A 57,671-nucleotide genomic window follows, 5' to 3' on the forward strand; every position below is an offset into this window, starting at 1 on the left:
GTGGCGACGTGGTGGCGGATGCCAACGGCCAGCTGCGCTATGAAGTGCCGGTGCCGACTCATGCGCTGAATGAAGGCAGTAACGATGTGCAGGTGATGGTCACCGGTGTTGACGCGTCCGGTAACACAGCGATTGCGGTAGAACATAAAAACGTGGTCCTCGACACCCATGCCGAGAACCATGTGATCATCCAGCCGGTGGCCGGTGACGACATCGTCAATGCTAATGAATCGCGCATGCCAACCATGATTAGCGGCGTGGTCAGCGGTGATGCGCACGCAGGTGACCATGTGGTGGTCAGCGTCAACGGTCACGAATTCCGTGGCGACGTGGTGACCGATGAAAACGGCCAGCTGCGCTATAACATCCCGGTGCCAACCCAGGCACTGAACGAAGGCAGTAACGACGTGCAGGTGATGGTCACCGGTGTGGATGCATCCGGTAACACCGCGATTGCGGTCGAGCATAAAAATGTGGTGCTGGATACCCATGCCGAGAACCACGTGATCATCCAGCCGGTGGCCGGTGACGATGTGGTGAATGCCGCCGAGTCCCGGATGCCGACGATGATCTCCGGTGTGGTAAGCGGTGATGCGCAGGCGGGCGATAAAGTCGTTGTCAGCGTGAACGGCCATGAATACCGTGGCGACGTGGTGGCGGATGCCAACGGCCAGCTGCGCTATGAAGTGCCGGTGCCGACCCATGCACTGAACGAAGGCAGTAACGATGTGCAGGTGATGGTCACCGGTGTTGACGCGTCCGGTAACACCGCGATTGCGGTTGAGCACCAAAACGTGGTCCTCGACACCCATGCCGAGAACCATGTGATCATCCAGACCGTGGCCGGTGACAATGTGGTGAATGCCGCCGAGTCCCGGATGCCGACCATGATCTCCGGTGTGGTCAGCGGTGATGCGCACGCAGGTGACCATGTGGTGGTCAGCGTGAATGGCCATGAATACCGTGGCGACGTGGTGGCGGATGCCAACGGCCAGCTGCGCTATGAAGTGCCGGTGCCGACCCATGCATTGAATGAAGGCAATAACGATGTGCAGGTGATGGTCACCGGCGTGGATGCATCCGGTAACACCGCGATTGTGGTTGAGCACCAAAACGTGGTGCTGGACACGCATGCCGAGAACCACGTGATTATCCAGCCGGTGGCCGGTGACGATACCGTCAATGCTAACGAATCCCGCATGCCAACCATGATTAGCGGCGTGGTCAGCGGTGATGCGCACGCAGGTGACCATGTGGTGGTCAGCGTGAACGGCCATGAATACCGTGGCGACGTGGTGGCGGATGAAAACGGCCAGCTGCGCTATGAAGTGCCGGTGCCGACTCATGCGCTGAATGAAGGCAGTAACGATGTGCAGGTGATGGTCACCGGTGTGGATGCATCCGGTAACACCGCGATTGCGGTAGAACATAAAAACGTGGTCCTCGACACCCATGCCGAGAACCATGTGATCATCCAGACCGTGGCCGGTGACAATGTGGTGAATGCCGCCGAGTCCCGGATGCCGACCATGATCTCCGGTGTGGTCAGCGGTGATGCGCACGCAGGTGACCATGTGGTGGTCAGCGTGAATGGCCATGAATACCGTGGCGACGTGGTGGCGGATGCCAACGGCCAGCTGCGCTATGAAGTGCCGGTGCCGACCCATGCATTGAATGAAGGCAATAACGATGTGCAGGTGATGGTCACCGGTGTTGACGCGTCCGGTAACACCGCGATTGCGGTAGAACATAAAAACGTGGTCCTCGACACCCATGCCGAGAACCATGTGATCATCCAGACCGTGGCCGGTGACAATGTGGTGAATGGCGCCGAGTCCCGGATGCCGACCATGATCTCCGGTGTGGTCAGCGGTGATGCGCAGGTGGGCGATAGAGTCGTTGTCAGCGTGAACGGCCATGAATACCGCGGCGACGTGGTGGCGGATGAAAACGGCCAGCTACGCTATGAAGTGCCGGTGCCGACTCATGCGCTGAATGAAGGCAGTAACGATGTGCAGGTGATGGTGACCGGCACCGACAGCGCGGGTAACACCGCGATTGCCGTCGAGCACAAAACGGTGGTGCTGGACACGCAGGCGCATAACGCCCTGACCATCGAAACGGTGGCCGGTGACGACACGGTGAACGCCACTGAATCCCGTATGCCAACACTTATCAGCGGTGAGGTGTCCGGTGATGCGCAGGCGGGCGATCATGTGGTGGTCAGCGTCAACGGTCACGAATTCCGTGGCGACGTGGTGACCGATGAAAACGGCCAGCTGCGCTATGAAATTCCGGTGCCGACAAATGCCCTGACCGAAGGCAGTAACGATGTGCAGGTGATGGTGACCGGCACCGACAGCGCGGGTAACACCGCGATTGCCGTCGAGCACAAAACGGTGGTAGTGGACACGCAGGCGCATAATGCCCTGACTATTGAAACGGTGGCCGGTGACGACACGGTGAACGCCACCGAATCCCGTATGCCAACCATGATTAGCGGCGTGGTCAGTGGTGATGCGCAGGCAGGCGATCATGTGGTGGTCAGCGTCAACGGTCACGAATTCCGTGGCGACGTGGTGACCGATGAAAACGGCCAGTTGCGCTATGAAATTCCGGTGCCGACAAATGCCCTGACCGAAGGCAGTAACGATGTGCAGGTGATGGTGACCGGCACCGACAGCGCGGGTAACACCGCGATTGCCGTCGAGCACAAAACGGTGGTGCTGGACACGCAGGCGCATAATGCCCTGACTATTGAAACGGTGGCCGGTGACGACACGGTGAACGCTACCGAATCCCGTATGCCGACGCTTATCAGCGGTGAGGTGTCCGGGGATGCACACGCAGGCGACCATGTGGTGGTCAGCGTCAACGGTCACGAATTCCGTGGCAACGTGGTGACCGATGAAAACGGCCAGTTGCGTTACGAAATTCCGGTGCCGACAAATGCCCTGACCGAAGGCAGTAACGATGTGCAGGTGATGGTGACCGGCACCGACAGCGCAGGTAACACCGCGATTGCCGTCGAGCACAAAACGGTGGTGCTGGACACGCAGGCGCATAACGCCCTGACCATCGAAACGGTGGCCGGTGACGACACGGTGAACGCCACCGAATCCCGTATGCCAACACTTATCAGTGGTGAGGTGTCCGGTGATGCGCAGGAAGGCGATCATGTGGTGGTCAGCGTCAACGGTCACGAATTCCGTGGCGACGTGGTGACCGATGAAAACGGCCAGCTGCGCTATGAAATTCCGGTGCCGACAAATGCCCTGACCGAAGGCAGTAACGATGTGCAGGTGATGGTCACCGGCACCGACAGCGCGGGTAACGCCACCACGGCAGTGGAGCACAAAACGGTGGTGCTGGACACGCAGGCGCATAACGCCCTGACCATCGAAACGGTGGCCGGTGACGACACGGTGAACGCCACCGAATCCCGTATGCCAACCATGATTAGCGGCGTGGTCAGTGGTGATGCGCAGGCAGGCGACCATGTGGTGGTCAGCGTCAACGGCCAGAATTTCTATGGTACGGTGACCGATGAAAACGGCCAGTTGCGCTATACCGTACCGGTGGCGACTGCGGCACTTTCCGAAGGCAGCAATGACGTGCAGGTGATGGTGACCGGCACCGACAGCGCGGGTAACGCCACCACGGCAATTGAGCACAAAACGGTGGTGCTGGACACTCATGCGCACAATGATTTAACCATCGATACCGTAGCGCGAGATGACATCGTTAACCACGCTGAATCTGAGCGAAACGTGCATATCACGGGCCAGGTTAGCGGCAAAGATGCGCAGTCAGGAGATCTTGTGGATGTAATGGTGCAGGGGCATCATTTCAGCGGCACTGTTTATGCTGATTCACAAGGCCACCTATACTATGACGTCGCCATCCCGCGCGACACACTGGTTGAGGGCGATACCCACGCGCAGGTGACGATTACTAGTCAAGACAATGCAGGCAATACAGCAATTGCCACCCATACACATGACTTCTCCGTCGACCTGCACGCTGAAGCGACGATTACGGTTAACGGCGTTACCGAAGATAACAAACTGAGTCATGCTGAACTGGAAACGCCGAAACAGTTGATCACCGGAGAAGTGGGTGGTGATGCGAGAGTGGGCGATAAAGTTTCTATTGAAATCAATGGCAACCATTTTGGTGGGAAAGTTATCGATTTAGGCGGCGGCAAGCTGGGTTACCAGATTCCAGTAGATTCCTCGGCATTCGGCGACAATAACGCTCACATTAATAAGGATGTGACATTTACGGCGTCTGTGACATCACACGATGCGGTAAACAACGAAGTCACCCAGACCACCACGCACACCGTTCATGTTGATAACTTCGCGACCAATGGTTTCACCATTGGTGCAGTCGCAGACGATAACGTCATCAACATGACTGAGTCGCGCATGCCAACGTTTATCAGCGGTACTGCGAGCGGTGATGCAAAAGCGGGAGATCCGGTTGAAGTTAGCGTAAATGGTCAGACCTATACAGGCAAAGTGGTCGGCAACCCAGGCCATCTGTATTACAACGTGGCGGTGCCATCGAGCCAATTGCATGAAGGCACCAACGATGTTCATGTGAAATTAACCAGCCACGATAAGCTGGGGAACGAGGCAGTTACTGAACATCAAAAAACTGTCACGGTTGATACGCACGCTGAAAATACCGTCTCAATAGATGGTGTCACTCAAGATAACGTTCTGACTCACAGTGAGTTGGGCCATGTCCATAAAACCCACCAGACCATCACTGGCCTTGTGGGCGGTGATGCGAAAGCTGGCGATGAAGTCACTATTGAAATTAACCACCATTATTATGTCGGCCACGTTGAAGTGATTAATGGCCACCTGGGTTATCAGATTCCGGTTCCGTCTGTGGAGTTCAGTGATAACAAAGGGCAGGTTGAAAAAGATGTGACGTTCACTGCTAAAGTCATTTCCCATGACGCGGCGGGTAACGAAGCGATTAACGTTGTTGAACACACCGTTCATGTCGATAACTTCGCCGTCAATGATTTAACCATTGATACCGTGGCGGGCGAAGACTGGGTCAGCAAAGCTGAATCCGATAAGAATGTCATTATTCGTGGTGCCGTCACGGGCGATGATGCAAAAGCTGGCGATGCAGTATCAGTCCGAGTGTCGAGTGTTGATGCTTCCGGTAAGGAAGTACATCATGATTATTCAGGCAACGTTCAAGTTGATTCTAACGGGCATCTGTTTTACTCAGTGCCAGTGCCACCAGGCGGGCTTTATGAGGGTCTCGACACGGTTAAAGTGTCTATCACCAGCCACGATTTAGTCGGTAACGTGGTCACTACTTCACACACGCACGATATCGCGGTCGATACCCACGCGGATGCCAGTATCTCAATTGATAAGGTCACCGAAGATAACGTTCTTAACCATGACGAACTGGATACCCATAGTCAGCTGATAACTGGTGTGGTTGGCGGCGATGCCAGAGTGGGCGATGTGGTGAATATCGATATTAACAATCACCACTTTAGCGGCAACGTTATCGATTTAGGCGGCAAACTGGGCTACCAGATCCCGGTTGATTCCACTGCGTTTAGCGATAACCAAGGCAAAGTCGACGGTAAAGTCAACTTTACCGTATCGGTCACCTCGCACGATGAATTGCACAACGTGGTCACCGTGAGCACCGATCACACAGTTATTCTGGATAACCACGCCGAAGCACATATCACTATGGATACCGTGTCCGGCGATAACATTATCAACCAGCAGGAATCCAAACAGCAGCACACCACTAAAGTCAGCGGTACGGTGAGCGGTGAAGATGTGCATGAGGGCGACAAAGTTCTCATAACGGTGAATAACAATACTTATGAAACGACCGTTGAGCACCAGCCGCATCTCCATGGCGCGCTGGGTTACAGCGTGGATGTCAGTACTCGGGACATTATGGCCGATCCGAAGGTGACGGCACATATTGTCGGTCATGATGGCGCCTTAAACTACCAGCCAGCAGAGGTCACGACAGACTTAAAGGTTGATCTACAAGCCGAAGCGAGCATCACTATCAATAAAGTGACCGGCGACAACATGATCAACGGTGAAGAGTCGCAGCATGATTTCACTACGGTTTCAGGAACTGTAGGCGGTGATGCTAAAGAAGGCGATCTGGTTACTCTGCACATTAACAACATGGATCTGACGGCAAAAGTGACTCGCGACAGCAGTGGTCACCTGGTGTGGACCAAAGAGGTCAGTACCCATGATCTGATGGCGGATCCAAGCTTCACCGCAACGGTAACCGTTACTGATGAGGCTAATAACAGAGCATCAGCAGAAGCGAAGCAGGATATCGTTGTTGATACTAAGGTTGAAGCCACTATCTCCGTTGATAATGTGACTGCCGATAATACTCTTAACGGCGACGAACTGAAGCATGGCTACACACTGGTGAGTGGTAAGGTTACAGGTGAAATGCAGCCTGGTGATCCACTGACTCTGAAGGTGAATAATCACACCTATAATGGAGTTGTGGAAAACCTTGGTGTCGATGATCAGGGCAAAGTCATCATGGGTTATCACATCCCGGTGGTCACTACTGATATCCAGGCAAATCCAAATATCCACGCCAGTATCGACGTTACCGATACGGCAAAAAACCACACTGTTGCCACAGCCGATCACAACGTTGGCATAGACGACCATGCTGAAGCGTCCGTGACGATTAATATTGTTTCGGGTGACGATGTGCTAAATGGACTCGATCAACAATCTCCGAACACGATAATCAATGGTCGCGTCGGTGGTGAAGTGACAGACGGGGATATCGTCGATGTGACTGTTGATGGCGTGGTTTATCATGCCACAGTAGGGCCGCAGACATTCCTCGGAGGTGGTTTGGGTTACACCCTGGAAGTGCCGACTCAAGGTCTGGTGCATAATCCTCATATCACGGCAACCATCTCCATGGATGATGCAGCGGGTAATACTGCGACGGTGGGTGCGACGCGTGATGTTTCTAGCGATGACCATGCGTCTGCAACCGTCACCATTGATCGTGTTACTGATGACAACACAATCAACAATGCAGAGGCGCACTTACCGCATACCACTATTACTGGGCACGTTACTGGTGACGTTCACCTCGGCGATGTCGTTGATCTCACTGTAAATGGCCAACATTATTATGGTGCCGTAAGCAATCAATCTAATGGTCTGGGTTATAGCATTGACGTCAGTACCGATGATTTGATCTCCGGTGGCAGTAAACCGGTTATTCATGCTGAGGTGACAGGCTCAGATGCAGCCGGGAATACCATTAGGGCAGACTTTGACCGTGTGGTGAATATCGATACGCGAGCTGATGCTGAAATTCATATAACTCCGGGATCTTTAGAATTAAATAGCTCCCACGATTTTTGGATCATGGAAGGAACGGTTGGCGGTGATGCTAAAGAAGGCGATCTGATAGAAATTACTGCTGGCGGTAAAACTTACAATACGCATGTCATTAAAGATAATCTTGGTCATCTCGTGTTCAATGGCGACCACTTAATTGACCCGACGACGGGTGGAAAGGCGTATATCAACCCTCATGATTTAGATGCCAATGCCGACATTACCGTCAAGATTACTACCACAGACAGATACGGTAATACCGAAACGGCCAGCGATCACATGCATGCCAACCTGCCGTGGCCGCCTACCGTTGTTACCGACCCTAACCATGGCAATACGACTACGCCTCCACATGATGGCAACAATGGTCACACCACTACGCCGACGGTGCCTCACGTTAACATTACCGTGAGTCCGGTCGCAGGCGACAACTGGATAAACAACACTGAATCTAAATCTGACAATGGTCAGACAGTGATTCGCGGAACCGTATCAGGCGATGTACATGTAGGTGACCAGGTCATTATCTATCTCGGAACCCGGCCTTATCACGGTGAAGTCTTCGAGCGCCCTAATCTTCCTGGAGAGTATGGTTATGCAATTAAGGTTGATACCGATGAGCTCCAGAACCACCCAGGCTTCAGCGTCACTATGTTCGGTGGAACAAGCCACGCTGAGGGCATGGTTATTTTTGATACCGACGTCTCCGCCCAAATTCATCTAAATGATATTGCGGGTGATAACACGATTAATATTGTGGAGTCGCAAGGTGGGACGACCACCATCAGCGGAACAGTATCTGGCGATAATATACATGCCGGTAGTAACGTAACTCTGATGGTTAACAACCACCAAATTACGACTCAGGTAAGCGAAGATCTGACCACTCATAAATTGGTATTTAGCCAGGAAGTGAGCATTGACGATCTGCGTCAGGATCCGAATGTCAGCGTGAGTGTGACTGGACGTGATGAGCACGGTAACGCTATTACGGTTACGGACGGCAAAACTGTTGCCGTTGACACCGAAGTTTCAGCTCATATCACCGTCGATAACATCACTGATGACAACATCATCAACTTGAACGAGAGCAAAAATGCTACCACTGCCGTCACCGGCAAGGTTTCAGGTGATGTAAATCCTGGCGATCATGTCACGCTGACGGTTAACGGGCATCAATATACAAATATCGAAGTGGATCAAAACCTCAACTACAAGGTTGATGTTTTGACCAGCGATCTGATGCAAGGCAAGTCGGTAACTGCCGAAGTCACAGGCCATGATGCAGCGGGGAACGTCATCACCACACAAGAGACCCACGGTGTTAGTGTTGATACCAGCGCCGGCGCTACCGTCACAATTAACACGGTTTCGGGTGACAATATCCTCAGCGCGAAGGATCTTCAGTCAGGTAAAACTGAAGTGAGCGGTGTGGTGGGTGGTGATGCGGCTAAAGGTGATGTAGTAACCATTACAGTCAACCATGTACCGACTCAAGTCACCGTCATTGAGTTGCCAAATATGAACGGCCAATTGGGCTACGTCGCTCAAGTTAATACTTCCGATCTGCAAGCCAATCCAAATATTCATGTCTCGGTCAGTGGGGAAGATGGCGCGCATAACAGTTTCGAAGCGCATAGTGATAAGTTGCTGACAATTGATGACCATGCGAATGTCAGCCTAAATATCAATAATGTTTCAGGCGACAACGTACTGAATGCCGTCGAAAGCAATCAGCCCAAAACCGAAATTACCGGTACGGTCAGGGGCGATGTTCATGCTGGCGACAATGTGATGGTGACTGTTAATGGCAATACCATTCCCGCGACTCTTCATGAAACTGGGGGCGGTAGCTTAGCCTTTACGATTCAGGTCGACACAGTTGACCTCCTTCAGGACCAGAAAATTACTTATTCAGTAACCGGTGTTGATGAGGTGGGTAACACGGTGACTATCACCGGAGAAAACACCGTTACCATTGATCAGGTTGCTTCAAACAAAATCAATATCGGCACCATTTCGGGTGACGATAAAGTGAATATTGTCGAGCATGATGCGGGTACCACTCTGGTCACTGGGGTCGTGACGGGGGATGCACATGCGGGCGACCCGGTTACTTTGACAGTCAACGGTGTGTCTGTACCTGGCGGCGTTGTCGCCGAGGTTAATGGTAAGCTGACCTACGAAATTCCTGTTTCGACCAGCGTGTTACATGAAGGGGATAATACCGTTGTTGTGACAGTAACGGGTCATGATGCTCCGGGTAACATCGCAACTTCAACTGATACCCACACCATTACGCTTGATACACAAATTCATGCTTCTATCACTCTTGATCCGGTAGCAGGCAACGATGTTATCAATGCCGCAGAGTCTGACTCTGTTTCTGTTAAAGGCGTGGTTAGTACGGATTCCGATGCGAAGCTGGGTGATGAAGTCACAGTGACGGTGAACGGCAAGTCGTTCACGGGTGTGGTTCAGGATATTAATGGTCATCCGGGTTACGACATTCATGTGGATAAAGGGTATCTGCACGAAGGGAGCAACACCTTTGATGTGAGTATCAAAGCAACGGATGGTGCTGGAAACGAAATCACTGTTCATGCGGGACATGAGGTGCTGATGGATACGCAACTCAACGCCTCCATCACTCTGGACACGGTGGCTGGAAACAATGTCATCAATGCTGCAGAGTCTGACCATGTTTCTGTCACCGGCACGGTTGGCAGGGATGTCGATGCACAACTGGGCAATGATGTGACAGTGACGGTCAACGGCAAGTCGTTCACCGGTGAGATTAAAGTAATTAATGGCCATCTGGGTTACGACATTCCGGTAGACAAAGGATACCTGCACGAAGGGACAAACACCTTTGATGTGAGCGTCTCTGCGACAGATGCTGCCGGTAACGCAATCACCGTACATGACTCACACGATGTGCATGTGGATACGCAGCTTGGTGCCACCATCACGCTCGAGCCGGTTGCGGCGAACGATGTCATCAACGCCGCCGCTGCTGACCATGTTTCGGTTAAAGGTGTGGTTAGTACGGATTCCGATGCGAAGCTGGGTGATGAAGTCACAGTGACGGTGAACGGCAAGTCGTTCACGGGTGTGGTTCAGGATATTAATGGCCATCTGGGTTACGACATTCCGGTAGACAAAGGGTACCTGCAAGAAGGGACAAATACCTTTGATGTGAGCGTCTCTGCGACGGATGCTGCCGGTAACGCAATCACCGTTCATGACTCACACGATGTGCATGTGGATACACAGATTGGTGCCACCATCACGCTCGAGCCGGTTGCGGCGAACGATGTCATCAACGCCGCCGCTGCTGACCATGTTTCGGTTAAAGGTGTGGTTAGTACGGATTCCGATGCGAAGCTGGGTGATGAAGTCACGGTGACGGTCAACGGCAAGTCGTTCACGGGTGTGGTTCAGGATATTAATGGTCATCCGGGTTACGACATTCATGTGGACAAAGGGTACCTGCACGAAGGGACAAACACCTTTGATGTGAGCGTCTCTGCGACAGATGCTGCCGGTAACGCAATCACCGTACATGACTCACACGATGTGCATGTGGATACGCAGCTTGGTGCCACCATCACGCTCGAGCCGGTTGCGGCGAACGATGTCATCAACGCCGCCGCTGCTGACCATGTTTCGGTGACCGGCACGGTGGGTACGGATTCCGATGCGAAGCTGGGTGATGAAGTCACGGTGACGGTGAACGGCAAGTCGTTCACGGGTGTGGTCCAGGATATTAATGGGCATCCGGGTTACGACATTCATGTGGATAAAGGATACCTGCACGAAGGGACAAATACCTTTGATGTGAGTATCAAAGCGACTGACGGTACCGGAAACGAAATCACCGTTCATGCCGGGCACGATGTGCATGTCGATACACAGCTTGGTGCCACCATCACGCTTGAGCCAGTGGCAGGGAACGATGTCATCAATGCCGCAGAGTCTGATCATGTTTCTGTTAAAGGCGTGGTTAGTACGGATTCAGATGCAAAACTGGGTGATGAAGTCACGGTGACGGTGAACGGCAAGTCGTTCACGGGTGTGGTTCAGGATATTAATGGTCATCCGGGTTACGACATTCATGTGGATAAAGGATACCTGCACGAAGGGAGCAACACCTTTGATGTGAGTATCAAATCGACTGACGGTGCCGGAAACGACATCACCGTTCATGCTGGTCATGAAGTGCTGATGGATACCCATCTCAACGCCACCATCACCCTGGACACGGTGTCAGGCAACAATGTTATCAATGCCGCAGAGTCTGACCATGTTTCTGTCACCGGCACGGTTGGCAGGGATGTCGATGCACAACTGGGCAATGAAGTGACAGTGACTGTCAACGGCAAGTCGTTCACCGGTGAGATTAAAGTAATTAATGGCCATCTGGGTTACGACATTCATGTAGACAAAGGGTACTTGCACGAAGGGAAAAATACCTTTGATGTGAGCGTCTCTGCGACGGATAAAGCTGGTAACGCAATCACCGTTCATGACTCACATGATGTACTGGTGGATACCCACGCTGACGCTAAGATCACTATCGATAAAGTGACAGGTGATAACCACATAGACTCGCATGAAGCGCATCATCATGTGACTCATATTACCGGCCAGGTTGATAGTTCTGATGTAAATGCCAACGATCATATGAACGCCACTATCAATGGCAAACATTATGACGTGACATTGCACGAAGATAATGGGCACTTGACCTACGACATTCCGGTAAATACCGCCGAACTTCATGCTGGTAAAAATAACGTGGATGTTTCCGTTGCTGCTCACGATGAGCATGGCAACACCAACGTGTTCCATCAAAAGGCTGATATTACGATGGATGATCCATCCCATCGTGGAAAGCATGATGTTGATGGTAGTGACAAATCACTCCATGCTGCTAATGCACCTTCTCACGATCATGGATTAAGTAACTTGTTTGGCGATGACAATGACTCGTTCTCCTTTAATCTTGCCCATGATTCGAAAGGTCATCACGGCGATGAAGGACTGAAGGTGTTTACTGGCAAAGATAGTGCCCATTTCGACAAAGTTGATCTCAGTGATTTGGCTCATGAGCTGCACGAAGTCACGGATATTGCGCAGATGATTAAGGTTGTTGAGGCACCACAACACGGCAAGGGGGGAGCTACCGATGCGGTCTCTCCTGCGCCGGCGGTTCCAGGACATGCTGGTGATGCACATCATGCCAGCTATGACTCAGCTGGGTCTGCAACCCATTCACTGGATCACTTAATCCCAAAGCCTGAGCAGTTCCACTCATAATTGAGAGTTACCGCCCTTTACCGGGCGGTGATATCACATGCACTTAAAAGGTATCGAAAATGTATTACGTTCAACGTAATGAAGAAGGCCAGTTAACGCGGGTTGAAAGCGAGCCGTTTAGCGGCATGACGGGTGAGATTTTCTCACAGACTCCGGAGATTGCAGCCTGGAACAGCGCCCGTGATGTGGTTGATGGGACTTTACAGAATCGAGAGTTGCTTCAGCGAAGCGACCTGGAAATGGTCCGCGTTCTGGACGATCTGATTTTTTTGCTGATTCAAAAAGGTGTGATAACCATTACTGATTTGCCAGCAATGGCACAGGTTAAGCTGATGAATCGTGCGCAGGCGCGCCAGGGATTAGGTGGGTTAGAGGATTTATTAAACTCTGACGACCAGGGCATCTTCTAAATAGCCGTCATATTTCGAGCTGCTTCTGCGTTGACTGCGTTCACAAACCCCAGTCACTTACTTTTGTAAGCTCCTGGGGATTATGCGGCCCATCCATGGGCCTTACCCCTTTGGGGACGCTGCAAGCAGCGTTCAAATTTGTTCCAGACAAATTTGTTGCTCTCTTGCCGCCTTGATGCAACTCGAACTATTTAGGCTACGCATTAGTGAACGCGTTTAATGGTTTGTAGGGTGGATAAGCGAAGCGTCATCCACCATTTTTTACTGCTTAAAACGGAGCTGGTTCACCTAACAACTGCCCCATAGCACCGTAAATCCCCACCTCTTGCAGCACTCGCAGTTCACCTTCGGTTTCTACTCGCTCGGCAATCAATGGCAGATCAATGTTGTTTGTCGCACCGTGTAACACGTCAATAAACAAGCGCTTATCGTTTTCAATATCAATATGGCGGATGTAGCTGGAGTCGATTTTCAGATAAGCCAGGCCCCATTGTGACAGGTGGCCAATCATATCGAAGCGACTACCGAAGTGTTGCAGGCCCAGGCCACAGCCATAATGATTTAGCGACTTGATAAATACTTCCATCTGCTCAGGTTCTGGCAACTGGTTTTCATCCAGCTCCAGAATTAAGCGGTTGGCAAGCTGCGGGCTTTGCTTCAGTGGGCTGAGGAGCTGTTTGATACTCGCTTCATTCGCCAGTGAATTTCCGGACAAGCTGAGCGCCAGATAGCCTGGGTAGCTTTTCAACTGCTTCAGGGTCAGGCTCAACATCACCTGGTCAAGACGTTGGCTCCAGCCAAAGCGGTGAATCCATGGCAGGAAGCGGCCGGCGGTAATGCTGTTGCCGTTTTCATCCACGATGCGCGACAACACTTTGTAATGAATAATTTTCTGTGTATTTTTACAATCGACAACCGGCTGGAAGAATAACTGGAACTGCTCTTTACTCAACGCATTTTCAAGGCGAGTAAACCACAGATGTTGGTCTTCCAGGGCTGCGTCAGTTTGTACCACAGGCAGGAAGTTAGTCTGATGCGTGGTATGCGTTTCTGATTCCGTCAGCGCGCGGTCAGCCTGAACAATCAGCGACTGCGCTGAATCGCCGTAGCTAAACGGCACCATTCCTGTATGTGCGACAGGGTTCATGTCAGACATACCGGTGGCATAGAATGCGGCAAGCTGCTGATTGAGCGAGTTTTGCAAATTCAGCATTTCATTATGTGTGACACCCGGGCAGAGCAGGGCGAATTCACCACCACGGATACGCGCAAGAATACTGTCTGAACCGGCGTATTGGTTTCTCACCACATTCATCATATCGGCAACATGTTTGAGCAGGTTGTCAGTATGCGGGCCGCCAAAACGTTGGTTCAAGCCACCCAGATCCTGAATACGCAGTAACAGTAAATATCCTGATGCGGTTTCTTCGTCGCTTAAACGTGTTTGCATCTGCATATCGAAAGCACGGCGGTTAGCAATACCTGTCTGGCTGTCGATATAGGCTTCATTGTGCAGGCGTTCACTGTGCTCAGCTTGATCTTCAAATAGCGTTTTGAGTTTGGTGACCATCAGGTTCATGGCTTCAACTACACGGCGCAGTTCTGGGGTTTTCGGTAAGTCGATCTGAGTCAGATATTCACGACGAGTAATAGCTTGCGATTGTTTAACCATGTAATTGAGCGGGCGTAACTGGCGGCGTAATAGTGCAGCACCTGCCAGAATACACACGACGCTACAGGCCAGCATCCACAGAAGGTTCGCCAGCGTGCTTTGCCACAAACGCTTAATCGCAAACACTGGGTTGCTTATCACCTCAACACGGGCTGCTTGTTGCCAGCCGCGCATAATGGTTGCTTCTGCGGGTTGCGGAGAGACATTGACCAACGAGACAAACCAGGCTGGAACCTCAGGTACGGACAAAGAGGCGGTGCGCTCAAGAATAGTTTTGCCGCTAGCTTGATCGATAACACGGATAGCATCGTAATAACCGCTATCAAAAATCGAGCTGACCATCAGTTCGATCATCGCGGGATCGTCAACGTGCGGAGTGAGTGATAGGCCCAGTGCGGTTGCAGCATCCTGCGCATGTGAAAGCAGCTGATTATTGTACTGCTCTCGAGAACTTTCGAGATTAACAATAAAACTGCCGCTGAATATAATCAGCATAAAAAGAAAGATAGCTATAAGAAGCTGTTTGAAAAGAGACACAGGCTATTTCCTATTCATCAATTGGGAAACCCTCTTCCCGCATTTTTTTCAACACATCCTGCCAGCGAGAAAGGCGCTTACTATCCCCGACACGTTTATTATTCTGACTTCCTGGTAACCACAGACCGTTATCATTGAAGGAATACACAGGTAATAAATCCGTACGCTTGGTTGCAGGTAAAATGTTATCCGTCAAACTATCAAGTACTATCGGTATTGCATCGGGTGTTTCGTACCAGGTTAATACCATATGTGCTTTATCAAGACGTAAGGCTTTAACGTAGGTAATACGCAGCTTTTCTCCTGAAACACCTAGCTGACGTAATGTGAAATATTTAGCGATGGCGTAGTCTTCGCAATCTGCCTCCCCTTTTCGAAGGGATTCTATCGGTGTCGCCCAGTAGTCAATTACGTGCCAGATATCAATATCTTCACGATAGTGCAGCTTCTGGTTAAAAAAGTGGTTCACCGCACTTAATTGTTCAGACTCACTTTTGTTTCGCTGCTCAAGCAGCAACTGCTGCCAGTCATCAATTCGCTGCCCGGCGTCAATAGGTGCAGGGCCATACAGTTTGTCGGTGCGTTGTTGAATGGTGGTGAAATCCCAGGCAGCACGTAGCGAGCTTCCCGCCAATAACAACAACAGCATGCCAGAAAATATGAAATGCGTAGCGAGTCTGGTATGCAAAAATTTCCTGACTGAGTTCAATTACACGTCCACATAGAGGCGCTTAATATTGGGTGTTCTGTGTGTTTTTCATGACCACTTTTTGCGCCAGCCATTTACTGGTTAGTTGAGCATTGAGTGGCGATTCGAATATTTGGCCCAGTGTTTTGTCGACAAAAGCCACAAACAGTGGGTCTTCTTTTCTCATCATAAGGGCATATTTCATTTTATCACCAACAACCTCAGACGAAACGGTGAACTCTTCAGGGTGTTCACTTTGGTTGATATACGGATAAGCCACAATATCATCCAATATTAATGCGGCTGTACGTTTTTGCATCATCATATCGAAGGCATCTTCCACAGTATCTGAAGTCACAATCGAAAGGCTAAGATTTTTTTCGCGATTAATCTTGTTCAGTTCTAATAGGTCTTTAGAGCCGCGCGGCACAGCAATGGCTCTGCCTTTTAAATCATTAAGAGATTTAATATTATTAGTGCGGAGGGAGATGATTCGCATGTTTGCAACAAAGTAATCAACCGAAAAAGAGACGCTGTTTTGGCGCTCAGGTGCAACAGTGTTAACGCTGCAATCTAAATCAATCTTACTGGAGTTTAGTGCAGAGACACGCTCGGTAAATAAAATGGGAATATAATGAATAGCAAGTTTTTTGATACCCAGACTTACTCGTAATTGATCAGCAATCATATTACACAGTTCAATGGTGTACCCCGTGACTTTGCCATCGCTATCGCGGAATGAAAACGGCTCAAGCTGGCGATAGCCTATGTTTATGGTACTGCTCGATTTAATATGATCCAGCGTAACCGATTTTTGTTCTGCGGATAGTTGCTGGGATACCATGGAAAATGGTAACAAGATCAACGCGCTGAACAGATACTTAATCTTAAGATTAAATGAATTTTTCATTTTAGTTCGCATGGGTTGATGTTGATACAATTAATGCTTTTAGCGCATCTGACATGGGAATATTGAGATTTATCGACTTAGGCGGTATGGGGGACATAAACCAGTGTTGATAAAAACGCGGAAAGTCTTTACTGATGAGAATTGAACGCATGGCATCATCGATAAAGTTTTTAAATTCCCGGTCATTTAACGGCAGGAGCAAGCCTGCAGGTATCGGCTGGCTAAACACCTCATCCGATATTTCGAACTCATCAGGATTAGGGGATTGGGTCATCATACCTTTAAGTAGCACGTAGCTTGAAATTAATGCAGGTAATTCCCCCGATTCAAGGCTCTGAAAAGCTGCATTGTTATTATTTTCTAGCTCTATATTGAGGTTGAGTTCGTTCACATTATTAAGTTGATGCAGTTGCTCAACATAGATTGTGCCACTTTTCACTAGCACACTGTGGCCGGCTAAATCTTCGATTGTGTCGGTGTGATTATTTTTTCGTGTGATAAAGCGTGTGCTGGAAAAGAAGAAGGGGAGGGTAAATTCTGCTTGTTGGTGGCGTAACTCTGAATAAAATGCCGGAATGCACATCATATCTGTCGCGTGGTTTTTGATTAAAACAAATTGTGAGGCAGTGCTACTTTTGACCCAGCGAACTTTCAGATCTTTTAGTTTTAATTTTACTTTAAGTGCATCAACGATTTTATTACAAATATCTATGGAGTAACCCGCTGGATGCTGGGACTCAACATACGAAAATGGGAAAGCATCATCTTGATAGCCGAGCGTGATGGTTTTTGTCTCGGCTATCCTGTCCAGGGTTGGTTTACTATGAATGTTATGCGCCCGGCACAGCGGGCTTATCAAAAGTAATAGAGCAATGGCCAGATACGAGTTTTTACAAAACCATGGCTTATTCAGCATTGCAAACCTCGCCATCAATGACTTTATTACCAAAGGTTGGCTCCAGATCTTTTTCTGGCAACGGTCGACTGTAATAGTACCCTTGTACGTTTTGGCAGGAAATACGTCGTAAAATAGTCCGCTGCTGTTCGGTTTCGACACCTTCAGCCGTCACACTCATGCCATATTTCTGGGCAAACTGAATCAGCATCACGACCAGATATTGACTGGCACTTTCTTGTTCCAGTTTCATAATCAGTGTGCGGGCGATTTTTATGCGCGTGAATGGATAAATAAGCAGGTAATCCAATGCTGCGTACCCGGTACCAAGGTCATCCATTGCAATTGAGATGCCCATCTCGCGAATGCTATTAAAGACGGGTAATGCGATAGACTGATCCAGTTTTTCGGATTCAGTGACTTCGATTTCAAGGCGGTTTGCCGAAAGCCCACTTTGTTTCAGCGCATCAACAATAATATCCAGCAAGCCTGGGCTATGAAGTTGATAGGCCGAAATATTGACCGCAACTTTTATTGATTCGGGCCATTTGGCCGCAGCCATACACGATTGGCGAATAATCCACTCGCCCAGGCGGATAATCAGACCTGATTCTTCAGCAATATTAATGAAGTAATCAGGGTATATCAGACCTTTGGTTGGATGATTCCAACGAATAAGCGATTCATAACCACAAACAGTTTCATTTTCCAAATCGACAATCGGCTGGTAGTGCAGCACAAACTCATTGTTATCGATGCTATTAATGATTTCCTGGTTCACAAACACACTGTTGGTGTGCTTCATCATCATGCCATCTTCAAAGAAGTGGTAGCAGCCACGGCCACTGTGTTTTGAGGCATACAAGGCCAAATCGGCATTAATCATTAATGTTGTCGCGCTATTACCCTGAGAAGGGGCCGTGACAATACCGACGCTGCAACTGATCGCAAAAGAGTTGGTGCCGTAGGTAAATGGAATGCTTAATGCACGGACAATTTTTTGCGACAGCGCGGCGGCTTCCTGATTATTGTCAGACTTCACGCTTTGCAGAATTGCGAACTCATCACCGCCCAAGCGGGCAGCAAAATCCATTGGCCCTAACAGCAGTGATAGACGTTGCGCCACGCCAATAAGTACTTCATCCCCTGCCGAGTGGCCGAAGGTATCGTTTACCGGTTTAAAGTTATCAAGGTCAATAAGCAGAAGGTTGAATAGTTGCCCGTTCTGATTCACTTCGCGGATGCACTTATCAAGAGCCTGGCTAAAGGAGGCGCGGTTCGGGAAGCCGGTCAGGGAATCATGGTGAGCCATGTATTCCATTTTTTGCGACATCTCCTGCATTTTTTGCAGGTAATCTCGTTCGACCATCGCTACGCGCAGTTTTTCAATTGCTGAAGCAAGCCTCCCGATTTCGTCATCCTGGTCCAGGTATGGAGTAATCAGATCGGTCTGTTCGTGTGCAATGCGGGTCAATGAGTTTATAAGCACGGGTACCGGGCGGAACAGGCGGCGCATAAAGATGGTCACAAGCGCCAGAGTGCACAATAAAATCAATGCCAGAATGACAAAGGTCTTCTTCAGCATGGCGTCATAAGCCGCATACAATTGGCTTTTATTACCAATACTGCTGATTAAGCTGCCAAGTATTTCACCTGATGGCGCAAGGATCGGAACGGCGCTAATAAAGCACTCTTTTCCATTAATAGTGGCAAAGCCAATGTAATAGTTCACCAGAACGTCTGTGGCTCTTTGCCCTTTGAAGGTGATTTTTGATTCTGGTGATTCCGAATTATTGCTGATGCCCTGAAAGCCTTTTTCCGGCGTATAAAGGAAAAGCCATGTTGGATTGCGGGTTTGTACTGAGGCGAGCGCTAGCACATCGACTGGGTTATAACCGGTCTGGATGACAGAGTCCGGATCACCGAGTTTGTGCTCCGAGACAATTCGCGTGATTTGCCCCGTAGGGCTCGTTCCTACAGCAACATTGGTGTACACGTTACGGACAATGTAAGTCATTATCTGAGCATTCGCTTCAGCCTGGTGAACCCATTGCTGGTACGAGAAACTATCAATCAGGCCCCAACCAGCACATGCACCCGCACCAAACGCAATCAGAACTCCAGCCAATAAGAATTGGGTGACTTTCCCCGCGATAGAATGGTGCCAACCTTTTACGCTTTTAAGCGCGAAAAAATTTTTAGCCACAGATTGTTAGTATCCTAATGAACGCGAATGACTCATGAATTAAAGATTTGGTATTAACTCATTGCTATATATTGTCTGGTTGTTGCTTTTATGTGAGTTTTTTTATGAAGTGTGTCAGACGTTGCGTCAACAATAATGAACTATTGTGTAACATTATTGATGATTATATTTATAAAGGAAAAATGACGCGCCGGGACTATAGTTAACCCAACAGGTCAAGTCAATCATAAAGAATGTACATTAAACACTAATTTAAGTATTGATTGATCCTCTTTAACATTCCAGTTAAATAAACACTTTCAGCACTGCGAGATATTGTCCTTCATTCAACATAATAACCTTTATCTTATTAATCATAAATAGTTATATTTTCAATTATTTCATACTGTTATGTTACATTTTTACTGTTGAATTTGATGCTTTTTGATATCTTGTGATGTCCATTTTTACATATAAATGGCTGTTCTTTTTTGTTCGAAAAGTGAATACAATTAAAGGGTAGCTTGAGGGTGGTTATGGTTTTACCTTTAGCTAGTCGCCAATAATATTAAAGTTATTAAGGGTGGTTGTTAATTATTTGTTTGTGCGGGTTTTGGCATAAAAATGTGCGTGTTATTTTTAGCTAGTATAAATGTTAATTAATTACGGCTTTTGTTTTATTTCATAATATCTACCGCAAGATTCTTGCCCATTTAGCAATACATTCACCAAACCACATAAATAATTTACAAAGCATACTCAACGGGTTAAACACTTGGACTCTACAGCGAGCAATAGTACAGCGTATACCAATAAACGGTGGATTTTACCGCTGGTACTCCCGTGTCTGCTTTACTTACTGGCGCAACTACTTAGTAGTCATCGGTTTTTTGAAAACCAGGTATTGGTAGTGTATGACCTGAGATTAGCGGCTCTGACGGCTTTGCTTGTGTTGTTTGGCTACAGAGTCATTGCAGGGGTTACTCTGCTTGCCGTTTACACATTGATATACCGGCCAGAACCTGAAATCTATGACCTGTTTTGCTATCAGTCCGCAGCACTGATCAGTTACTACCTTTATAAACAGAGTACAGGCTGGCGGAGTGCGGCAAGTTTTGGGCGTATAAAACTCACTACCAAAAGAATTATCTGGCTATGTGTTTGTAATGTTTTGCTAAACACCGTTATGAGTGAAGTGATTTGTCTATTTACGACTTATCACACCGGCTCAAAAATGGTCTTTGATCATGTATTCAATGCGGAAACTCTGGTCAGAATACAAGGGATGATGAACGGGTGTGTTACCGGCATTCCCCTATTTTATACAGTGTTAAGGATTATTTGCCGTCCGAAGTATTGGTTTACTTGCGTAAGGACGATGAAGGCTCAGTTTTCTGCAGACGTGAGTCTTTCCCACTTTACCGCGTGGTCGGTAGTGCTGATTGCTCTGATGTACTGCCTGAACACTCCTTACCAGGGCTCGGTCTTATTCACGTTTTATAGCCTGATTTTAATCTTCCCGCTCATGCTGTGGAGTTCTGTTCGTATCGGCTATGTTTTCACGGCACCGGTCTGGACCGTGATGATGATCGTGCTGGCGAAGAACAACGCAAATTATATCGCGCTAAATGATGACTTCATGCTTCATCAGATGTTGGTTTCAACAGTCATTTTTATCTTTACCCTGACTATTGTCATTATGGGCGTTCTGGCGAGATTCAATACGTTACGCTTCGAGCAGTTGCTACATATGGGGCTCACAGACCCTATGACTAACATGCCTAATCTCCGGGCATTAAAAGCCGATGTAAAAGAATCCCCGAACTCTACGGTTTGCCTGATACAAGTTCCTGAAGTGGATCTGTTTGCCCGGCGCTATGGCACGCACTTTCGCGCCAGATACCAGAAAAAACTAGGCGAAACGCTGCGTACAAAGCTCAATGCCAATGAAAAGGTTTACTACCACGCGGGCTACGGTCTGTTGCTGAAACTCGAGCAGCCAAGCTGGGGAAGACTCAGCATTCTTTACAGAGCAGCGAATACGTTTCGTTATTCCCACAATAACCAGCAACTCGGTTTTCGTAGTGGGCTTGGCTATTGCCGTGCGACACAATTTTCCGACGACATTTACAGCCTGACAGGAAAGCTGGGTATCGTTTCCGGGCTATCGGTGGTGAGCGGTAAGCCTGAAAACCTCGAAGCACAGACCAGTCGCGCAATTGAAAACCATATTGTTGGCCGAACTGATATTCGTACAGTCTTACAGAGAACGCTGGATAACGATGCATTTGTCTTAATGGCTCAGCCTATCGTCAGTACCCGTGGCGAAGAGCGGTATCACGAAATACTGCTGCGAATGCTGGATGAAGAAGGTCGCTTTATTCCGCCGGATCGCTTCCTGCCGGTAGCAACTGAGGCGGGCCTGGCACCAGAAATTGATTTATGGGTGATTAAGAACACCTTAAAAAATATGCAGTTGTACCCTGACCGCTGTTTTTCAATCAACCTGACGCCGGTAACTATTTGTCGCGCAAGCTTTGTTAATAATGTTCAGCTATTGCTAACGCAGTTCGGGGTCGATCCACATAGGATCATCTTTGAAATTACCGAAGCGGACGCATTGTCTGATACTGAGCAGTCACAAAATACGGTGCGCTCGCTCAAAAGTCTGGGATGCCGGATAGCGATTGATGACTTTGGCACGGGTTTTTCCAGCCATGCTCGTTTAAGAGATGTCAGCGCAGACATTCTGAAAATAGATGGTTCTTTCATTCGTGAAATTACCGAGAACGAACTCAGCCGCTACATTGTTGAGTCGTTTTGTCATGTAGCAAGAATGAAGAATATGCAGGTCGTTGCTGAATATGTTGAGAATGAAAAAATTCAGCGGTGCCTGGAAAAAATGAACGTTGAATGGCTACAGGGCTATCACTTAGGTAAACCTGTGCCGCTACTGACGTTGGTATGAAATGGCTGAAAAACCGCTCCCTTTGGAATGATTTTTCTGGCCCTTACGCTCGCGTGTCCAGTGAGTACTGCACGTAGCAAGATATTAATTCGGCATTAATTTCACATTATCTAGATCACTGGAATCTCATGCATAAATTCTTAAACATGCAGCAACCTGCGGAAGCTGACGCCTTAGCTACTACGGAAAAATTTCTGACATCATGGCTGCATAAGTTGCAAATCGGTGTCGCCATGAAGTTGGGCCTGATGCTGGTTTCATGCATTGCTGTGTTGTTGGTTGGTGCATCCTTCCTGCTTTCGTCTTACCTGGCGACTCAGCTGCAAGATAATGCTCTGGAAGTTCTGCGTTCCAATACACGGATTTTCCACAATAACATCAACACCGAATACAAAAGGGTCCTGCGGGACGCTGAGCGTTATAGCAACGTATATATTAACAATTACCAGAATATGTCCCCGGCTCCGCTGCGTTCACTGGATGAAACTGCGCTTAAAGCTTTATTAAGTGATACCAATATTAATTCCCACTTCACTGAGTTAACCAGCGTATTCGCTTCCACCTTAGTGCGTGAAGGCGATCAGTTTGTGCGCGTTTCTTCGACCTTGCAGGGTAAAGAAGGAAAGATTGCCACTTCTACCGTTCTGAGCCATGACAACCCTGCATATGCTGCGTTAATCAAAAACAAACCCTTCTCTGGTGTAGTGGTGATTTACGGAAAACAGTTCATTAGCCACTACGAACCGATTGCCGATAAATTCGGCCAGGTTGTTGGGGCGGTGGCAATTGGTTTTGACGTTAAACTTGCTTTGCAGCCGGTCATTAAAGAACTGTTAGCGGTACACATCGGCGAGGGAGGTTACGCATACGTGCTGGATGCTGGATTTAGTCCTGGCACTATGGTCGCGCACCCGACTCTGGTGAATCAGCATGTTGAGAACCTTACCGACGCCCATGGTTATAAGCGTTACGCCGATATCTTAGCGCGTAAAAACGGCACGATTTATTACGAAACCGTCAGTGGATATGGTGCTGCTCCTCGCAAAAGAGTCGCGGTGTTCGAATATATTGATGGGATTAACTGGATCATCGCCACTACCAGTTATGTTGATGATGTTGCTCGCAGCAGCAACCTGGTACGCAATAGCCTGCTGCTTTTCAGCTTGCTGCTGATGCCAGTGATTTTGCTGTTGATTGCCGGAACCAGCCGAATCCTGATTTCCAAGCGCTTGAAGAACGTATTGAAAATTTCACAAGCGATTTCTCAGGGTGATCTCACCGTTGATATTCGTATCGATCATAAAGATGAAATCGGTGATTTGCTGAGCGCCAACGAAAAGATGCGGGCTTCTTTGCATGCACTGGTTGGCGGCGTTGTGTCCCATGCCCATCACGTACATGAAGCGGCACTAAAAATTACTGAGGCTGTTGATGGCCAGGCTTCTACTAGCGTTGAAACCTCTTCTTCGGTAGCAGAAATCACCTCGACCATGGAAGAGTTGTCAGCTTCTTCTACGCAGATTGCTGAGCATTCTCGCGCAGTGGTAGACATTGCCAATGTGACTCTTGATGACTGCAACAAGGGCTCCGATTCGATGGGTGAATTGCTCACTCGTATGTCTGATATCGACAACGACAACCAGCAAAGCATGCGCGAAATTATGATGCTGGGTAACAAGTCTAAAGAGATTAGCCGCGTGATGGTTATCATCAACAACGTTGCTGACCAGACTAAACTCATTGCCTTTAACGCGGCTCTGGAAGCTTCTAGTGCTGGCGAGTCCGGTAAACGTTTCTCAGTGGTTGCTGCAGAAATTCGCCGTCTGGCAGACTCAGTGACTGAATCGACCTTTGAGATTGAGAACAAAATCAGCGAAATCCAAAACTCGATTAATCGCCTGGTCCTTAACGCAGAGAAGGGCAGCAATAGCATTAAAGCGGGCACTAAAGCCTGTAAAGTCAGCGCTGACCGCTTACATGACATAGTAGCAACTGCTGAACAAACCTCTACCGCGGCTATGCAGATTTCTTTGTCTACTCAGCAACAGAAAACGGCAAGTAATCAGGTGGTTATGGCTTTGCGCGAAATCGTAGTTGCCAGCAATTACACCTCTCAATCAATTAAAGACATTCTGTCCATCAGCCAGGATATGACTCAGTTATCCGAAGAGTTGAACCAGGCCTCAGGGTCTTTCAAATTGACGGATAGACCTGATGAACAGGCCTAAAATTCGGGTGCTGATCGTCGATCACGGCAGCGTGTCGCGCAATGATCTGACTAGACAGCTTGAGAGCAATAAAAACATAGTGGTCGTAGGCCAGGCTGTGCATCGCGAACAAGCGGCGAGCCTGGTTCAAAAGATGGCTCCGCAACTTCTGGTGCTGACGTTAGGTGCGCCAGGTCCGGAAAACGTCGAAACCGTTGAAACGATTATGGCCACTTGCGCGATCCCTATTATGGTGATGCGTTACTATCCCGATGCGCAGTGGGATGCGGAGTTCATCACGCGTGGTGCCCTGGCTGTGGTAAACAACCAGGGTGAGTCGGCACAGGCGACTAAAGCGTTGCATCGCCAGGTTGAGATGTTGGTCGGTGTTAAGGTTATTCGCCATATCCAGGGGTTGCGTCAGCATTCCGAGGCTGCGTCGACAAATAATACTCTGACAAATAGCACGCCAGCGTCAGTCATTGCCGATACGTATCATCGTCAGTGGCCTTATGTGCTAGCAATCGCCTGCTCAACGGGTGGGCCGCAGGCGCTTAGCAAATTACTGCAGGCACTGCCTGCAGATTTTCCATGCCCAATTATTATTGCGCAGCATATTGCTGACGGCTTTGCCAAAAGCATGGTTGAGTGGCTGGATAGCGTCACTGAACTCCAGGTGCAGTTAGCCCAGGAAAATGATGTGTTATGTGCCGGCCACGTTTATATCCTGCCTCCTGAGCACCATCTGGTAGTCAAAAAGTATCATCGTTTGGCTGTTATACCTCGCAAGGCGACTGATGTTTACCATCCTAGCTGCAATTTGCTGCTGGAGTCTGTGGCTGAAGTTTATGGTGAAAAAGCGGTAGGACTCATCATGACGGGCATGGGTAGCGATGGATGCCGTGGCATCGAGGCTATCTTCCATAATGGCGGTAAAACGCTGGCGCAGGATGAAGTTTCTTCCGTCGTATTTGGTATGAATAAATTCGCCATCGACAAAAACGTCGTTCATAAGACACTTCCGCTGGAAAAACTTGCTGGTGCTTTGTTGGCTATGGCTCGTCTTGGGCAATCTGAGGGCAAACTGCCATGATCCCAAATATTGCGGCCTTTAAAACACTCATCAAGGATAGAGTGGGTCTGCATTTTTTTAATGGCATGGAAGGATTGCTTAATGCGGCATTGCAGCAGCGCATCTCTGAGCGCGGAAAAGAGAGCTTTGAAGAATACTATGAGATCCTCTGCGTCTCGACTGACGAATTCGATAAGCTTCTTAGCCTACTGACGATTAACGAAACGTACTTTTTCCGTGAGCCGGATGTGCTGGATATCATTTGCGATAAGCTGGTGCCGCGCATTCTTGAGCAACGCAGTGGCCCGGTGCGCATCTTAAGCGCAGGCTGTTCTTCGGGCGAAGAAGCTTACTCTCTGGCAATAAAGCTCCATCAGAAATACCACGATAAATTCATCGACAACGTTGAGATTCACGGCTGCGATATCGATACCAAAATTCTGGAAAAGGCTCGTGCAGCAATTTACTCCAGTTACTCTTTCCGTGGTGTCGATCCTTTATTGCAGCAAAGCTATTTCACACGCAACGGTAACCAGTTCCAACTGCATGATGTGATTCGTAATAAGGTGAAGTTTCACCGCGCGAACATTGTTAAAGAACAGCTTCAACCCACATTCGATATTATTTTGCTGCGTAACGTCTCCATCTACTTTGATGTCGAAACGCGCCGAGCACTGCATTTTAACCTGCTGAACATGCTGCAACCGGAAGGGGCGCTGTTTTTTGGTAACGCTGAAACGCTGGCTAATAATTTTGGCATCCTGAAGCTTAAACAAGAGTTCGGGAATTTCTACTTCTGCCAACCGAAAGCGGCGCGTACTCAGACTCCGGCAGTCAATGTACGACCACGTATTATTACTCCGGTTATTCCGGCCGCCGCACCTTTCATTGATGCTCCGGTTCCTTCCGCGCAGCAGTGTGATAGCTGGATTAAAAAAGCACTCGCCTGCGTTGCTGACAAACGCTTTTCTGAAGCAGAAGAGCTGATAGGTCAGGTGTTGAATAGCGACATTCATAATCTGGAAGCGCTGGTTATCAAAGGTGCCATTGCACTGGAGAAATGTGAGTTCGAGCAAACGGCTTTAAGTGCGAAACACGTGCTTGAGCTGGATGAATGGTCTGCGGAAGCGAAAATGCTACTTGGTTTGGCAATGATGTGGCAGCAGCATACCCAACAGGCGATTGCCTGGTTTAAACAGGTTGTTTATCAACAGCCTGGCTACTGGCCTGCCCATTACTACCTGGCGGAAATGTATCGACAAAGCGAGTTGTACCGCCCGGCTCAACGGACTTATCGCATTACTCTTCAATTACTCAACGCCGAAATGAGCAATACCGGCAACGCCACCGCATTGCGGCTGCCGCTGTCATTTCCGAGTAATTCTTTTCGTTTTCTTTGTGAACATCAGCTGGCGCAGTTCACCACTCAGGATGGGCAATAGAGAACCGTATGGCTATCGATCTTAAAAAATTTGTGCTGCGCTTTATTGATGAAGCAAACGGCCATTTACATACCGTAAAAGAGGGGGCGTTCCTGCTCTCATCTGGTCAAAATACCGACGCACAAATCGGAGAGATGTTCCGTGCGGCACATACCCTGAAAGGGGGCGCGCGAATGCTGAAATTGCAAAGCATCGCCGATGTCACCCATCAGCTTGAAGAGATATTAAGCGAGCTACGAGATAAGAAACTCGAGCCTAACCAAAGCCTTGGTACATTAACTCTTCAGGCCTGTGACTACATTTCAAACCAACTGGCACAACTGTCGGCAAGTGAAGGTAATAACCAGTTGCCTCCGGCAGATGTTGCATTGTGCGAGCAGTTAGCCCGCGCGAGCCGTGGAGAAATGGGCACAGAAGCTGATGAAGTGGTTAAAGCCCCGCTAGAAAAACCGGCCACTTTGCCATCGCTCGAAGTATTAGATGGTGGCTTAAAACAGGCCGGTTCGGTTCGCGTTAAGCTCGAAAAACTCGATGACCTGATTAACATCCTCGGTGAAGTTGTCGCCAGTCATGACCGTCTCGAGCAGCAAGTACACACGTTAGTCAATCTTGGGCCGCGGCTGGCACAAATGGATGTCGAACAACTGCGCAAGCAGGTTCTGCAATTCAGCCGCAAGCTAAAAGATGATTTCCAGGTTCAACATCTCCAGATGCATGAACTTTATGATGTTGCCACCACCATTCGTATGCTTCCGGTGTCGATGCTGTTTGAACCGGTCTCAATGCAGGTGCGGGAACTGGCATCCTCCCTGAATAAGCAGGTGGACTGCCGTATTTTGGGTGGTGAAGTAGAGATCGACAGGCAATTAATCGACAGACTCTCTGAGCCTTTAACCCACTTGCTGCGTAATGCCGTTGATCATGGTCTTTGCGAAGCACCAGAACGGTTGGCTGCCGGAAAGTCGGCGCGTGGCACCATCACCCTGACCACTCAGCAAGACGGGCGCGGTATTTTGCTGCGTGTGGAAGATGATGGCCGTGGCCTGGATTACGCGGCGATTCGCGCTAAAGCGGTGGCTCGTGGTTTGGTTGATGCGGCTGTGGTTGATCAGCTTTCAGAGCTGGAATGTAACGAGCTTATTTTCCACCCGGGTTTCTCAACCAGCAAGATTGTCACTGAATTATCCGGCCGTGGTGTGGGCCTGGATATTGTTCGCAAGACTATTGTGACTGATTTACAAGGCACGCTTCAGGTCCATAGCCGTCCTGGGCAAGGCACCACCTTTATTATCAGGCTGCCCATTTCTCTGGCAATGATGCGCATTTTGCAGTTTGAACAGCAGAACCATCTTTTTGGGGTTGCTGCGCAGTACGTCGTTGAAGTGGTTAAATATTCTCGTGATGAAATTCGTGATATTGCCGGGAGACCGGCAATTATTCTGCACAACGAATTTATCCCGGTTATCTCCGCGGCTGAAATACTGCGTATCAACGACAGGCCTGGAGTACATAACTCATCGGCCTCTAATGCGAATGACTTGCTGCTTATTATCATTCAGAACCAGTTTGGCAAGATGGCGATGCTGGTGGACAGCTTGCTCGATGAACGCAGCATGATGATTAAGCCTCTGCCGAAGCATATGCAGCAGCAGTCGCTAGTCTCTGGCATGGTTCTAAGCCCCGACAATCAACTGGTCAGTATCTTGCAAGTTCCAGTTTTAATGGAGATGGCACAAAAACAAGGGCAGCCACGGACCGCTGCACCTAAGCCACAAGTTCGACAGAACTCATGGCATGTGCTGATCGTCGATGACTCATTGAATACGCGTGAAATTGAGAAAAACGTTCTGGAAGCACACGGTTATCAGGTCACGCTCGCCGAAGATGGATTCTCGGGGTTACAAAAAGCGCGTTTAACACAGTTTGACGCAGTATTGACGGACGTAGAAATGCCTGTGATGGATGGATTCTCGCTCACTAAAGCATTGCGTGCCGAAGATAACTACCAACATATTCCGATTATTATCGTGACTTCACGGGCTAAAGAAGAAGATCGCCGCCGAGGGATCCAGGTGGGTGCGGATGCATATATAGCCAAGGGTGATTTCGAACAGGATAGCCTCATAGAAACATTAAAAATGCTTTTATGCTGAAGGCTTAAAAAGTGAGAAAAGAGATGCGTGTTTTATTAGTTGATGATGATTTGTTTGCTGCTGAACTGGCTTCGGTATTCTTGGAAATGAACGGCTATGAAGTGGTTCTTGCAGAAAGTGCAATGTCCGCATTAGCCAATCTTGATTCTGATGATGGAATCGACTTGGTCATCAGCGATTTCCATATGCCGGAAATTACCGGGCTGGATTTATTAGAGGTTTTGCGTGCCAACGGCTGGAAAAAACCTTTTATTTTACTCAGCGCCAGTGAGATGACTGACATCACTATCATTCCGGATTGCTGGGTGAAGAAAGACGAGAATATGGCTGAAAGACTGGTGGCTGTAGTGAATAAATTTCTCAAGCCAGATGCTGCAGCAGAGCAACTATAAATCATGATAAAACAAGAATTTATGCAAAGTACGATGAATACTGCCCAAGATAAAATCGCTCGCTTGCGTCAGCGCTTTTTGCAACGTATTCCCGTGATGCTGAGTCAGGCAGATGCTCTGCTGGCAAAATTAGTCACTGAACCGAACGAAGTGGATAGTAAGCAATTGCACCTTTTGTTGCATAGCATCCACGGAACTAGCGCGTCGTTTGGTTTCACGAAAATTGCCAGCCAGGCTGCTGAAGGTGAGCACCTGTTAGTGAGTCATTCTGTTTCGGATACGAAATACAGCAAGCTTGGCGAGATATTACGCCAGCTATATGCATTGACTGAAGAGCAGATGGAAAGCGCACGTCGTGGAGCAGACTCTTTAGTTAAGTTCCCGATAGCGGCTTCGACTCAGGAAGAGGTTGCGATTAATCGCACCATTAAGCCTGTTTATCTGTGTGACGATGAATGCGACCAGGCTGAATTACTGGCAACCCAACTTCGCTGTTTTGGCTTTATCTGTTATGTGTTTACCAACACGGCCGATTTTACCAAGGCGGTTTTATCACAGCCTCCATCAGTGGTCATTATGGATGTTAGCTTCCCGGATAACGCTTATGGCGGCCCGCTTGCAATGTCTGATCTGAGAGAGAAAGTCGGCACACCTTTCCCGGTGCTTTATCTTTCCTGCCATAGCCATTTCCACGCTCGCATTAATGCGATTAAAGCCGGCTGTGATGGTTACTATGTAAAACCCGCATCAACCACCGATTTAGTTCAGGAGTTGCACCGCTTAACGCAACCGTCACTGAAAAAACCGTATCAGGTTTTACTGATTGATGATGAGCCTGAAGTCGCGCAATACAATGCCGAGATGCTGCGTATGGCGGGGATGGAAGTGCATGTTCTTACGCAGATTCCACACTTGCTGAATGTTCTCAATACTCATCCGATCGATATTGTTCTGATGGATTTCCACATGCCGGACTACAGTGGCGAAGAACTGACAAAACTGATTCGTCAGATCCCACAACATATCGGTTTGCCTATCGCCTATCTCTCAAGCGAGACCAATAAGAAAACCCAGTTTGGGGCGATGAGTACCGGCGCGGAAGATTTTATTATTAAGCAGGCCGATCCGCAGGAGTTAATTAATGCGGTTTCGATTCGCGCAGAAAGAATGCGTACACTGCGTGCTCGCATGTCTCAGGATAGTTTGACGGGCCTCTATAACCACTCAACGACGACGCATTATCTGGAAAGCGCCATCACAGAGTCCAACTACAGCGGTATTCCATTTAGTCTGGTAATGGTCGATTTGGATCACTTTAAAAATATCAATGATACCTACGGTCATGTCGCGGGCGATCAGGTGATTCTGGGCATCTCACAGCTGTTTTCCCACCGTTTACGCAGCACCGATATTGTTGGGCGCTATGGCGGCGAAGAGTTTGCGATAATTATGCCGGGCACCACGCAAGAACAGGCAGCCGCAGTGGTTGAAAGACTGCGCCAGGGATTTGAAAAAATTCACTTCTCAGTCAACCAGACTAACTTCAGCAATACCTTCAGTGCGGGAATTGCCTCCTGGCAGCCGGGAGACAAAATAGAAACTATCCGCGAACGTGCAGACCAGGCTCTATATTCTGCAAAACAGCATGGCCGTAACCGTTATTGCATTGCCGATGATAAGGAAGTTGCATGAGCGAGCCATTAGAGCAAATACTCAGTCTCTATCAGGACGAAAATCGGGAAATTGCCAACGTTGATGAACCGCAGTGCAGCCTTGTTTTGTTTAAGCAGGCTGACAAAAATTTTGCTTTTTACGGTTCGCAAATAAAAGAGATTTTGGCTGAGCGCCCTATTTCATGGGTGCCGGGCTGCCCGCCTTCTCTTGAAGGGGTGATTAATTATCGTGGGCGCGTTGAATCAGTGATTAACATTAATCAGTTAATTGATGCCGCTGGTCAGGATGTGCCAGGCAAACGCACAATTTTTATTGGCCGGGGCAATAAAATGCAAAGCGGGATACTTATCGACAAATTAATAGATGTGCTGGATGTGGCTGAAAGCCTGATTCTTCCTGCCGCTGATAATTTATCTGCTGGTATGCAAAAAGTGGTGGTCGGTATTGTTCCTGTAGGCCACGAGTATTTTGCGCTACTGGATTTGAATTTAGTCTTTGAGCGTTACCTGGAAACCAGTGGCTATGACTCACTCGCTTAGTCTTGCGGCAGTGCGAATCACCCTCGGGAAGATGCATTTTTATATCCCATCATCGCAGGTGCAGCGCTGTGTGCTGGCGGGGCCCGATACACCGGATATACAGCAATTTAGCCAATGGCTAGGGTTGCCAGATGAGCCACAGAGCGGTATGCATCTGCATTTATTAGTTCCTGCAAGTAACGTCGCAAAAGGTTGGTACTTCTGGGGAGAGCTGGAAAATGTGGTACTACGGCCAAATGAAATACTCCCGCTACCCGTGATATTGCAGCAATGTTGCAAATTACCTGGGCTGCGCGCGCTGGTGCAGGATGAAAGCCTGAGTCCGTTATTAAGCTGGCGGTGAATATTGCGCCGCCCGCTCTCTTCGTTATCACTACGTCAAATTCGCAGATAACTCCCTGAACTACACGTTTCTTCAATCTTGTGAAAAATGAATCCATCCAACGAGTGGCAGACTCCCAATAGTCATATTTGGCAGGGGAAGTCGTACTCAAAATATGTTAAAAACATGCCCATCTGAGATTTACATCTGTGCGATTAATTAAAAAGGTATACCCGATTTTATGTCTGACAATCTTATCGAGCGTATTTCCACCGCGTTAGAATCTGAATACACACTTGAGGGGCTTGTCCGACAGCTGCTGGAAATGCTCGAATTGGTTACCAACATGGAGTCAACTTACCTGACTCGTATTGACCCGGACGGCAGTTTCCAGCATATCCTCTTTGCCCGTAATACCCATCATATGCAGATCCCTGAAGGCCTTTCGGTTCCTTGGGGTGATACGCTTTGCAAGCGCGCGTTAGACGAAGGAAAGCGTTACACCTGCGATGTGGCCAATGTTTGGGGGGATTCGCAGGCCGCGAAAGCGTTAGGCATTACCACTTACGTCAGCACGCCGGTAACACTTGCGGATGGTTCTTTATATGGCACGCTGTGCGCAGCCAGTTCCGAGCATCGCATTTTGACCGAGCGTAGCGAACAAGTGCTGCAACTCTTTGCACAGCTGATTGCGCAACAAATTCAGAATGAACAGCTTTTGCAGCAGCTCCAGCAGGCAAATGCCGCGCTCACTACCGCCAGCTATACTGATGAGCTGACTGGGCTGCCTAACCGTCGAGCAGTATTTGAAAAGTTACCAAAACTCTTTTCTCAGGCTCGTCAGGATGCGCGTTTTGTGTTGCTGGCTTTTGCCGATCTGGATGATTTCAAAGAAATTAATGATGTTTATGGCCACGATTCTGGTGATGACTTCCTCTGCGCCATTGGGCAGCGCTTGCAAGCAGGTGCCCGGCCTGACGATATAATAGGGCGAGTCGGTGGTGATGAGTTTATCGTGGCCGGTATTGGTCCTAAAGAGTACGGCATGGCGCTACAGGCAGCGCAGGCATTCAAAATTCGCCTCTCAAACTTGCTGACTGGCGAGTATCAGCTACATTCCAGTGTGATTAATTATGCAGGCCCCAGTATTGGTGTTGTTGCAATCAACCCAGAGCTAACCGATCACGATCAGGCGTTGCGCGAAGCTGATGCCGCGATGTATCTCGAGAAAGATCGTCGCCGGGGTTTATAACCTTTCCAGAAAAGCAGTCACAACGTTGCGGAGATAATGATGAAAGATGTCGTGATAGTGGGGGCTGCACGAACGCCCATTGGCTGCTTTCAGGGGGCTCTGTCACCACGTAGCGCTTCGGAGCTGGGGAGTGCGGTGGTTAAAGCGCTACTAGAACGCAGCGGCGTAAGTGAGCAAGAAGTTGATGAAGTGATCCTGGGGCAGGTTCTCACTGCGGGAGCCGGGCAAAACCCTGCGCGCCAAACCGCACTGAACAGTGGTTTGCCGTGGTCTGTTTCCGCTATCACCATTAATGATGTTTGTGGCTCCGGCTTAAAAGCGCTTCATCTTGCGACTCAGGCGATTCAATGTGGTGAAGCTGACGTAGTGATTGCTGGTGGACAGGAGAATATGAGTCGCGCTCCACACGTTTTGGCCGATAGCCGTAACGGTGCTGGCCTGGGGAATAGCCAGCTCATCGATAGCCTTGTTCATGATGGATTGTGGGATGCCTTCAACGATTATCATATGGGCGTGACGGCTGAAAACCTTGCGCGTGAATATGGTATCAGCCGTGAAAGCCAGGATGCCTATGCTCTGGCATCACAACATAAAGCGCGGGCAGCGATTGATGCCGGGCGTTTTAAAGATGAAATTGTGCCGGTGGCGTTTGAGACTAATAGCGGAAAACTGGTGATTGTTGATACCGACGAGCAACCACGCACCGATGCCAGTGCCGAAGCTCTGGCACAATTGCACCCAACCTTCGATATTCAAGGAAGCGTAACCGCGGGAAATGCCTCTTCTATTAATGACGGTGCCGCAGCAGTATTAATGATGAGCGCCAGCAAAGCCGAAGAATTGAATCTGCCGGTGTTGGCTCGTATCAAAGCTTTTGCAAGCGTTGGTGTTGATCCCGCTTATATGGGCATTGCGCCAGTCACCGCGACTCAGCGTTGCCTTGAACGCGCGGGCTGGAAGCTTGAGGAGCTTGATCTTATCGAAGCCAATGAAGCCTTTGCGGCGCAGGCACTTTCGGTGGGAAAAATGCTTGAATGGGACGAGCGCAAAGTGAATGTTAACGGCGGTGCGCTGGCGCTAGGGCACCCGATTGGCGCGTCCGGCTGCCGGATTCTGGTGTCGCTGGTGCATGAAATGATCAAGCGCGATGCCAAAAAAGGGCTGGCGACGTTGTGTATTGGCGGCGGGCAGGGCGTGGCGCTGGCAATAGAACGCGACTAATTTCCTATATTAATTTTGATTATTGATTTTTAAGAACACCGCCTTATGGGCGGTGTTTTTTCTTTTACAGAGGTCACACTTTCACTCCATTTTATTTAACTGCGTCACACCCCCCCCTGTTACTCATTTTAATTGATAAGCGTCCACCCATTTTAATTTCATTTAAGTCCTCAGCTTTTTCTTGTGTAAATAAATTTAAATATCATTGAAATGTGTACCAAATGAAGTTTTTGGTTATTTTAATGTGATGTTTGTCGCCAAATATCAGGTGCTGTTGGTTGTTTTGTTGATAGTCATCACGAAGATTACCAGATGTTAATTTCGACATAAATATTTACGATCTCGATCACTAAAATAATGTTCATTTAAAAATAAAATCCAGTTTCATAATAATGAAACGATATTTCAATGAGGGATTTATTTATGTTGAAGAAAACTCTGGGTCTGGCAATGTTGATTGGTGCTTCTTTTGCAGCCCAGGCTGTAACCGTCGACTTACGCCATGAATTCATTGACGGTGGTAAAACGGACTCAACCAACGCCGACCGCGTCTCAGTTTCACATCGTTTTGCAAATGGTTTTGGTTTCTCTGTCGAAGCGAAATGGAAATCAGGTGGTGATAATACCGATCAGCCGTTTAGTGACTTTGTAGGTAATGGCCATGAAGAAGCCATTAGTTGGCAATGGAAAGCGGATAAAAATTTCTCTGTAACACCTGGTTTTAATATTGAAAGTAACGATAGCCGTTCTATCTATAAGCCAAACTTACGTGTGCAATATAGCTTCGATAATGGCTTCTATGTTGCTGCTCGTTACCGTTATGATTACACCCGCTACCCGGCTAACGCTAAGAAAGATGACGATAAAGTCAACCGTGGTGATGCATGGGCAGGCTTCGTGATGGGTGACTGGCGTACCGAGCTAAACTATGTTTACGCACGTAGTGAAGAGGGTAATGCTCGTAATAACAACAAGCCTTATTCTCAGGAATACAACGTGAAGTTGGCTTATAAATTGGATAAAAACTGGGCTCCATATGGTGAAGTCGGTAACGTTGGGGTAAATGATCGCGACGATCGCCAGACGCGTTTACGTGTCGGTGTTGCGTACTCCTTCTGATAGTTTAATCCTTTAATAATCCTCTCCCAGCCTCTGCTATTAGCAGAGGCTTTTTTATATTTGAATAAGATATAAAGTGATTAATTTTAAGTACACAGCCAATACCTTAAATAAATAGATATAAAAAAGCCCTCTCATAAAGAGAGGGCAAGGCCTACACAGGGCACACTATGTTTATCTATCAGGCAGAAATTAATTCTGGGTTAGCAGGCATTTTGGCAATATACAGTGCAGGCTTACCATCTTTATCGGAGCTGAATAAAATGGCACTGTCATCCGGAGTAAATGAAGGGTGCGGATGCGTAACCTGGCGGCTATTAGCAAAAGTTGCCCAGGAAGTATCGTGGCGAGCGACGCGGAAATAAGCTTTTTTCGCTACATCGAAGGCATATAAATATGGATCGTTGTCGATGGTGTAACCGCTAGTATCTTTAACGTCAACCGGAGTACCGGAACCGTCTCCAACCAGCAACGAACCATCGAAGTTACTCATCAGGTGTGAACATGCTGGCATCTGCATGACTTCGGTATTTTCGCTGTTATCCGGGTTGTAACTATAAATGGTGCGGCCTTGCTGACCTTTCAAATAAGAAACGTACATAAGCGAAGAACCGTTTGGTACCCAGAATTCATGTGTGCAGCTTTCGCCTTCAGCATGCTCCTTTACTTTGCGCACGTTGCTACCGTCTTCGTTAACCATCCACATGCGTGCATCAACCAGGTCGTGCGGACCTTCGTGACAGAACGCAACGGTGTTGTCATCGAACGGGCGGTAAATTGGGTGGCCGAGCCAGTTTTTCTCCTGGTGGATAACGGCACTTTCGCCGGTTTGTAAATCCACACGCAGCAGGCGGCAGTTTGGACCTTTATGGAAGAAGTCATGGAAGATTTTCCAGTCGTTCAGTGGAACCCAATCGTCTTTGGAAATTTCAATACCGACTAATTTGGTGCAATCGCTGTTAGCAACCCAGGTACCGTAACCAACCCAGTCAGCAGGTACACGATAAACTTCACGCTCAACCAGAGTTTCAAGGTTAACTTCCAGCAGCGTGCGCTCGTTCTTCACATAATAGAGAGATTTGTCATCCGGGGAGAGGAAACCACCAAAGGTATTGTCGCCAGTACCTTCCGTTAACTGTATGGCTTCGGCAGCGGCGATATCCAGCAGATAGTAGTTCCAGTTACCGTCAAATTCGCCTGCGAACAGTAACTTACTGCCATCCTGGGTAAAGCATTTTTGGTAGAAGTAATTGCGGTGGCACGTTACTTCTGGTGGCGTTAAGCGGGTGACTTCGACGCCTGTGTCTGGGTCCTGGCTCACTTCATAAACCAGTTTAACCCGCATACCTTTAGCCATGATGCTCTCCTTTAAATGACAATTCATATACCCGTCATCCTGCAACTCGAATGTTAACGGATATCCGGTGAAATCAATGTTCAAAATTCTGGTGTTAATTTATCAAAACATTGTTTCAATATGTGTGATTGCATTCACTAAACGGCAACACCACTATCAATACTTTCAGTAAACAGATGCATTTAAGGGATAAGTGCAGAGGGAACGTGATCGAAATATCAAATTTGAGAAGTATTCTCCGAAAGTTGAAACAACGTTTCATTTATAATTGAAAAGCGATTTCAACAAGATTACTATGAATCCATCAAAGATTACGGAACAGCGTTTTTACCGTAAGTGATTTATGAGTTGCGCAATTTGCGTGAACAAATTTTTCCCCAAAATGCTTGCGCTTACAGCAGGCCCGTATAAAAAAAGGAAACCTACATGATTCTGGATTCATTCTCCCTGGAAGGTAAAGTTGCTGTTGTTACTGGTTGTGATACAGGTCTGGGCCAGGGTATGGCTATCGGTCTTGCAGAAGCTGGTTGTGACATCGTTGGTATCAACATCGTTGAACCGGCTGAAACCATCGAGCGTGTAAATGCTCTGGGTCGCCGCTTCCTGAGCCTGACCGCTGACCTGCGCCAGATTGATGGTATCCCCGCTCTGCTAGAGCGTGCTGTTGCTGAGTTCGGCCAAATCGACATTCTGGTTAACAACGCAGGTCTGATTCGTCGTGAAGATGCCATCAACTTCAGCGAAAAAGACTGGGACGACGTAATGAACCTGAACATCAAGAGCGTATTCTTCATGTCTCAGGCTGTGGCTCGCCAGTTCATTGCTCAAGGCAAAGGCGGCAAAATCATTAACATCGCTTCTATGCTCTCTTACCAGGGTGGTATCCGCGTACCGTCTTACACCGCTTCTAAAAGCGCAGTTATGGGTGTGACTCGTCTGCTGGCGAACGAGTGGGCACAACACGGTATCAACGTGAATGCTATCGCACCGGGCTACATGGCGACCAACAACACCCAACAACTGCGTGCTGATGAAGAGCGTAGTGCTGCAATTCTGGAGCGTATCCCTGCTGGTCGTTGGGGTCTGCCAGAAGATCTGAAAGGTCCAATCGTGTTCCTGGCATCTACTGCTTCTGATTACATCAACGGTTACACCGTTGCAGTTGATGGCGGCTGGTTAGCGCGTTAATTCGGGTCAGCGGTGGATGACGCTTGCGCTTATCCACCCTACAAAACCCATTCTGTTTGTAGGTCGGGCAAGCGAAGCGCCCCCGACACCATCAAACGATAGAGAAGCCTCCTGAAACCAGGAGGTTTTTTTTTAATCTGTGAGTCGCGAGACTGTTCCGTTCACTAGGAGTTCAGTGTTTTATATAGCCACTGTACCGGTGAACGTCTTAGGGTGACCACCGTCGTCACCCTAAGAACCCGGACTCCCGGCAAATCAATCGCCGCAAGCGGTAAACACCGTTTTTCACCCAACATTCGCGGTCGTTCGCGACTCGTTCCCGACGATCGCTCACTCACGTGGCTCCCGGCCACGTGACCCCGACTGAAGGGTGAAAAACGGCGCGATTGAAGCCGGAACCTAAGGTCAACGTCAAAACCCAAAGACAGCACCGAGCCGGTTTTGACCTTATTCCCGGTATAAATTGCCCCAGTGTTCGCCATAAGTCAGGGTTGAGCTGCCGGGAGCGAGTCGCGAACGACTCTGATGTTGGGGATAAGCTGGGGTTTACCGCGCAGCGGCAATTTAATGACCGGGCGACAGGATTATCAAGGAGATGGCGTAATCTCCTTGATACGTTCACCGTTTTCGGGAATGAAAGAGATAACTGAACGCACGGGTGAACGGAAAATCAACGAGGCTTACAGATCTCACCCTGACAAAATTGCCAGGGTGAGTTGTGACTAAGAGACAGCACCGCAAGCGGGGCAGGGTATCTATCCAAAAACTTAGGCTAATTAACGCATTGCGCGTTTCAGAATACGGTTACCCTGGCGTTCAAACTCAGCAGCGGTTTCTTCTACGGTTTTCTGGCCATAGTCGATGTACTGCAAAGAAGTACCGAACAGGGAAACAATCTGCGGGTCATCAAAGTAAGGCGATGTTGGCAGTTTGTTTGGCAAAGATTGCGCCAGTTTCAGGCCCGCAACCGCCGGGTCGTTATCTTTAATCACGCCATCAGCAGTCAGCTGCGTCACAGCCGCTTTGCTCAACGGAACGCCACGCTCAAGGCCCAGCGCTTCCACGCCTGCTTTTTCGTTCAGCAAGAAGTTAATCAGCATCGCTGCTTCTTTCGGGTGCTTGGTCGTTTTGCTGATAGAGAACATCTGTGCTGGTTTAAAGAACATACCGGCATCTGTTGCACCTGGCAGCATTGGGTAAGAACCCAACTCGAGTTTCGCTGGTGGCTTCAGGTTGTCGGAATACTTTTTAATGGTCGAGTTCCACATATAAGTACCGGCCCATTCGCCCTCAATCCACGGCTTCATCTCGTACATATTGCTCTTACCAAATGACGCATAGTATTTGGTATCAGGCATTACGTGGCTGTCGATAAGCTTTTTGTACATGCCAAAGAACTCAACCCACTGTTCTTTGGAGTAGCCGAATTGCTTTTTCGCGGTATCGATTTCAGGAATATTGTATTTCTGCACCATGTAAGAGCGCAGCAAAGACAGCGTATCCTGGTGCTCAAGCACTACTGGGAAATATTGCTTGCCCAGTTTGGATTCAAAGGTTTTACCCGCCGCCATCAACTCATCCCAGGTTTTCGGGTATTCAACACCCGCTTTTTTCCAGGTTTCATCGTTGAAATAGAACACGCGCGCAGTCACGGAGATTGGAATGCCGTTCAGCTTGCCGTCAACGGTGGTTGTTTGTAGTTCTTTCGGATCAAACTGCGTCAGATCCAATTCACCTTTCACGGTATTCAGATCGTAGAAGCCTGTGCCGGTTTTGGAAAAAATTGGCAGCCAGTTCCAGTTTGTCTGCATCACATCAGGCTCGGTACCGCCAGCAATCTGTGTAGTCAGACGCGAAAGGTGGCCGTCCCAACCGGTGTACTCAGACTTCACCTTAATGTTCGGGTGTTGCTTCTGGAACTCTTCCACCGCTTTTAATGTGACCTGATGGCGACCGTTGCCGCCCCACCAGGACATACGTAAATCAACATCATCTGCCGCAAATGCCGAGCCGGCAGCCATTCCTAAAGTAGAAGCAATCAGGGTACTTAACAGCACTTTTTTCATTATGATAGATCCTGTTAGAGAGAGATGTTCTGTTCAGTTTTAGCGTCGAAAATATGACATTTTTCCATGTCAAACTTGAAATACACCTTACGGTGAAGACCCTTTTCGATCATCGGTTTAGCTTCATCGGAAGGGATGCGGCAGGTCATTTCAAAATCAGCTACTTTCAGGTAGATGAAGAATTCATGCCCCATATTCTCTACACGCACCATTTCACCGCTTGAATGGCTCTCAGCGAACGGTTCATCAGAGATTGAAATAAACTCAGGACGGATGCCGAAGAAGATGTCCTGATCTTTGTATTCAGCACAACGCTTCTGCTGGCGCTCGTTTAATGCCAGTGTGTCGTGACCGACGCTAATTTGTAGGCGGCCGTCTTTCTCAATCAGCTTACTCGGGCGAATGTTCATTTCTGGCGCGCCGATGAAGCCTGCCACGAACATATTTTTCGGGAAGTGATACAGGTTATCTGGCGTGTCCACCTGCATGATGTGACCCAGTTTCATGACACAGATACGATCGCCCATGGTCATCGCTTCGGTCTGATCGTGGGTTACGTAAACGGTGGTCGCAGGCTTGCCGCTCTTCTTCAGTTGCTTATGCAGGTCGGAGATACGAATACGCATCGACGCACGCAGCTTGGCATCAAGGTTAGATAACGGTTCGTCGAACAAGAACACGTCAGGTTTTTTCACAATCGCACGGCCTACTGCCACACGCTGTGCCTGGCCGCCGGATAACTGGCGCGGCAGACGGTCCATCAACTCATCGAGCTCAAGGATTTTGGCCGCTTCATTCACCTGCGACTCGATTTGCTGTTTTGGCAGCTTGCTGAGTTTCAGGCCAAAGGCCAGGTTTTCACGCACGGTCATGTGCGGATACAGCGCGTAGTTCTGGAACACCATCGCGATACCGCGAGATTTCGGTGCCAGGTTATTCACCACGCGGTCGCCGATTCTGACTTCACCGCCGCTGATGGTTTCCAGACCTGCGAGCATACGCAGGGTGGTTGATTTCGCGCAGCCAGATGGGCCGACGATAACCATAAATTCACCGTCTTCAATCTTCAGGTCGATACCATGAACCGCCTGGAAGCCGTTGGAGTAAACTTTTTGCAATTTGTTGAAAATAACTTCAGCCATGATATTCCCTCACTTAACCTTTAATTCCGCTGCTGGTCACGCCTTGTACGAAGTAGCGTTGAGCCAGGAAGAAGATGATGATCGATGGCAGAATGGAGATGCTCGCCATTGCCAGAATTTCGTTCCATGGAGCGCCTTCCGTCACGTCGATAGACATTTTGAGCGCCAGTGCAATTGGGTATTTGTCTACGCTGTACACATAAATCAGCGGCCCGATAAAGTCGTTCATTGACCACATGAACTGGAACAGGGCGACAGAGATAATGGCCGGTTTCAGAATCGGCACTACCACATACCAGAGCACCTGGAAGGAGTTACAGCCATCAATCTGCGCAGCTTCTTCCATATCGCGTGGCACACCACGCAGGAACTGGATCAACATGAAGACAAAGAAGCCCTGGGTTGCGAATGCCATTGGCAGCCACAGCGGCAGATAGCTATTCAACATGCCCATTTCACGGAACATCAGGTATTGCGGGATTAACAGTACGGTGCTTGGCAGCAACATAGTGGTAATCAACGTCGCGAACCAAAACTTCTTGAACGGGATGTCGAAACGCGCAAAGCCGTAAGCGACAATCGTTGAAGAGATAATGGTTAGCAGTACTTTTGGAATCACATACTGCATTGTGTTCCACATGTAGTGGCCAAAGGTGTACTCAGTACCGGTTTTCCAGCCGTTGACAAAGCCGTCGCTAGTTGGGTTTGACGGCCACAGGCCGAGTGTGGTGAAGATCTCATGGTTCGGTTTAAACGCTGCAGAGAACATCCACACCAGCGGGTAGAGCATCAACAGACCGACAATAATCAGCACCACATAACGGATGGTGCGGCTGATTTTTTCACGGCGCAACGTACGCGCGATCTCTTCTTCTGCAAGGTCCGTCGCATTTTTAGCCGCTAGCTGGCTTGGTTGGATATCAGCCATTTTTGCCTCCCTTATCTGCGGAGTAGAACACCCAGTATTTCGATGACTTAAAGGCGATGGAGGCAAAGACCGCCACGACCAGGAACAGTACCCACGCCAGCGCCGCGCCATAACCCATATCGAAGTATTTGAAGGCGGTGTCGTAGATATACAGTGAGAACAAGTAGGTGTAGTGAGTAGGGCCGCCGCCGGTGATGATGTACGGTGCGGTAAACTCCTGGAACGCCTGCGTGGTCTGCATGATGAAGTTGAAGAAGATGACCGGCGTAATCAAAGGCACGGTCACTTTCATGAACATCTGCCATTTAGACGCGCCGTCGATCATTGCCGCTTCATACTGCGATTGCGGAACGTTTTGCAGTGCCGCCAGGAAGATAACCATCGCAGAACCGAACTGCCAGACTCGTAAGAGCGTAACGGACATAAGCGCCAGAGACGGCTCACCCAGCCAGTTCACCGGGTCGAGGCCAAACACACCAATAAAGCTGTTCAGCAGGCCGTCGATAGCAAACAGTGCGCGCCACAAAACGGCAATGGCGACAGAGCTACCAAGAATTGACGGAATGTAATACGCCGTACGGAAGAAACCGATGCCGCGTAGTTTAAAGTTCAGCACAAACGCGATGCCGAGTGCGAATGCGAGTTTTAACGGGATGGTTAAAAACACATACGCAAAAGTCACTCCCATGGATTTCCAGAAGAGTGAATCTTCGGTCAACATGTAGCGATAGTTCTCAATACCGGTGAATACCGGGGGATTCATCAAATCGTACTCAGTAAAACTGAGGAAGAAAGATGAAACAAACGGGAAGGCAGTAAAGACTAACAACCCTATTATGTAGGGCGAAATCCATGCCAATCCCAGCATTTTGTTTTCATTCATACATACCTACCTGGCGATCAATGGTTTAAAAATTGTTTTTTGCAAAATCGTTCTCGAAACTCATTGCCTCACCCGTGAAACCAAACGGATGGGTCGGAAAGAGGTGGCGTGTTCTTCATATTCATTCCCTGATAATTGATTGATAAATAAAGATTAAAAATCCATGTCGTTTGTTCGTGTTCTGTATTTACATCCAGATTTCATAAACATGCGAACCATGGTTCCCGATTAGTAAAACAGCGTTTTAATTAATCCTATTACGATTTGTAACTGAGTCATTCAATTCATGATGGAAATGTGATCAAAGTCGAAACACTGTTTCGATAATGTGAAATGAACGAGGTTTTGCTCTGGATGAAAAATGAAAGGAGGTAATTCTTAGTTTTTAAACTGCAATAGTTGGTGGTTGTTTTTCAGTTGATTCTTAGGAATAATGACCCCTCATTAAAGAGAGTTACGTTTCGTTACAGAGTTAAGGCTTTGTTATCAGTGCGTTACCAGATGGTAATTATGTTATTTAAAGTCAGTTTTTGATATCGACAGTGACATGCACAAGGAAAAGATAAACAGCCTTTCTTATGGTTTAAAACCCAACCTATTTCTCATTCTTTGGCGTAAGCGCTGCTTAATTTCCTGCTCCTGGAAGTTAGACGGGTATTTTTCTCAATAACTTAAAAACTGGCCAGTTATGTCTTCTATAGAAATGAAAACCAATCAATTAGAGAACACGTCTCCATACCCACTTATGGCTCCTCGCCACGAAGAGATCGATTTACTAGGCCTGATGTCCACTCTTTATGCGGCAAAAAAACAGATAATTACCATTACACTACTGTTTGCCTTATGTGGGCTGGCTGTCAGTTTTCTACTGCCGCAAAAATGGACTAGTGAAGCGATTATTACACCGCCTGAATCAAGAAATGTTATTGGGCTGCGCCGTGCGATGGTGGACATGAGTGTGCTTGGTGTGGATGCGAATATTGATGGGGGTAGCCTCTATAATATGTTTTTGAAGAAATTTGAATCGCAAGAACTTCGTGAGCAATTTCTGGCAAAATCTCCTTATGTACAGACATTGGTGGAAAATGCCAATGTGGATAAAAATGCGTTATATCTTGCAATATCAAACGTTTCAGAAAATTTCAAAGCAGTAAACAATATTGATCCTAAAAAAACCGACAATGCCCCTTTTTCTTCGTGGACACTAAGTTTTACCGCCCCAGATGCAGAAACAGCTCAACAGGTGCTGCAAAGTTACGTTGAGTTTATTGCTGCTGAAGTGAACAAAGATGTTATCTCCAATGCAAAAAATGCTCTTGAACTCAAAGTGGCATTTGAAAAAAACCGACTGGCGCTGGACCGCGCTGCGCTTGAGAACGAGCACAATGTTAACCTCGAGCGTCTGGGGTATTCGTTGCAGGTAGCCAATGCTGCTGGCCTGAAAGACCCTGTATATAGTAATGGGCAGGCGGTAAAAGATGACCCTGATTACTCTATTGCTCTTGGTGCCAGAGGGCTTACAGAAAAGCTAAAGATTGAGCAATCAATTAAAGATGTGGCTCAGTTGAATGCTTCTGTGCAAAATCGTGATCACATTCTTCGTTCTTTAGAAGCTGTAAAGCTTGGTGAAATCGATTTCGAACCTTACCAATTCCAGATGCAGCCTTCGTTGCCACTGAAAAAAGATGGTCCAGGTAAAGCGCTGATTCTCGTGTTGGCGACACTGGTGGGTTTGATTGTCGCTTCAGGCGTAGTGTTAGTACGAGGTGCATTCACATCTCGTATGCATATTGATTGAAGACTTCTAAATTAGATTTTGTCACAAGCGGCGCCTTCTCAGGCGCCGCTTTTTTTATATCTTACTTCAGGAAATCTTCACGTACTGGGGTGAATGTGTCCAGCAGAGTACCCGCCTTCAGGCACACGCAGCCATGCATCACATGCGGTTCTTTATAGAGAGTATCACCTGCTGTAACGCGGTGAGTTTCATCACCGATAGTGAATTCAAACTCGCCGGACAGTACGTAGGTCAACTGCTCATGTGGATGGTTATGCATCGGCCCGATTGCGCCAGCTTCAAAGTTAACCTGCACACCCATCATTTTACCGTCGTGCGCCAGAATACGACGGCTCACGCCAGCACCTAAATCTTCCAGTTTGGTATCTTTAATAAAAGTGAACATTCGCGATCCTTTTCTATGTGAAACGTTGTTTCATTTAATTAATCGTATCTTGAAAAGTTCTTTTACGATAGTTCACTCCAGCGTTTTGTAAGGCAGATCACGCTTTCCTGCCGGGTAATCTCTCTGATATAACCAAAGTAATAAAAGTTAACAGGTGAAACGTCATGAAAACAATGGGTTTGCTGGGCGGGATGAGTTGGGAGTCGACCATTCCTTATTATCGGTTAATTAATGAAGGCATTAAGGAACGATTAGGCGGCCTGCATTCAGCGAAAATTGTTCTGCACAGTGTTGATTTTCATGAGATTGAAGCTTGCCAGTCAAAAGGCGAATGGGATCTGGCTGGCGATATGCTGGCGCAGGCAGCGTTAGGGTTACAGAAGGCCGGAGCGGAAGGTATTGTGTTGTGCACCAACACGATGCACAAAGTTGCGCACCATATTGAATCGCGCTGTGGGCTGCCGTTTTTGCATATCGCTGATGCAACTGGCCGTGCGATTACTGCGCAAAATGTGCAGCGTGTTGCGTTGCTTGGCACGCGTTACACCATGGAACAAGATTTCTATCGTGGCCGCCTGAGTGCTGAGTTTGGTATCGAATCTCTTATCCCGGAAGAGCCTCAACGTTTGCGTATCAACCAGATTATCTTCGAAGAGCTTTGCCTTGGGAAAATCACCAAAGAATCGAAACGCTACTATCAGCAAGTGATTGAAGAGCTAAAGGGGCAGGGTGCACAAGGTGTGATTTTTGGCTGCACTGAAATCGGATTGCTGTTAAACCAACAGGATTGCCCGCTCCCGGTCTTCGATACCGCTGCGATTCACGCCGCCGACGCGGTGAATTTTATGCTGGCTGAGTAATATTTTTTTATTTCGTATTTCAAATGGTTAAACCATAAAAAAGAGTATCCTTAGCGTACGTCGGGTCACCCCCGGCGTTTTTTGTGTTATTAATTTGTTAAGCAGCGCACGTTTTTCCAAACAAGCTGCACCTCTGACATCCTCGTAATCTGGCGGTCGAACACAGTTCTCCCGCCTTTTGTTATTTCTGCAACCTGGAGTTATTCCATGCCTATTTCCTTACTCGCGCTGGCGATGAGTGCATTTGCCATCGGCACGACGGAGTTCGTTATTATGGGCCTGTTGCCCGATGTGGCAGGAGATCTGGCGATCTCTATTCCCACAGCCGGTTGGTTGATTAGTGGCTATGCGTTAGGTGTGGCGATTGGCGCACCTATCATGGCTTTGCTTACGGCACGATTGCCGCGCAAACTCTCACTGGTACTACTGATGGTGATTTTTATTGTCGGTAACATCCTGTGTGCCTTAGCGCTGAATTACCAATTCCTGATGCTGGCTCGCATAATTACCGCGCTGTGCCACGGTGCCTTCTTCGGCATTGGCGCGGTGGTAGCTGCAAGTCTGGTTGCCCCTAATCGTAAAGCATCAGCGGTGGCACTTATGTTCACCGGTCTGACGCTGGCCAATGTGTTGGGCGTGCCGATTGGCACCTGGTTTGGGCAATTGTACGGTTGGCGTTCGACGTTTTGGGGAGTGGCGATTATCGGTGTGGTTGCCTTTATTGCGCTGATTGTCAGCCTGCCATCACAGAAAGAGGAAGCGCCGACCGACCTTAAACGTGAAGTCAGCGCACTGGCTAATGGCAAGCTTTGGCTTTCTTTGGCGATGACGGTGTTTTTTGCCGCAGCGATGTTCACCTTATTTAGCTACATTGCCCCAATGTTGTTACAGGTGACGGGAGTGACTCATCAAGGCGTAAGCTGGACACTGTTCTTGATTGGTGCCGGTTTAACGGTTGGCAATATCCTTGGTGGGCGTCTGGCAGATTGGAAAGTTTCCTTTAGTTTGATACTGAGTTTTAGCCTGATTGCTATCTTCTCTCTGCTGTTTCGCTGGACCAGCCACGGGATGTGGCTTGCGGAAATTACCTTATTCCTTTGGGCAATGGCGGCTTTTGCAACCGTCCCCGCGCTGCAAATCAACGTTGTGCTGCACGGTAAAGATGCACCAAACCTGGTTTCGACGCTGAATATTGCGGCCTTTAATGTTGGCAACGCGCTCGGTGCATGGGTTGGCGGCACAGTTATTGCTCACGGCTTTGGCCTGACTGCCGTTCCGGTCGCGGCAGCAGGGCTTGCGGCTGTCGGGCTTATCATTTGCCTGATCAACTTTAGCAGTGGAACGGGTCACCATCAGCCGGTAACCGAGCAGTAATTCAGGTGTCGAGCAGCTGATTCAGCGGCTCGATGTAAATCTGCATACTGTTTTGCAGATGGTCGCTAAACGCGCTGACGAGCGCGGAAGCAGGGCGGTGAAGTGGGCGAATCAGGCTCACCGTAAACGGCACCGCCACGCTAAATCGGCGGGCGACCACGCCACTTGAAGCATAATCCAGAGCGGTCAACGGATTGACCACCGATACACCCACCCCCGCACGTACCATCGCGCAAACTGAGGCTGCACTGTGTGTTTCCATCACCATTCTTCGCTTAACGTCGTGCTCCTGAAATAGTGAATCCAACAACTGGCGATAGCTGTCGGTGCGTGAAAGGCTAATGTAGTTTTCCCCAGCGAAATCTTGCGGTGTGAGTACTTTTTTATCGGCGAGGCGATGCCCTGCGGGTAACACGCACACTTCATTGAGCGTCAGTAAAGTCTGGCGCTCCGTTCCGGCAGGTGTTGTGGTGTTTTCGGTTAACCCTAAATCATGGCGCTGGGCTGATAGCCACTCCTCTAACAGCGGTGATTCCTGCGGCACAATATTCAGACTTAATTCCGGGTAGCGTGCCAGAAAAGGTTGAATCAACATTGGCAAGAATGATTGTGAAAACACCGGCAGACAGGCTATGGAGAGCTCGCCCTGGCGGAATTCACGTAAGCTCTCAGCGGCACTCAGAATTCTGTCCAACCCGTACCAGGAGCGCTGCACCTCTTCAAATAACCGTAAACCTTGCACTGTCGGGTGCAAACGCCCACGACTACGTTCGAACAATTGCAGACCAATTAATTTCTCAAGTCTTGCCAGTTCGCGGCTAACGGTAGGCTGCGAAGTATGAAGCAACCCTGCGGCTTCGGTGAGGTTACCGGCGGTCATTATCGCGTGGAAAATTTCAATATGGCGCAGAGTTATTGAGGGCATGATAGTCTCCTTTATCTATATCAGTTTTGCATAGACTCTTGCTAAAGCGATATTTTTTCTTCACTTCACTCTGTGGCGTAATACAAAAAACAAATTGTTGCCGGAGCCCACCATGCCACGCCCACTGAATAACACCGACACTGCTTTGAATGCGCAAAACCTGCTGGCATTGCCAGCCGAATTTGGCTGCCCAGTCTGGGTTTACGATGCTGAAATTATTCGCCAGCAGATTGCTCAACTGCGTCAGTTTGATGTGATTCGCTTCGCGCAAAAAGCGTGCTCCAATATTCATATTTTGCGTCTGATGCGCGAGCAGGGCGTGAAGGTGGATTCCGTTTCGCAGGGCGAAATTGAACGTGCGCTGGCTGCAGGTTACAAGCCACTGGAAAATCACGACGATATCGTATTCACCGCCGATATGATTGACCAGCCGACGCTGCAACTGGTCGCCGAACAACAGATTCCGGTGAACGCCGGTTCCGTCGATATGCTGCAACAGCTTGGCGAGGTTTCTCCAGGCCATCGCGTCTGGTTGCGTGTTAACCCGGGCTTCGGCCATGGCCACAGCCAGAAAACCAATACCGGCGGCGAAAACAGCAAGCACGGGATCTGGCATGCGGATTTGCCGCAGGCACTGGAAGTTATCCAGCGCTACAAACTGCATTTAGTCGGTATCCATATGCATATTGGTTCTGGTGTTGATTATGGTCACCTTGAGCGTGTTTGTGGTGCGATGGTACAGCAGGTGATTGATTTTGGTCAGGATCTGGAAGCGATTTCCGCGGGAGGCGGCTTGTCTATTCCGTATCTTGAAGGTGAAGAGACTATCGACACTAACCACTATTACGGATTGTGGAATGCTGCACGTGAAAAAATTGCTCAGCGTCTTGGGCATCCGGTGAAACTTGAAATTGAACCAGGCCGTTTCCTGGTAGCGGAGTCAGGTGTGCTGGTGGCTCAGGTGCGTTCGGTTAAAAACATGGGCTCACGCCACTTTGTGCTGATTGATGCCGGGTTTAACGATCTCATGCGCCCGTCGATGTACGGCAGCTACCACCATATTTCTGCCTTGGCGGGTGATGGACGTGAGCTGACTCAGCTCCCGTTAGTTGAAACTGTCGTTGCCGGGCCATTATGTGAATCAGGGGATGTATTTACCCAACAGGAAGGCGGAAAAGTAGAAACTCGCGCGCTGCCGCCAGTACAGGTGGGGGATTATCTGGTACTGCACGATACCGGGGCGTATGGCGCGTCGATGTCGTCTAACTACAACAGCCGCCCGTTGTTGCCTGAAGTGTTATTTGATAATGGCGCGGCGCGACTGATTCGCCGCCGCCAGACTATTCAGGAATTGCTGGCGCTGGAAATGTAATACGGGCCCGGGCCGACTGAATCACGTAATACCAGCTTGCCAACAAACGGTGGGATTGCTTCAAGCGACTCGCCGTTTGCCAGTTTTATCGCCTGGTCGATGGCTGTAGTAATCATGCTGTCGATAGGCAAATATACACTGGATAGCGCAGGTTCCAGCCACTGAGCGCTCGGCGCATCATCGAAACCAAACAACGAAATATCCTGTGGTATTCGCACACCAGCCTGATGAAGAGCTTTTGATGCACCCAATGCCATATCATCGTTGCAGGCAAATAGTGCGGTAAATGCTACGGGACCTTCCAGCAATTCCTGGCACAGTTTATGGCCTAGCACCATGCTTGAATCACCATATTTGACCCGCTCTTCACTAAAGGCAATACCATGCTTTTGGAGCGCTTTTCGATAACCCATCAGGCGCGCCTGGCCAGTTGGTGTGGATATCGGCACCGTAATGCATGCAATGTCGCGATGCCCTTGCTGAATGAGGTATTCAGTCGCCTGAAATGCAGCATCCTGTTGCTCGAAGAACACGCAACGATCGCGAGCCTGGCTTACATCACGGTTAATGACGACCAGTGGCACTTTGATGCTATTCATGAGTGAAAGTAATGTACGTTCATTCATAAAGCGGGTGTACAGCACAATAGCGTCGCAATGCCTGTCCACCAGCATTTGAACGGCTTCCAGCTCCTTTTGCGGCGTGTCGTGCCCATCAGTGACAATCAGCTGTTTACCCCAGGCTTCAGTCTGGCGTGAAGCTTGCTGGAGCAGGCGTCCAAAGTAGAAGCCATCAAAAGTAGACACCACCAGACCCACGCTATTACTGCTGCGATTGGCAAGAGATCGCGCCAAAAAGTTAGGCCGGTAGCCCAACTCTTCCATGGCGTTAAATACCTGTTCACGGGTGCTCTCTTTGACTTGCCCAATCCCGTTGAGCACGCGTGATACCGTTGCTTTAGAAACGCCAGCGCGTAGCGCGACATCCAGCATTGTTACCATCAATTCATTCCTGATTAAGACGCTTGCTGCGTGGTCGCATGATTTCGCTAGTTTAACATGCTGTGCTTATGAAACATCGGGCTTGCGGGTTCGTTATGCCACGGATCACGCTTTTGAATGATTAAGGCTACTTACCTCTATTTGGTATACCAAAATAAGTGAACTGGTTGGCATTGGAATTCCAATATAACAATGTGGGACATTTGTCACGGAAATGTTACGCAGTTACTTCTATTTTTGGTATACCAAATCGGTCGTCTTCCATCGCAGTAAATAATAAAAAACGACAACACTGAGGTATACCCTATGGCTTTGCAGGAAAAGTTAATCGACTCTCTGGGAAGTTTTGCCACTAAATTTAATAGCTACCGCTATATTATGGCGATCAAAGCTTCCTTTATTACCCTGATGCCAGTGATCATCGTCGGGGCATTCTCAGTACTAATCTCTAACATGGTGCTGGATCCCAAAAACGGTCTTGCCAGTTTTTCATCGCTGTCGTTTCTCGCACAACTAAAGCCGATTACCGCGGCGATAAACTACGCCACGCTTAACTTCTTGAACATTGGCGCGGTGTTCCTGATTGGTATCGAACTGGGCCGGATCAACGGTATTAAAAGTCTGTTCCCGGGCTTGCTGGCGGTGATCTGCTTTATCTGTGTTACGCCGACCACCATCGAGATGATGGTCGATGGGCAGATGCATATGGTGAAAGACATTCTGGCACGCCAGTTTTCTGATACCCGCAGCCTGTTCCTTGGCATGTTTATCGCTATTTTATCGGTTGAAATTTACTGCTGGCTGGAAAAACGCGAAGGGCTGAAGATCAAGATGCCTGACACCGTGCCGCCGAACGTTTCTGCCTCTTTCTCCGCACTGATCCCGTCAATTATTACCGTTACCGCCATCGCCACTTTCGGTTTTATTTTCCACCAGACCACCGGCATGTATCTGTATGACGCGGTCTATCAGGTGGTGCAACAGCCGCTGGAAAAAGTGGTGCAAAGCCTGCCGGGTATTCTGCTGCTGATGTTTGTCGCCCAACTGTTCTGGGTGATTGGCATTCACGGTAATCAGATGATTAAACCTATCCGCGAGCCGCTACTGCTGGGGGCGATTACCGTCAACATGAGCGCGTTTGAGCAGGGCAAAGAGATCCCGAATATCATCACCATGCCTTTCTGGGATGTATATATGAGTATCGGCGGCTCGGGTTTAACTATCGGCCTGCTGATTGCGGTCATGATCGCCACTAAGCGCAAAGAAATGAAAGAGATAGCCAAGCTCTCTTTTGGCCCTGGGATCTTTAATATTAACGAGCCGGTGATTTTTGGTATGCCGATTATGCTTAATCCTATTTTGGCCATTCCCTTCATCATTACGCCACTGGTCACCGGCACTATTGGTTACTTTGCAACGGCGATGGGTTTTGCTGGTAAAGCCGTTGTAATGGTGCCGTGGACCACACCGCCGCTGATCAACGCCTGGCTTTCGACAGCGGGTTCCATGGGCGCGGTCGTCACGCAATTGGGCTGCATTCTGGTTTCCATCCTGATTTACCTGCCATTTGTGAAAATTGCTTCTCGCCGTGCCGAACAGGCGCAACTGCAGGCCGAACAGCAACAAATTGCCAATAACGCGTGAGGAAGGTATGAGCAACGTAAAAATCACCATCCCAAAAGATTTCATCCTTGGCGCTGCAGCATCAGCGTGGCAAACCGAAGGCTGGAGCGGTAAGAAAGAAGGGCAAGATTCCTGGCTCGACGCCTGGTATAAAAACGACCGCCACGTCTGGCACGAAGGCTACGGCCCGGCGGTCGCCACGGATTTTATCAATCGTTACCACGAAGATGTGGCGTTGATGAGACAGGCAGGATTGACGCATTACCGCACCTCCATCAACTGGTCGCGCTTTTTCACTGATTACGAAAATGGCGTGGTTGATGAGGAATATGCGCAGTACTACGACAATCTGATCGACGAAATGCGCCGCACCGGCATTGAGCCGATGATATGCCTCGAACACTACGAACTGCCCGCTACGCTGTTTGAAACCTACGGCGGCTGGGCGTCGAAAAAGGTGGTCGAGCTGTATGTGCTGTACGCTGAAAAAGTGTTTGCCCGTTATGCTCACAAAGTGAATCGCTGGTTTACCTTTAACGAGCCGATTGTGGTGCAAACCCGCGTCTATCTTGACGCGCTGCGCTGGCCATACGAGCAAAACACTCATAAATGGATGCAGTGGAATCACCACAAAAACCTCGCCACGGCAAAAGTGGTGAAACTGTTCCACGAGAAAGGATACAGCGGAACCGTGGGATGCATTCTTAATCCGGAAGTCACTTACGCACGTTCCAGTGCCACCCATGATCAGCAGGCCGCGCAAATTTACGACCTGTTCTACAACCGCGTATTCCTTGACCCTCTGGTGCATGGTGAATATCCGGAACAGTTGATTGAGCTGCTTGAAAAACACAATGTGCAGTGGGATTACACAGAACAAGAACTCGCGATCATCCGCGAAAATACCGTTGATGAATTGGGGATTAACTTGTACTACCCGCATCGGGTAAAAGCACCGTCGAGAGCCTGGAACCCGGAGACGCCATTCCATCCGGCTTATTATTATGAGCCGTTTGAGTTGCCAGGGCGGCGGATGAATAAGTCGCGAGGCTGGGAAATTTACCCACGCATTGTTTATGACATGGGGATGCGCATTAAAACTGAATATCGCAATATTCCGTGGTTTGTCGCGGAGAGTGGAATGGGTACCGAAAACGAAGTGCAATTCCGTAATGCCGATGGTGTGATTGAAGATGATTATCGGATTACGTTTATCAGTGAGCATTTGTACCAGGCGCTGCGCGCCCGTGAAGATGGGGCAAATTGCCAGGGTTATATGCTGTGGGCATTCACCGATAACGTTTCCCCAATGAATGCATTCAAAAACCGTTACGGTTTGATTGAAATTAATCTGCAAAACAACCGTGAGCGGCGCGCTAAAAAATCAGCTCATTGGTATCGGTCTGTCAGCGAATCTCGAACGTTACAGCTCAACCTTAACGACGAATGGAAATAATATTTCAGATGAATAGTTTGATAAGCTAATGGGTATTAATCAGCGGCAGGACACAACGCCGCTTTTTTAGCAAACACATAGGTAACATTGTGGATAAGCTCGTACTTTCGCCAGAAAAAAAACAATACCAGGAAATTGGTGAGGATCTGCGCGCGCAAATAATACAGGGATTGTATCCGGTCGGTTCGCGTTTACCGCCGGAACGAAATATTGCTGAGACTTACGGTGTTAGCCGCACCATAGTCCGTGAAGCACTGCTCATGCTTGAACTGCAAGGTACGGTCGATATTCGACAGGGCTCGGGAGTGTATGTCACCCGTGTTCCTGCAGAAAACGAAGCGGAAGAAGAAGCCTTTTTCAGTAGCGATATTGGCCCATTTGAAATGCTCCAGGCGCGCCAGTTGCTGGAAAGCAATATTGCAGCATTCGCCGCAAAAATGGCGACCAAAGCTGATATCGACAATCTCAAACGTATTCTTGAACAAGAGCAGCGTGCGATTGCGATTAACGACCTGGGCCAGGATAACTGCAAAATGTTTCATCTGGTGCTGGCAGGTGCTTCGCAAAACCAGATGCTACTGGCGACGGTTGAAAGTATCTGGCGCCATATGGACAGCAGCCCAATGTGGCAGCAACTGCGCGCGCATATCGATTCCCGAAGTTATCGTCTTAAATGGCTTGGCGACTTACAAACTATTCTGGCTGCACTTCGCCGCCGGGATGTCATGGGGTCGTGGCAGGCAATGTGGCAGCATCTTGAGAACGTGAAAAACAGTCTGCTTGAACAGTCTGATTCTGATGCCCCTGATTTTGACGGCTATTTGTTCGAGTCCGTTCCTATCTTCCAGGGAAAACTGATGTGAAAATTGTGCCACTTTGTGCCGTGCCGCAGCATGAACAGCAAGTCACCGACTGGCTGTGGCAGGCGTTTGGCACTCCCGATAGCCGGGACTTTTTCGCCTCAATTGTGGTGACCAGCCAGCGGGAAGGTGAAATGCCGCTGACGTTTGTTGCCGTAGAAGGTGAGAAACTGGTTGGCACTGTAGGATTGTGGCGCTGCGATCTGATTAGCCGGCAGGATCTTTACCCTTGGCTGGCTGCACTTTACATCGATGAAAACCAGCGCGGATATGGTTTAGGGGCAAAACTGCAACAACACGTTATCGAACATGCCCGTGAATTAGGTTATCCGCACCTTTATCTCTATTCAGCCTGTAAAGGCTATTATGAACGCTTTGGCTGGCAGTACATTGGCGATGGCCTGGACTACCCAAATACGCCCGTCCATCTGTACCAATTCACTCTCTGAAAATCATTCGCCTGAATACGCAATGACTGAATGACGGCGTACAAGTGTTGGGCTAAACATATGAGTGATTTCGGGTAATTCACGTTTTTCAGCTAGCGCCAGTGCCAGTTCTGCAGCTTGTGCTGCCATAGTGATTATCGGGTAACGCACTGTTGTCAGGCGTGGACGCACATAGCGCGAGATCAGCACATCATCGAAGCCAATCAGTGAAATCTCTTTTGGTACGTCAATTCCGTTGTCGTTTAGAACGCCCATCGCACCTGCGGCCATAGAATCGTTATAACAGGCGACGGCACTGAAATGTTTCCCTCGGCCTAATAATTCGGTCATGGCCTGTTCACCGCCGCTTTCATCCGGCTCACCGTAAGTCACTAAGCGATCATTCACCGACAAGCCGTGCTCCGTTAGCGCATCGTAGTAACCCTGTAGCCGGTCATCCGCATCGGAAATCTGGTGGTTGGAACACAGATAACCAATTTTGGTATGGCCTTGCTGAATCAGGTGTCGTGTCGCGAGCCACGCGCCATAGCGATCGTCCAGCGCCACACAACGCTGCTCAAAACCGGGCAAGATGCGGTTAATCACTACCATCCCAGGCATCTGCTTCATTAGTGAAATCAATTCACTATCAGGAATCATCTTCGCGTGAACCACTAATGCCGCACAACGATGGCGAATGAGTTGTTCAATGGCCTGGCGCTCTTTTTGTTCGTTGTGATAGCCGTTGCCGATCAACAAAAAGTTACCGGTGCGGTAAGCAACTTGTTCGACCGCTTTTACCATTGCGCCAAAGAATGGGTCGGACACATCACCAACGATAAGACCAATAGTTTCAGTGGTTTGCTGTGCCAGTGCACGCGCATTGGCGTTAGGGTGATAATTTAGCTCTTCCATCGCGCAGGTGACTGCCTGACGTGATGCGTCGCTGGCTTTTGGTGAATCATTAATGACACGAGACACAGTGGCGACAGAAACGCCTGCCAGTCTTGCTACATCCTTTATTGTCGCCATCGTAAATATTCCTTGGTGGGTAAACGCTTACACAACTTTAAGTGTTACGGAAAAGACGCGTCACTTCAAGGTCGCAACTGTATTCCTTGTCGCAAACCTACGCAAAATGGGGGCGTTTTGAGTGTAATCGTTACACTTAGCGAATACGGGAATTCAAGCGCAGCGGCAGACAGAGGCATGTTCTGGATTTTTAATGATTTCAGACTAAATCTTTGCTTACAGTTTGCAGCGTGCTGTTGCTATTTCGCCATGGCGAAAAGTATTAAGCCACTGCTACATTTGAAGTCCCAGAGGTATTGATAGGTGATGTCAGCATCTAATGCTGATCACATGATTTACACCAACCTGCGCGGATGCGCAGGTTTTTTTTGCCCAAAATTTGCCTGCCTGTAACAAGACGCGATGTTTTAAACACCTGGTTGCACTTTCCGCTAATTCTCTTGCTTTTTCTCGCTGGTGACACTGACTGGACTGAGCCACAATTCAGATCCCAGAGGTATTGATTGGTGAGAATTCTAGTTACGTTGTTAAGTACAATTCTTTTGCACCGACCTGCGCAGATGCGCAGGTTTTTTTTGCCTTTTTTTCAGACAATGCATTCCGCCAAACT

At 48.7% G+C, this 57,671-nt stretch carries 37 protein-coding genes; 23 read left to right on the forward strand and 14 right to left on the reverse strand.

What is annotated here, in order from left to right; translation table 11 throughout:
* Positions 1-11 precede the first annotated feature (11 nt).
* Together LVQ77_RS18365 and LVQ77_RS18370 are read left to right on the forward strand one after the other, a co-directional pair.
* On the forward strand, positions 12-12,725 hold the full coding sequence (locus tag LVQ77_RS18365; RefSeq protein ID WP_232905183.1) for an Ig-like domain-containing protein: 12,714 nt from the start codon (positions 12-14) through the stop codon (positions 12,723-12,725).
* A gap of 59 nt (positions 12,726-12,784) precedes the next feature.
* A complete protein-coding gene (locus LVQ77_RS18370) occupies positions 12,785-13,135 on the forward strand; it encodes a tryptophan synthase subunit beta (protein ID WP_232865794.1) in 351 nt (116 codons plus the stop codon).
* Positions 13,136-13,403: 268 nt separating this feature from the next.
* On the opposite strand, the gene lapD is transcribed toward LVQ77_RS18370, so the two are convergent.
* From lapD to LVQ77_RS22405, 5 genes are all read right to left on the reverse strand, one after another.
* Entirely contained in the window at positions 13,404-15,344 is a 1,941-nt protein-coding gene (lapD, locus tag LVQ77_RS18375; RefSeq protein ID WP_232905184.1) for a cyclic di-GMP receptor LapD, read from the reverse strand.
* 10 nt (positions 15,345-15,354) lie between these two features.
* A complete protein-coding gene (gene lapG / locus LVQ77_RS18380) occupies positions 15,355-15,993 on the reverse strand; it encodes a cysteine protease LapG (RefSeq protein WP_232905255.1) in 639 nt (212 codons plus the stop codon).
* Between the two features lie 82 nt (positions 15,994-16,075).
* Positions 16,076-16,942, reverse strand: a complete 867-nt coding sequence (locus LVQ77_RS18385) for an amino acid ABC transporter substrate-binding protein (protein ID WP_232905185.1) — start codon at positions 16,940-16,942, stop codon at positions 16,076-16,078.
* 1 nt (position 16,943) lies between these two features.
* Positions 16,944-17,858, reverse strand: coding sequence for a transporter substrate-binding domain-containing protein (locus LVQ77_RS18390; protein WP_232865791.1), 915 nt, complete (start codon positions 17,856-17,858; stop codon positions 16,944-16,946).
* A complete protein-coding gene (locus LVQ77_RS22405) occupies positions 17,848-20,043 on the reverse strand; it encodes a putative bifunctional diguanylate cyclase/phosphodiesterase (RefSeq protein ID WP_232865790.1) in 2,196 nt (731 codons plus the stop codon). Before LVQ77_RS22405 ends, LVQ77_RS18390 begins: the two co-directional genes overlap by 11 nt.
* An 883-nt stretch (positions 20,044-20,926) precedes the next feature.
* Here LVQ77_RS22405 and LVQ77_RS18400 point away from each other — a divergent pair.
* From LVQ77_RS18400 to LVQ77_RS18455, 12 genes are all read left to right on the forward strand, one after another.
* Positions 20,927-22,990 (forward strand): sensor domain-containing phosphodiesterase, encoded by a 2,064-nt coding sequence (locus tag LVQ77_RS18400; RefSeq protein WP_255666916.1) that lies wholly within the window; start codon positions 20,927-20,929, stop codon positions 22,988-22,990.
* A 128-nt stretch (positions 22,991-23,118) separates the two neighbouring features.
* Entirely contained in the window at positions 23,119-25,218 is a 2,100-nt protein-coding gene (locus LVQ77_RS18405; protein WP_232865789.1) for a methyl-accepting chemotaxis protein, read from the forward strand.
* A complete protein-coding gene (locus LVQ77_RS18410; protein ID WP_232865788.1) occupies positions 25,205-26,290 on the forward strand; it encodes a chemotaxis protein CheB in 1,086 nt (361 codons plus the stop codon). The genes LVQ77_RS18405 and LVQ77_RS18410 overlap by 14 nt, the downstream gene beginning before the upstream one ends.
* Positions 26,287-27,711: a CheR family methyltransferase gene (locus LVQ77_RS18415; protein WP_232865787.1), complete on the forward strand. Its 1,425-nt coding sequence runs from the start codon at positions 26,287-26,289 to the stop codon at positions 27,709-27,711. The genes LVQ77_RS18410 and LVQ77_RS18415 overlap by 4 nt, the downstream gene beginning before the upstream one ends.
* A gap of 8 nt (positions 27,712-27,719) precedes the next feature.
* Positions 27,720-29,864, forward strand: coding sequence for a hybrid sensor histidine kinase/response regulator (locus tag LVQ77_RS18420; RefSeq protein ID WP_232905186.1), 2,145 nt, complete (start codon positions 27,720-27,722; stop codon positions 29,862-29,864).
* 11 nt (positions 29,865-29,875) lie between these two features.
* A complete protein-coding gene (locus LVQ77_RS18425) occupies positions 29,876-30,256 on the forward strand; it encodes a response regulator (RefSeq protein ID WP_232905187.1) in 381 nt (126 codons plus the stop codon).
* A 33-nt stretch (positions 30,257-30,289) separates the two neighbouring features.
* Complete coding sequence (locus LVQ77_RS18430; RefSeq protein ID WP_226811984.1) at positions 30,290-31,948, forward strand: diguanylate cyclase; 1,659 nt, start codon at positions 30,290-30,292, stop codon at positions 31,946-31,948.
* The gene (locus tag LVQ77_RS18435; RefSeq protein ID WP_232865783.1) at positions 31,945-32,469 is read left to right on the forward strand and encodes a chemotaxis protein CheW; all 525 of its coding nucleotides are present in this window, start codon (positions 31,945-31,947) and stop codon (positions 32,467-32,469) included. Before LVQ77_RS18430 ends, LVQ77_RS18435 begins: the two co-directional genes overlap by 4 nt.
* On the forward strand, positions 32,453-32,812 hold the full coding sequence (locus LVQ77_RS18440) for a hypothetical protein (protein WP_232905188.1): 360 nt from the start codon (positions 32,453-32,455) through the stop codon (positions 32,810-32,812). Before LVQ77_RS18435 ends, LVQ77_RS18440 begins: the two co-directional genes overlap by 17 nt.
* A gap of 220 nt (positions 32,813-33,032) precedes the next feature.
* On the forward strand, positions 33,033-34,043 hold the full coding sequence (locus LVQ77_RS18445; RefSeq protein WP_232905189.1) for a sensor domain-containing diguanylate cyclase: 1,011 nt from the start codon (positions 33,033-33,035) through the stop codon (positions 34,041-34,043).
* A gap of 39 nt (positions 34,044-34,082) precedes the next feature.
* Positions 34,083-35,264: an acetyl-CoA C-acetyltransferase gene (locus LVQ77_RS18450; RefSeq protein WP_151993235.1), complete on the forward strand. Its 1,182-nt coding sequence runs from the start codon at positions 34,083-34,085 to the stop codon at positions 35,262-35,264.
* A gap of 423 nt (positions 35,265-35,687) precedes the next feature.
* Positions 35,688-36,383 carry an oligogalacturonate-specific porin KdgM family protein gene (locus LVQ77_RS18455; RefSeq protein ID WP_064513498.1) on the forward strand — a complete coding sequence of 232 codons (696 nt, stop codon included), beginning with the start codon at positions 35,688-35,690 and terminating at the stop codon, positions 36,381-36,383.
* A 181-nt stretch (positions 36,384-36,564) separates the two neighbouring features.
* Here the strand turns inward: LVQ77_RS18455 and LVQ77_RS18460 are convergent, their stop codons facing one another.
* Positions 36,565-37,740 carry an oligogalacturonate lyase family protein gene (locus LVQ77_RS18460; RefSeq protein ID WP_232905190.1) on the reverse strand — a complete coding sequence of 392 codons (1,176 nt, stop codon included), beginning with the start codon at positions 37,738-37,740 and terminating at the stop codon, positions 36,565-36,567.
* Positions 37,741-38,166: 426 nt separating this feature from the next.
* Here LVQ77_RS18460 and kduD point away from each other — a divergent pair, with 426 nt between their 5' ends.
* Positions 38,167-38,928, forward strand: a complete 762-nt coding sequence (kduD, locus tag LVQ77_RS18465) for a 2-dehydro-3-deoxy-D-gluconate 5-dehydrogenase KduD (RefSeq protein WP_232865780.1) — start codon at positions 38,167-38,169, stop codon at positions 38,926-38,928.
* Positions 38,929-39,704: 776 nt separating this feature from the next.
* Here kduD and LVQ77_RS18470 read toward each other — a convergent pair.
* From LVQ77_RS18470 to LVQ77_RS18485, 4 genes are read right to left on the reverse strand one after another with little or no spacing between them, the layout of a single operon-like run.
* The gene (locus tag LVQ77_RS18470) at positions 39,705-40,994 is read right to left on the reverse strand and encodes an ABC transporter substrate-binding protein (RefSeq protein ID WP_232865778.1); all 1,290 of its coding nucleotides are present in this window, start codon (positions 40,992-40,994) and stop codon (positions 39,705-39,707) included.
* 14 nt (positions 40,995-41,008) lie between these two features.
* A complete protein-coding gene (locus tag LVQ77_RS18475) occupies positions 41,009-42,136 on the reverse strand; it encodes an ABC transporter ATP-binding protein (protein ID WP_232865777.1) in 1,128 nt (375 codons plus the stop codon).
* A 13-nt stretch (positions 42,137-42,149) separates the two neighbouring features.
* Positions 42,150-43,064, reverse strand: a complete 915-nt coding sequence (locus LVQ77_RS18480) for a carbohydrate ABC transporter permease (RefSeq protein ID WP_232865776.1) — start codon at positions 43,062-43,064, stop codon at positions 42,150-42,152.
* Positions 43,057-43,947, reverse strand: a complete 891-nt coding sequence (locus LVQ77_RS18485) for a carbohydrate ABC transporter permease (protein WP_064560709.1) — start codon at positions 43,945-43,947, stop codon at positions 43,057-43,059. The genes LVQ77_RS18480 and LVQ77_RS18485 overlap by 8 nt, the downstream gene beginning before the upstream one ends.
* Before the next feature lie 688 nt (positions 43,948-44,635).
* On the opposite strand from LVQ77_RS18485, the gene wzz(fepE) reads away from it, so the two are divergent.
* Positions 44,636-45,745, forward strand: coding sequence for an LPS O-antigen length regulator Wzz(fepE) (gene wzz(fepE), locus LVQ77_RS18490; protein WP_232905191.1), 1,110 nt, complete (start codon positions 44,636-44,638; stop codon positions 45,743-45,745).
* A 61-nt stretch (positions 45,746-45,806) separates the two neighbouring features.
* Here wzz(fepE) and LVQ77_RS18495 read toward each other — a convergent pair whose 3' ends face one another.
* Entirely contained in the window at positions 45,807-46,130 is a 324-nt protein-coding gene (locus LVQ77_RS18495; protein ID WP_151993240.1) for a cupin domain-containing protein, read from the reverse strand.
* A gap of 164 nt (positions 46,131-46,294) precedes the next feature.
* On the opposite strand from LVQ77_RS18495, the gene LVQ77_RS18500 reads away from it, so the two are divergent.
* Positions 46,295-46,990, forward strand: a complete 696-nt coding sequence (locus tag LVQ77_RS18500) for an aspartate/glutamate racemase (RefSeq protein WP_232865774.1) — start codon at positions 46,295-46,297, stop codon at positions 46,988-46,990.
* A gap of 207 nt (positions 46,991-47,197) precedes the next feature.
* On the forward strand, positions 47,198-48,364 hold the full coding sequence (locus LVQ77_RS18505) for an MFS transporter (RefSeq protein ID WP_232865773.1): 1,167 nt from the start codon (positions 47,198-47,200) through the stop codon (positions 48,362-48,364).
* Between the two features lies 1 nt (position 48,365).
* Here LVQ77_RS18505 and LVQ77_RS18510 read toward each other — a convergent pair whose 3' ends face one another.
* On the reverse strand, positions 48,366-49,289 hold the full coding sequence (locus tag LVQ77_RS18510; protein WP_232905192.1) for a LysR family transcriptional regulator: 924 nt from the start codon (positions 49,287-49,289) through the stop codon (positions 48,366-48,368).
* Between the two features lie 112 nt (positions 49,290-49,401).
* Here LVQ77_RS18510 and lysA point away from each other — a divergent pair, with 112 nt between their 5' ends.
* Entirely contained in the window at positions 49,402-50,661 is a 1,260-nt protein-coding gene (lysA, locus tag LVQ77_RS18515; RefSeq protein WP_232905193.1) for a diaminopimelate decarboxylase, read from the forward strand.
* Here lysA and LVQ77_RS18520 read toward each other — a convergent pair.
* On the reverse strand, positions 50,634-51,662 hold the full coding sequence (locus tag LVQ77_RS18520; RefSeq protein ID WP_232905194.1) for a LacI family DNA-binding transcriptional regulator: 1,029 nt from the start codon (positions 51,660-51,662) through the stop codon (positions 50,634-50,636). The genes lysA and LVQ77_RS18520 overlap by 28 nt on opposite strands.
* 306 nt (positions 51,663-51,968) lie before the next feature.
* Between LVQ77_RS18520 and LVQ77_RS18525 the strand changes: the two genes are divergently transcribed.
* From LVQ77_RS18525 to LVQ77_RS18540, 4 genes are all read left to right on the forward strand, one after another.
* Positions 51,969-53,306, forward strand: a complete 1,338-nt coding sequence (locus tag LVQ77_RS18525; protein WP_232905195.1) for a PTS sugar transporter subunit IIC — start codon at positions 51,969-51,971, stop codon at positions 53,304-53,306.
* A gap of 7 nt (positions 53,307-53,313) precedes the next feature.
* The gene (locus LVQ77_RS18530; RefSeq protein WP_232905196.1) at positions 53,314-54,741 is read left to right on the forward strand and encodes a glycoside hydrolase family 1 protein; all 1,428 of its coding nucleotides are present in this window, start codon (positions 53,314-53,316) and stop codon (positions 54,739-54,741) included.
* Positions 54,742-54,830: 89 nt separating this feature from the next.
* Positions 54,831-55,604 (forward strand): GntR family transcriptional regulator, encoded by a 774-nt coding sequence (locus LVQ77_RS18535; protein WP_134184500.1) that lies wholly within the window; start codon positions 54,831-54,833, stop codon positions 55,602-55,604.
* A complete protein-coding gene (locus LVQ77_RS18540) occupies positions 55,601-56,050 on the forward strand; it encodes a GNAT family N-acetyltransferase (protein ID WP_232905197.1) in 450 nt (149 codons plus the stop codon). Before LVQ77_RS18535 ends, LVQ77_RS18540 begins: the two co-directional genes overlap by 4 nt.
* A gap of 3 nt (positions 56,051-56,053) precedes the next feature.
* Here LVQ77_RS18540 and galR read toward each other — a convergent pair whose 3' ends face one another.
* Positions 56,054-57,061 carry an HTH-type transcriptional regulator GalR gene (gene galR / locus LVQ77_RS18545; RefSeq protein ID WP_064555224.1) on the reverse strand — a complete coding sequence of 336 codons (1,008 nt, stop codon included), beginning with the start codon at positions 57,059-57,061 and terminating at the stop codon, positions 56,054-56,056.
* Positions 57,062-57,671: the final 610 nt, after the last annotated feature.

The sequence above is a fragment of the Buttiauxella cochleicola genome (assembly GCF_021282435.1).
GTDB lineage: Bacteria > Pseudomonadota > Gammaproteobacteria > Enterobacterales > Enterobacteriaceae > Buttiauxella > Buttiauxella massiliensis.

Bases quoted from the DNA above. Each gene is read 5' to 3' on its own strand.
- LVQ77_RS18370 (WP_232865794.1), top strand. From the start codon at position 12,785: ATGTATTACGTTCAACGTAATGAAGAAGGCCAGTTAACGCGGGTTGAA.
- lapG (WP_232905255.1), bottom strand. From the start codon at position 15,993: ATGCTGTTGTTGTTATTGGCGGGAAGCTCGCTACGTGCTGCCTGGGAT.
- LVQ77_RS18385 (WP_232905185.1), bottom strand. From the start codon at position 16,942: ATGAAAAATTCATTTAATCTTAAGATTAAGTATCTGTTCAGCGCGTTG.
- LVQ77_RS18390 (WP_232865791.1), bottom strand. From the start codon at position 17,858: ATGCTGAATAAGCCATGGTTTTGTAAAAACTCGTATCTGGCCATTGCT.
- LVQ77_RS18405 (WP_232865789.1), top strand. From the start codon at position 23,119: ATGCATAAATTCTTAAACATGCAGCAACCTGCGGAAGCTGACGCCTTA.
- LVQ77_RS18410 (WP_232865788.1), top strand. From the start codon at position 25,205: ATGAACAGGCCTAAAATTCGGGTGCTGATCGTCGATCACGGCAGCGTG.
- LVQ77_RS18415 (WP_232865787.1), top strand. From the start codon at position 26,287: ATGATCCCAAATATTGCGGCCTTTAAAACACTCATCAAGGATAGAGTG.
- LVQ77_RS18420 (WP_232905186.1), top strand. From the start codon at position 27,720: ATGGCTATCGATCTTAAAAAATTTGTGCTGCGCTTTATTGATGAAGCA.
- LVQ77_RS18430 (WP_226811984.1), top strand. From the start codon at position 30,290: ATGAATACTGCCCAAGATAAAATCGCTCGCTTGCGTCAGCGCTTTTTG.
- LVQ77_RS18435 (WP_232865783.1), top strand. From the start codon at position 31,945: ATGAGCGAGCCATTAGAGCAAATACTCAGTCTCTATCAGGACGAAAAT.
- LVQ77_RS18440 (WP_232905188.1), top strand. From the start codon at position 32,453: ATGACTCACTCGCTTAGTCTTGCGGCAGTGCGAATCACCCTCGGGAAG.
- LVQ77_RS18445 (WP_232905189.1), top strand. From the start codon at position 33,033: ATGTCTGACAATCTTATCGAGCGTATTTCCACCGCGTTAGAATCTGAA.
- LVQ77_RS18450 (WP_151993235.1), top strand. From the start codon at position 34,083: ATGAAAGATGTCGTGATAGTGGGGGCTGCACGAACGCCCATTGGCTGC.
- LVQ77_RS18455 (WP_064513498.1), top strand. From the start codon at position 35,688: ATGTTGAAGAAAACTCTGGGTCTGGCAATGTTGATTGGTGCTTCTTTT.
- LVQ77_RS18460 (WP_232905190.1), bottom strand. From the start codon at position 37,740: ATGGCTAAAGGTATGCGGGTTAAACTGGTTTATGAAGTGAGCCAGGAC.
- kduD (WP_232865780.1), top strand. From the start codon at position 38,167: ATGATTCTGGATTCATTCTCCCTGGAAGGTAAAGTTGCTGTTGTTACT.
- LVQ77_RS18470 (WP_232865778.1), bottom strand. From the start codon at position 40,994: ATGAAAAAAGTGCTGTTAAGTACCCTGATTGCTTCTACTTTAGGAATG.
- LVQ77_RS18475 (WP_232865777.1), bottom strand. From the start codon at position 42,136: ATGGCTGAAGTTATTTTCAACAAATTGCAAAAAGTTTACTCCAACGGC.
- LVQ77_RS18480 (WP_232865776.1), bottom strand. From the start codon at position 43,064: ATGGCTGATATCCAACCAAGCCAGCTAGCGGCTAAAAATGCGACGGAC.
- LVQ77_RS18485 (WP_064560709.1), bottom strand. From the start codon at position 43,947: ATGAATGAAAACAAAATGCTGGGATTGGCATGGATTTCGCCCTACATA.
- LVQ77_RS18495 (WP_151993240.1), bottom strand. From the start codon at position 46,130: ATGTTCACTTTTATTAAAGATACCAAACTGGAAGATTTAGGTGCTGGC.
- LVQ77_RS18500 (WP_232865774.1), top strand. From the start codon at position 46,295: ATGAAAACAATGGGTTTGCTGGGCGGGATGAGTTGGGAGTCGACCATT.
- LVQ77_RS18505 (WP_232865773.1), top strand. From the start codon at position 47,198: ATGCCTATTTCCTTACTCGCGCTGGCGATGAGTGCATTTGCCATCGGC.
- LVQ77_RS18510 (WP_232905192.1), bottom strand. From the start codon at position 49,289: ATGCCCTCAATAACTCTGCGCCATATTGAAATTTTCCACGCGATAATG.
- lysA (WP_232905193.1), top strand. From the start codon at position 49,402: ATGCCACGCCCACTGAATAACACCGACACTGCTTTGAATGCGCAAAAC.
- LVQ77_RS18520 (WP_232905194.1), bottom strand. From the start codon at position 51,662: ATGGTAACAATGCTGGATGTCGCGCTACGCGCTGGCGTTTCTAAAGCA.
- LVQ77_RS18525 (WP_232905195.1), top strand. From the start codon at position 51,969: ATGGCTTTGCAGGAAAAGTTAATCGACTCTCTGGGAAGTTTTGCCACT.
- LVQ77_RS18530 (WP_232905196.1), top strand. From the start codon at position 53,314: ATGAGCAACGTAAAAATCACCATCCCAAAAGATTTCATCCTTGGCGCT.
- galR (WP_064555224.1), bottom strand. From the start codon at position 57,061: ATGGCGACAATAAAGGATGTAGCAAGACTGGCAGGCGTTTCTGTCGCC.